This is a genomic window from Curvibacter sp. EU05-FHT14A10 (genome assembly GCF_058791075.1).
This window is the reverse complement of sequence record NZ_JBYTDE010000003.1, coordinates 1-54,878: the sequence shown is the minus strand read 5'-3', so window position 1 is coordinate 54,878 and position 54,878 is coordinate 1. Positions and strand designations below refer to the sequence as shown.

The following is a 54,878-nucleotide window of genomic DNA, read 5'->3' as shown; positions in this document are numbered from 1 at the left end:
CATCATCGCCGTGCTCGTCCAGCCCAGCCGCCAAACCTTCTGCCAAGGCCGCTTCGTGCTTGGACACCCAGCCCTCAGGTCGGGGCGGGCGCTGTGCCGCGCGGGCCAGCACCTCGACATAGGCCTGGGCAGCACCGCCCTTGGCGATGGCATCGACCTGGGCGATCAGGCCCGACAGCAACACCCCTTCGGCGTTGTCCTTGTCGGCGCCGATGCGGCAGTCGAAATCCCAGAAATCAGCCCCCTCGGGCAGGTCGCGGCGACGCTCGCGCTTGAGGTATTTGCGGATGTCGTGCTTGACCGATTCGAGCACCCGGTCGGGGTGGCGGCCTTCAGCCTGGAAACTGTATGTTTTTCTCACAAGAGCCCTTCAGATGCCAGCGCCTGCCCCCTGTGGGTAGCGCTGGCCAAGGGCGCGATTATGCGACCTGCGGGTTCTCAGAGGATTGCAGGGCCCCCAAAAGCAGCGGCAGCACCGCTGGCATGCTGCGCTCGTTCCACACCAGATGCACCTCCGACCGGATGTCCGAGGGCGGCAGCAGGTGATAGGCCACCCCGGCCACACCGCTGCCGGCCAGCGCCTGGGGTACCAGGGCCCAGCCCATGCCCTTGCCGACCAAGGCCACCACGCTGAGCCAATGCCGAACCTCGTGGCGCACGCGCGGCTGCAGGCCCAGTTGCCCCGACAAGGTGAGCACGCGCTCGTAGTAGTCAGGCGACGCCCCGCGCGAGAACAGCACCAGCGGCTCGCTGGCCAGGGCGGCCAGATCCAGGCCCTGAGGGCCACCGGCCGGGTGGGCCTCAGGCAGGCAGGCCACAAAGGGCTCGGACATGTACAGCGAGCGGCTCAGGTCAGGTGGCACGCGGGCCGTGTGCACAAAGCCCAGATCGATGCTGCCACGGGACATGGCCTCCAGTTGCTGGGCTGAGTTCAGCTCGATCAGCTCGGTCTGGACCTGGGGATGCTCGGCCTGGAAGGCGTGCAGCCGCTCGGGCAGACCGCGAAACAGCATCGAGCCGACAAAGCCGATGCGCACCCGGGCTGTGACCCCCTGGGCCACGTCGCGCGCCCGCTGTGCGGCGGTCTCGGTCTCGGCCAGCACCCGGGCGGCCGACTGCCGGAACACTTCACCGGCCGGGGTCAGCTTGACGCCGTGGCTGTTGCGCTCAAGCAGTTGAACCCCCAGGCTCTGCTCCAACTGCTTGATGTTGAAGCTCAAAGGGGGTTGGGCGATGTGCAGACGCCGGGCCGCACGGCCAAAGTGCAGTTCATCGGCCAGCACCAGGAAGTAGCGCAGGTGGCGCATTTCAATGGCCATACAAATTTTAGATCGGATCAGTGAAATTCAATATTAGACACAACAGTCCGGGGTTTGAACAATGCCGCATCCCCTGCCCTGGAGCCCGCCCCATGAACGCCCGCCTGCCCCAAGCCGTGACCCCGATGAGCACGGCCTCTCAAGCCCCCCACGCCGCGCCCGGCGAGCACCCGGTGCCAGACCGCGCCGGCACCAACGCCTACCTCGAAGACACCGAACTGCAGCAGTTGCTGCCCCTGTACCTGCCCCCGGATCTGGTGGCCCACCTGCAGCCGCATCTGGAGCGCCTGGGCGCCCTGGCTGGTGGCCGGCTCGACGAGTTGGCCCACAGCGCCGACCAGAACCCACCCACCCTGCAACTGCGCACCCGCACCGGGCTGGATCACGAACGCATCCTCAAGCACCCCGACTACATCGAGATGGAGCGGCTGGCCTTCAGCGAATTCGGCCTGGCCGCCATGTCTCACCGCGCGGGCGTTCTGGGCTGGCCTCAGCCCATGCCGGCGGCGGCCAAATACGCCTTGAGCTACCTGTTCGTGCAAGCCGAGTTCGGCCTTTGCTGCCCACTGTCGATGACCGACTCGCTGACCCGCACCCTGCGCAAGTACGGTGACCCTGCCCTGGTGCAGCGCTACCTGGACCGCCTGGTGACGCAAGACCTCGACGCCCTGACCCAGGGCGCCATGTTCATGACCGAGCAAGGCGCGGGCTCGGACGTGGCGGCCACCAGCACTGAAGCGCGCCCCGACCCCGAAGACCCGCAAGCCTGGCGGCTGCACGGTGACAAGTGGTTTTGCTCCAACCCGGACGCGGGCCTGGCCATGGTGCTGGCACGCCACCAGGGCGGCCCGGCCGGCATGAAGGGCGTGTCGCTGTTCCTGCTGCCGCGCGAGCTGCCGGACGGCAGCGCCAATGCCTACCGCATCATCCGCCTCAAGGACAAGTTGGGCACCCGATCGATGGCGAGTGGCGAGATCCGCCTGGAGGGCGCCAAGGCCTGGCTGGTGGGCGAGCTGGGCCGCGGCTTTGCACAGATGGCCGACATGGTGAACAACTCGCGCCTGTCCAACGGCATGCGGGCCGCCGGTCTGATGCGCCGCGCCGTGGCCGAGGCCCTGCACATCGCGCGCCACCGCCAGGCCTTTGGTCGCCACCTGATCGACATGCCGCTGATGCAGCGCCAGCTGGCCAAGATCCTGCTGCCCGCCGAAGAGGCCCGCAGCATGGTGTTCCAGACCGCCGACGCGCTGCGCCGCGCCGACGCAGGCGAACCCGGCGCCTACGCCCTGACCCGGCTGCTGACCCCGTTGATCAAGTTCCGCGCCTGCCGCGATGCACGCCGTGTGGCGGGTGATGCCATGGAGGTGCGCGGCGGCTGCGGCTACATCGAAGAATGGGGCGACCCCCGCATCGTGCGCGACGCCCACCTGGGCTCGATCTGGGAGGGCACCAGCAACATCGTGGCCTTGGATGTGATGCGCGCCATCCGCCGCGAGGGCTCGCTGCCGGTGTGGCAGGCCCATGTGCGGCAACTGGTGGCCGACAGCCAATGGCACCCCGCGGCCCAGGCCAAGCTGCTGGGCCTGGTGGACCAGGCCAGCGCCCTGGCCCTGGCCGCCACCGAGCGCGAGCACGAAGCCCTGACCCGTCAGGCCGCCTCGGCGCTTTACCACCTGACAGCCGCCGCCGCCATGGGCTGGGAGGCCAGCCGCAGCGGCTCGGCCCGCCGCATGCTGATGGCCCAACTGGTGCTGCAGCACCGCTTGCTGCCGCACAACCCGCTGCAAGGCCCGACAGCCACCACGGCCGACCTTGACCTCAGCCCCTTGTTCGAGGCTACGCCCGCAAACGGCGGCGTGGCCCGAGTCAACCTGTGGCCTGACACCTGAGCCCGCTTCAAAAACAACAGGAGACAAGCCCCATGACCCGACACCTCAATCGCCGCCAAGGCCTGCACCGCCTGAGCCTGCTGGCCAGTGCCCCCCTGCTGCTGAGCGGCCTGCCCGCCCACGCCCAGGGCACCAACCCGTCCACCAACCAGCCTGTCACCCTGGTGGTGCCCTTCTCGCCCGGCGGACCCACCGATGCCATGGCCCGCACCCTGGCCAACGCGCTCAAACCTCTGCTGGGCCAAAGCGTGCTGGTGGACAACCGGCCCGGCGCAGGCGGCAACATCGGCGCCGAGGTGGTGGCCCGCGCCGCGCCCAATGGCAACACCCTGCTGTTCGGTACATCGGGCCCGCTGGCCATCAATGTGAGCCTGTACAACAAGATGGGCTACGACCCGGTGAAGAGCTTCGCGCCCGTGATCCGCATTGGCCACCTGCCCAATGTGCTGGTGGTGCACCCCGGCCTGCCGGCCAGGAACGTCAGCGAACTGATCGCCCACGCCAAGGCCAACCCGGGCAAGCTGAGCTATGCCTCATCGGGCAATGGCGCCAGCTCGCACCTGGCGGGGGTGCTGTTCAACATGCGTGCCGGCACCGACATCCAGCACGTGCCCTACAAGGGCACCGGCCCGGCACTGAACGATCTGCTGGGGGGCCAGGTCTCGATGGCCTTCACCGATGTGCTGACTGCTCTGCCCCACATCAAGGCCGGCAAGCTGCGCATCCTCGGCGTCACCTCGGCCACCCGCTCCAAAAGCCTGCCCGAGGTGCCCACGCTGCAGGAACAGGGCCTGAACCCGTTCGACGTCAGCGTGTTCTTCGGCATCGTGGTGCCGGCCGGCACCCCGCCCGACACCATCAAGCGCCTGAACACAGCCCTGGTGCAGGCGCTGAACCAGGCCGAGGTGCGCCAGACCCTGGAGGCCCAGGGCCTGGAGATCGCCACCCAGACCAGCCCCGAGCAATTGGGCCAGTTCATCCGCAGCGAGGTGGCGCTGTGGCGTGAGGTGGTGAAAGCCTCAGGGGCGCAGCTCGATTGAGTGCCCCACCTGGCCATTGATTTCAGGGAGACAACACCATGACCTCACCCCCCTCTCACACCTCTCACACCTCTCACACCTCTCACACCTCTCACACCTCACACACCTCAAGAGGCACCCCCAACCGCCGCCAGTGGCTGGGCCTGACCCTGGCCGCCGCCACGGCCGGCCCGGCGCTGGCGCAGACCGCCGCCTTCCCGACCAAGCCCGTCACTCTGCTGGTGCCCTACGGCGCCGGCGGCCCCACCGACCAGCACCTGCGCGCGCTGGCCGAAGTGGCAGGCCAGCACCTGGGCCAGCCGGTGGTGCTGGACAACCGCCCCGGCGCCAACGGCACCAATGCCGCCGCGGCCCTGGTGCGCGCCGCAGCCGACGGCTACACGCTGGCCATCCTGCCGGCCTCGGTGTACCGCGAGCCCTTCATCAACAAGGTGCCCTACGACCCGGCCACCACCTTCAGCTACCTGTTGCTGCTGTCCGACTACACCTTTGGCCTGGCCGTGCCCGCTGGCGCGCCCTGGAAAACCTGGGCCGACTTCGTGGCTGACGCGAAACGCCGACCTGGCAAGATCAATGTGGGCGCAGCCGGCGCCATTGGCACGCCGCGCATCGTGATGGACGAGATCGCGGCCGCCGCCGGCATCGAGCTCAACATGGTGCCCTACAAGGGCGATGCCGACATCACCGCAGCCCTGCTGGGCGGCCACCTGGATGCGGCCCCGCTGTCGGGCGTGGCCATGCCGCACATCGAGTCCGGCAAACTGCGCTACCTGGTCATGCTGACCGAAAAGCCCCTGGCCACCGAGGCCAGGACGCCCACCCTGGTCGACAGCGGCATCCCTCTTTGGATCGACTCCCCCTATGGTCTGGCCGCCCCACGCGGCCTGCCCCCCGAGCGGGCCCAGCGGCTGCATGACGCCTTCAAGAAAGCGCTCGACTCCGCCCCCAGCCAGAAGGTGATGGCGCAACTCAACCAGCGGGCCAACTACCTGGGCCCCATCGAGTACCGAGCCTACGCCATCCAGACCCTGGCCCGCGAGAAGACCCGGGTGGCCCGGCTGCGCGAACGCGGGCAACTGGACTGAACGCGCATGCCAGGCCCCACGCCCCCCCAAGCGCCAGCCACCTTCGAGGACGGCACCCTGTTCGGCCACCCGATTGCCCTGGCCCGCCTGTTCGGGCTGCGCGGCGAACAGATCGGTGACGACCGGGCCCGGGTGCGGTTGCCGCACCGGCCCGATTTCAGCAACAGCCGCGGCGACGTGCATGGCGGAGCCCTCAGTGCCCTGTTTGATTCGGTGCTGGCCTGCGCCGTGCGTGCCCACGAACCGCTGCGCTGGGGCGTGGTCACGATCGACCTGAGCGTGCACTACCTGGCCAGTGGCCGTGGCGACGTGGTGGCCGAAGCCCGCTGCGACCGGCGGGGCCGCAGCCTGTGCTTTGCCCGTGGCGAAGCCTATGACGACAGCGGCCGCCTGCTGGCCACCGCCACCGGCACCTTCAAGCTGGTCGAGCGCCAGCCCGACCCGACCACCACCCCACCCACCCCCGACAGGCCTTGCCCATGAACACCCCCAATCCTTCAGCCCATCCGGCCCCTGGCGCGCTGGCCGGCGTGCGCGTCATCGATGTCTCACGTGTGCTGGGCGGCCCTTACTGCGGCCAGATCCTGGCCGACCATGGGGCCGACGTGCTCAAGATCGAGCCGCCCCAGGGTGACGAGACCCGCGCCTGGGGTCCGCCCTTCGAAAACGGCGTGGCGTCGTACTACATGGGCCTGAACCGCAACAAGCGCGGCATGCGCCTGGACCTGAGTCTGCCCGAAGGGCGGGACCAGTTGCTGACACTGCTGGCCGATGCCGATGTGCTGCTGGAAAACTTCAAGACCGGCACGCTCGATAAATGGGGCCTGGGCCACGAAGTGCTGGCCCAGCGCTTTCCGCGTCTGGTCCATGCCCGTGTCAGCGGCTTTGGCGCCGACGGCCCCCTGGGCGGCCTGCCCGGCTACGACGCGGCCATCCAGGCCATGAGCGGCCTGATGAGCGTGAACGGGGAGGTGGGCGCCGAGCCCCTGCGCGTGGGGCTGCCGGTGGTCGACATGGTGACCGGGCTGAACGCGGTGATCGGCATCCTGCTGGCCCTGCAAGAGCGCCAGCGCAGCGGCCAAGGCCAGTTCGTGGAGGCCGCCCTCTACGACTGTGGCCTGTCGCTGCTGCACCCGCACGCGGCCAACTGGTTCGGTGATGGGCGTGTGCCCACGCGCACGGGCAACGCCCACCCCAACATCTACCCCTATGACGCCTTTCCTACCGCCAGCACACCGGTGTTCCTGGCCGTGGGCAACGACAGGCAGTTTCAGCAGCTGTGCCAGGTGCTGGGCCAGCCGGAGCTGGGGCAAGACCCGCGATACGCCACCGCGGGCCAGCGCTCGGTGCACCGCGCCGAACTGCGCGCGGCCTTGCTGCCCCTGCTGGCCCAGCACGCTGGCGAGGGCCTGGTCGAGCGCTTGATGGCGCAAGGCGTGCCCAGCGCGCCGATTCTCGATGTGCCCCAGGCCCTGAGCCACCCTCACACGGCCCACCGGGGCATGACGGTGAACCTGCCCGGCGGCTACCGTGGCCTGGGCTCCCCCATCAAGCTGAGCCGCACGCCAGCCACCTACCGGATGCCACCGCCCGCCGAGATCTGAGCGCTTGCGCCGGGCGCTGCCAGGCGATGAGGCCCAACACCCAGTGGCCAAAACCCCGTCAAATGTTCCAAAAAGCAAGATTGAGGAGTTAATTTGTAACCAAAACGGCCATCCGCCGCATTTGTTCACTTCTGGAACATTGGACTGACTATGGTGACTCCAGGGCGCTGATTTCCAGCCCCGTCGAACGAAGCAAGGAAGACACCCATGACCACCACCCGTCGCATGTTCCATACCCTGGCCCTCACCGGCGCGGCCTTGCTGGCCACCGGATTCAGCGCCCCCGCCGCGCTGGCCGCAGACGGCGGCGCGCTGAGCCAGCAGGCCCAGATCAGCCTGCAACAGCTGTACAAGACCCGCCCCGGCTCGGAAGCACTGGCCAAGAGCGCCAAGGCCATTCTGGTGTTCCCCAAGATCATCAAGGCCGGCCTGATTTTTGGCGGCGCCTATGGCGAAGGCGTTCTGTACGAGAACGGTCTGCCCAAGGGCTTCTACAACTCGGTCACCGGCTCATTCGGCTGGCAGGCCGGCGCCCAGTCGTATGGCTATGTGGTGTTTCTGATGAACGACAAGGCCGTCAAATACCTGCACCAGTCCCAAGGCTGGGAGTTCGGTGTCGGCCCCACCGTGGTGCTGGTGGATGAGGGCGTGGCGCGCAACCTGAGCACCACCACCCTGAAGAATGACGCCTACGCCTACGTGTTCGACCAGGAAGGCCTGATGGCCAGCCTGAGCCTGGAAGGCACCAAGATCTCGAAGATCAAGCCCTGAACTCAGACCCTGTGCCCGCGGCGCTCAACGCGCAGCGTACGCGTCGCGCAACTCGCGCTTGAGCACCTTGCCGATGGCGCTGCGGGGCAGTTCGTCGATCAGGTGCAGGGCCGCCAGCCGCTGGGTCTTGCCCACTCTTTCATTGAGCCACTGGCGCAGCGCCTCAGTGTCCGGATCGACACCGGGCTGCGACACCACAAAGGCCACCGGGGTCTCGCCCCATTCGACCGAGGGCATGCCCACCACGGCAGCCTCGGCCACGGCCGGGTGGCTGCGCAGCAAGGCCTCGAGGTCGCTGGGGTAGATGTTGAAGCCGCCGGAGATGATCATGTCCTTCTTGCGGTCGAACAGGCTCAGAAAGCCATCGGCATCGAAGCGGCCCACATCACCGGTGCGGATGAAGCGCTTGCCATCGGGTGCAAACCATTCGGCCTCGCGCGTCTTCTCGGGCTGACCGTGGTAGCCGGTCATCATGCCGGCCGAGTGGCCCACCACCTCACCGGCCTCGCCCGGAGGCACCTCTTGCCCGGCTTCGTCGATCAGGCGGATATCGTGCCCTTCCGCCGGTTGCCCCACGGTGTGCAATTTGTCGGGAGACACGTGCGCGTTGAGGATGCAGGTGCCACCGCCTTCGGTCATGCCGTAGAACTCGACCAGCCCACCGGGCCAGCGGGCCAGCACGTCGGCCTTGAGCTCGGCATGGAAGGGCGCGCTGGTGCAGAACTTCATGTGGGTCGAACCCAGGTCATGGGCATCGAAGTCGGGCCGTGCCATCAGGCGCTGGTACTGCACCGGCACCAGCATGGTGTGGCTCATGCGGTGCTGTTGCGCCAGGCGCAGGTAGGTGGCGGCGTCGAACTTGGGCATCAGGAACACGCTGCCACCAAAAGCCAGCGTCGGAAAGAACACCACCAGGGTGGTGTTCGAGTACAGCGGGGTCGACAGCAAGGTCAGCGATTCGGGTCCATAGCCGTAAACCGCGCCCCGACTCACGTGGGCCGAACGCATGCCATGCGACTGGACGATGCCTTTGGGCGTGCCGGTGGTGCCCGAGGAATAGATGATGTTGAAGGGCCAGCCCGGTTCGATCTCGACCCGCGCCGGGGCGGTTTCGCTGCCAGCGAGCCAGTGGGCCAGGGGCATGCCCACGGCCGAGCCATCAAGTGCAATGCGCGCCACCCGCCCCTGACCGGCCTCGGCCACGGTGGCGGCGGCCGCTGCGTCGGTGAACAGCAGGCGGGCACCAGCGTCGTCCAGCATCCTGGCCAGGGCTTCAGGGGTGCTGCCGGGCGCCAGCGGGGCCACCACCACCCCGGCGCGCAAGGCCCCCAGGAACACCGTGGCATAGGCCATGGAGCTGCTGGCACACACGGCAATGGCCTGGCCAGGCTGCACGCCGTCGCGCTGCAAGGCCGTCGCCACCTGGTCCATCAGCCGGTCCAGCTCGCCGTAGCTCAGGGCCTGGGTGGCACCACCTTGCTCTTCGAGCAAGGCCCGCCGGCCTGGCTCGGCCAGCGCGTGGGCACGGATCATGTCGGGAATGGATTGAAAGCCTGCGGCAGCAGGCGAGGTGGCAGTGTTGGAGCTCATGGGTGTGTGGCGGCAAAGGAGGCGAAATGATAAGGAGCGCCCCCCCGATCGCCCCTGTCGCAACAGCGACTGAACCCGCCAAAGCGGGGGCTTAAAGGCGGTGTGTGCACGGCTTTCTACTGAGATTGTTTCCGTTTTGGGAACTTTCATTTGCAAGAAAAGCTGTTTTATTGCAACAGACGATCACCTACAGTCACTCCATCGATGAGCCGCGAGCCAGAAACAACGCTTCATCGAGGCTGGACAAGCCAGGCCCCCGGCCCGACCTGCCCGGAACGTTTTTTCAGCATACGAAAGGAAACTCACCATGTCCCGCTCTTTGATGGCTTATGTCCTCGTCTCCGCCGCTGCCGCCGCAGCGTTCGCCGCCGCCCCGGCTTTTGCCGGCGGTGAAGCCGACTCCTACCAGGGCCCGACCCCGGTGGTGTCGCAACGCAGCCGCGCCGAAGTCCATGCCGAGGCCCTGGTGGCCGCCCAGCGCGCGGCTGATCCGGACACCCTGTCGCGCATCGCCGCCCCGGTCAAGTCAGCCCTGAGCCGCTCCGAAGTGCGCCAGGCTGCTGCCGCCGCCAACCGCGCCGGCCTGGTGCCCGACCTCAGCACCTATTGATCCCCGGCGAGTGGCCCGTGCGGGCCGCTCCAGCACGAACCTCCCATCCAAACTCATCCCGAAAGCCCACCATGAACCGCCAGATCCTCACCGCCGCCCTGATCGCCGCCGCCGCCTTCGCCAGCGCCCCCAGCTTTGCCGAAGGCCTGGCTGAATACCAGCAGACACCTGCCAGCGTTTCCCAGCGCAGCAGCGCCGAAATGCGCCTGGAAGGCATCGCGACCGCCCGCCAGGCTGCCGTGGCCGTGGACGCCAAGTCCAAGGTGCATCCGCAAGTCAAGTCGGCCCTGACCCGCACCGAGGTGCGCCAGGCCGCCATCGATGCCAACCGTGCCGGGCAACTGCCGCGCGGTGAACTGAGCTTCTGACGCTGAAACTGGTCGCGCAACGCCCAGACGCCAGAGCCAACTCAACACTCCTCTTGCCCCCCTTGCCCTGCTTGGCGGGGCTTTTTTCATTCAGGCCGCCGACACCACCATCCGCCCCGCCACCCGCCGTGAGACCGCCCAAGCCAGAACCAGAACGCCCAGGCCCGCCACAGCCATGGCGGCGGCCAGCCCCCCATGGTCCACGGTGCTGCCCACCACCAGCACGCCCAGGCTTTGCCCCAGAAACAGCAGACAGGCGAACAGCGTGACGGCGCTGCCTCGGGCATGCGGTGCCATCTGCGTAGCCTGGGTCTGCAAGGTGTTGTGCAGCATGTAAAACCCCAGCCCGGCGAAAAAGCAGGCCGATACCGCCACCGCCGCCAGCGGCACGAAGGCCAGCGCCCACAACGAAACAGCGATCAAGGTGCCCCCCAGCAGGGCCAGCCCCCGTTCGCCCAGCAGGCGCAACCAGCGGGTGACAAACTGGCTGTAAAGCAATCCCCCAACGCCGTACAGCATCATCACGCCGCCTGCCGTCGATGGACTGAAGCCCAGGGTGCTGACCAGGCGACTCGGCACAAAGGCCAGGGTGCCAAAGGCCAGCGCCCCTTCGATGGCGGTCACCGTGACCACCCAGCGCACCCGGGGCAGGCGCAACAAGGCCAAGGTGGCATGGAAGGAACGGCGCCAGGGCACAGGCGCCGTCTGGCTCAAGGCCTGCGCGTGTGCGGCACGCTGCGCACCGGTCTTGCGGTACAGCGTGAACGCCGCGACAGCAAACAGGGCTGACAACAGGCCGAAGGCCACGCGCCAGCCCAGGTACTCGGAAGCCACCCCCCCGAACCACTGCCCCGCCATCATGCCGGTGACCGTGGCGCCCATGAAGCGCCCCAACGTGGCCTGCCGCTGCTCATAGCCCACCTGATCACCGATCCAGGCCATGGACAAGGGGATGATGCCGGCCGCCGCACCGCCCATGGCCGCACGCGACAGCACCAGCACGTCCAGGCTGGGGGCCAGCGCGGTCAAGGCGCTGAACACCGCACAGCCCGCCGTGGCCAGATTGATCACCCGGATCTTGCCCAGGCGGTCGCCCAAAGGGCCATAGAACAACTGCAGCACGCCATACGCCACCGCAAAGGCGGCGATGACACGCGAGGCTTCGCCCGTGCTGACCTGAAAGTCATGGCCCAGCACCCCCAGCATTGGGTCGCACACCCGCATCGAGGCCATGCTGCCGAATGCAGCCAGGCCCAGCAGGCGCAAGGTCAGGGACAAGGAGTTCATTCAGGCCTTCTGAAAAGCCTGTGATTCTGCCGGGATTGGCCCGATTCCGCTTTGGTGCTGCACGTCACCAATTCGGTGCAGACGGCGCCATAACAGTGCTAGACGTGCAATTTATTGCGAAAACAGAAATAGTATTTTTCCAAAGGCATCGTTTTACTCATGTGCTAATCAGAATAAAGTTCAACCCATCGACTCGCTGCCCCAATTTTGTGATTTCAGCAAGTCGGCATTACACCTAAAGGAAATCCCTTATGAACCGCACTCTCATCGCCTCCGCCCTGATCGCTGCTTCGGCCTTCGCCGCCGCCCCCAGCTTTGCTGAAGGCCTGGCCGAGTACAACCAGACCCCCGCTGCCGTGGCCCAGCGCACCCGCGCCGAAGTGAACGCCGAAGCCCTGGTCGCCGCACAGCACGCAGCCGACGTGGACAGCAAGTCGAAGGTGCTGCCCCAGGTCAAGTCGGCCCTGACCCGCGTCGAAGTGCGCCAGGCTGCCGCTCAAGCCAACCGTGCCGGCATGCTGCCGCACGGTGAACTGAGCTACTGAGCCCTCAGAAGACCTCACCCCGCGCGGTGAGGCCTGGCCAGAAAAAAACCGCTGCAGCCCTGGGCCCAGCGGTTTTTGTTTTTTGTTGTTCGTCCAGCGGGCAGCACTGCGGCGTGATCAGGTTCCGTCGCGGTGTCAGCGGATGGCCAGTCGTGTCGGCTGATCGGTCTGGTCAGACCTGTGCCAGGCCCGCTCGCGAGACGCGCCGGATTGCTGCTGCAGTTGTTCGCGGGTGTAGGGCCGCTCCGCCCCCGACAGTTTGAGGGCGATGCGCACCTCCCATTCGTGCGTGGGCAGGTGGGGTGCCGCGCGCCCCGCCAGCAAAAGCAGCGCCAGAGGAATCAGGCCCGCCAGCAACGGAAAAGGTTTGACGCGCCCCAGCGCCAGCAGCGTGCACACGCAAACCGCCGCCCCCAGCAACCAGGCCAGCACCACCTCGCTGACACTGTGCGCCCCCAACACCACCCGTGAGACCGCCACCAGCGCGGCCAGGCTCAGACCCAGCGCAGCCGTCAGCCAACGCCATTGCCGCTGCTGGGGAGCGAGCAACAGGCTGCACAGAATGGGAAACACCGATGTCGCCAGCAGCGTATGGCCACTGAACCCCGTGAAATCCCAGGCGGCGATGCCGATGCCCCAGCCAATGAACAAGGTCTTGCTGATCAGCGTCAGGGCCACCGCCGCCCCCAGGGTCACCAGCCAAACCCCGGCGGCCAGTCGCTCGCGGGCCAGCCACACCCCCAGCCAGGTCAACAGCCAAACCGGCAGCATCAGGCCCGCGGACCCCAGCGAGGTGATGCTCTCCCAGGTTTGGGGGGTGACGGGCAACCCATCGATCATGGAAGGCTCAGCTTTCTCATGGTTAATACCTAGCGAAGTGTAGCGATGAAACCCGGCAACAGGGTTTCAACCCGCCACCAGGGCCAGGTAGGCGCGCCTTGTTTCGGGCGACACGGCCGCCAGCACCTGCGCGTGCGAGGTCTGGTGGCGCCTCAGCAAGCGGGCCGATGCCACGGCTTTCGACTTGCAGAACCAGTGGCAGCTGTGCTGCATGAGGAACAACTCAGCCGACAGCCGATAGGCCCGATCGCGCTGCGACAAGCCGCCCTGGGCCTGGGCCGCCTGGGCCAATCCGCGCGCGTGGATCTTGAACAGTTCGCGCAGATCGAAGGTGAAGGCCGGCAGCAGTCGGTCCACCCAGGGCAAGGCGACGGGGAACCGGCTGACCCGGGTGAGCGAAGCATCGAGCCGGGCAAACTCCTGGGCAAAGCGGCTGAACTGGTCACTCAGGCTGGTTTCGGCGCTGGCCAGCAGTTGCCAGATCTGGTCACGCCGTGCCAAATCCTTTTCCCCCAGTGCACGCAAGTAACCCTCGGTCACCGTCTCCATCAGTTTTTCGATCTGGTACTGACCCAGCACGCTGCCCAGCAAGCCGATGCGGCGGCGTTGGTCATGGGTCTTGACGATGTGAAAGGCGAAGCCCGCGAACAGGGCCAATAAAAAGAAGTCCATCGGGGGCAGCGGTCAGCGTTGATTGGGTTGGAGAGCCGCTGAGTGTAGCCAGCCCGGACCCGATCCGACGCCACCCGCCTGCGTCCAGGCGGCATCAGGCCAGCGATTCGATGCGCAGCCAGGCCGCGCCGCCCACCGTGTCGGCCAAGGCCAAAGACAAGGCCATCGACTCCCGCAGCGCCACGACGTCGCCCTCCAGGGCCGGCCCGGTCAACACCACCACGGCCGGCGCCTGCCCAGCCTCGCCAGGCACCCGCTCCAGCCGGCGAACCGGAATGCGATGGGCTTCCAGTGCGGCCGCCAGGCGGGCCATCAAGGGGTTCAGCCCCACCTCGTCCGCGACGCTCCAGCGCAGGTAATGGGCGCCACGCAATGCCGCCATGGGCAACACCGGCAAGGGCCGCAAGGCCGCGGGCTGGAAGGCCAGGTGCGGCACACGGTGCTGTTGCGGCCCGCCGTGCAGGCGCGCCAGGTCGATCAGGTCGGCGATCACGGCCGAGGCCGTGGGCTCGGAACCCGCCCCCGCCCCGTAATACATCGTGACCCCCGAGGCATCGCCCTTGACCAGGATGCCGTTCATGCTTCCGTTCACCTGGGCCAGCAATTGGTCGGCCGGCAACAGGGCCGGGTGCACGCGCAGCTCCAGCCCTTCGGGCCGGCGCCGCGTGACGCCCAGCAGCTTGACGCGGTAGCCCAGGCGCTCGGCCAGTCGCACGTCCTGGGCCTGCAGGTGGCGGATGCCCTCCACATGTGCTTGCTCGAACTGCACCGGCGTGCCGAAGGCCATGGCCGACAGCAAGGTGAGCTTGTGGGCCGCGTCCACGCCGTCCACATCAAATGCCGGATCGGCCTCGGCATAGCCCAGGCGCTGGGCCTCGGCCAGCGCCGCCTCGAAGCCCAGGCCGCGCTCGCGCATGGCGCTCAGGATGAAATTGCTGGTGCCATTGATGATGCCAGCCACCCACTCGATGCGGTTGGCCCCCAGGCCCTCGCGCAAGGCCTTGATGATCGGGATGCTGACGGCCACCGCGCCCTCAAAGGCCACACAGGTGCCGGCGGCCGAGGCGGCCGCAAAGATCTCACTGCCATGGTGCGCCAGCAAGGCCTTGTTGGCGGTGACCACGGGCTTGCCCAGCGCCAGTGCCTGCAACAACCACTGGCGGGGCAGTTCGGTCCCTCCCACGGCCTCGACCACCACATCGACCTCCGGGTCGGCGATCAGGGCCTGGGCATCGCTCACGAGTCGCACGCCCGGCCCGACCAGGCTGGCCGCGCGCTGCAGATTGCGCGCCGTGGCCACGGTGACACGGATCGGCCGGCCGGACCGCAGCGCAATCTCATGGCGGTTGCGCTGCAGCACCTGCAAAGTGCCTGCGCCCACCGTGCCCAGGCCGATCAGGCCCACGCGCAGGGCCGGCAACGAGGCCGCCGCCAGGGCGCCCTCGGGAAAATGGGATTCGGGATCGTGGTACATGTGTTTCTCCGGACCAGAAATGAAAAACCCAGCTGCCGGGCTGGGTTGGTTCGGAGACTCACACCAGGGGCAGCCGGTACGGCCACCCCAACGCTGCTAGGGGGCCGCGGTGGTAATGGTGCTAATCATCATGCCCATGCACGATGCCCCGGTCCGTGCGATCACGGACGCGCCTGCCGACACCGCACAGGCGGTGAAGAAGGCGTTGAGGCTGCGTTCAAAAGACATGCGCCACAGTGTAACGGCAAAATTCAATGCCCTGCCCGGGCCCGTTCGCAGCTGCGCTGCAGCCAGGCCGGGTCGAAGCACTGCTCGACCTGGTCCGCCAGGCGGTCAAACACCTGCGTCAGCGTGGGTGCATCGGCCCCGAACAGGGCTTGCAGCACCGCGGCATCCTCGAACAGGCCATGCAGGTACAGGCCCAACACACGCCCGTTGGCACTCTGCCAGGCCAAACCGGGGATCAGCTCGCGCGCCACATCACCGGCCGCGGCCATGGCCGGGTGCTGAGCCGTCTGGCCGTGGTGAATCTCATAGCCTTGCAGGGCCACCTGTGACAGGGCGGCCCAGGGCGCGGCCACGTCGGCAAAGCGTGCCTCGGTGTGGCGCACGGTTTTTTCGGCTTCGAATGTGGTCACCAGAGGCAGCAGGCCCAGTCCGGGGGCGTTGCCATCGATGCCCTGGGTGTCGATCAGGGCCTCGCCCAGCATCTGCAGGCCGCCGCACACGCCCAGCACCCGGCCACCGCGTTCGGCATGGCGGGCCACGGCCTGGTCCAGGCCTTGTGAGCGCAGCCAGGCCAGATCGGCCGCCGTGGCCTTGCTGCCGGGCAGGATCACCCAGTCGGCACCGTCCAGATCGGCCGGGCTGCGCGCCCAGTTCAGGCGCACACCAGGCACATTCTTGAGCGGCTGAAACTCATCGAGGTTGCTGATGCGGGGGTAGGCCACCACCGCGATGCGGGTATGCACCGCGCCGCTCACGCCGGCGCTGCGGTCGTCGAACACGCCGTCCTCCTCGGGCAGACCGTGCTGCCACTTCATCGGCACCACGGCCACGGTGGGCACGCCGGTGAGCTGCTCCAGCATCTCGGGCCCGGGGGCCAGCAGGCTGGCATCGCCGCGAAACTTGTTCAGCACAAAACCCTGGATGAAGGGGCGTTCGTCCTCGGGCAGCAGGGCCCAGGTGCCGTAGAGGTGGGCAAAAGCACCGCCGCGATCGATGTCGGTCACCAACAGGCATTCGGCCTGGGCATGGCGCGCCACACGCAGGTTGACGATGTCACTGGCATGCAGATTGATCTCTGCCGGCGAACCAGCGCCTTCGATCACCACCACATCGTGGTCGGCGCGCAGGTCGTCCAGGGTCCGGGCGATGGCGGGCCACACCTTCTCGCTGCGGCCACGCCAGGGCATCTCGGTCAAGGCGGTGTCGACCTGGCCCAGCAGCACCACCTGGCTGCGCGTGTCAGCCTCGGGCTTGAGCAGCAAGGGGTTCATGCGCACCTCGGGCTCAGCCCCGGCGGCCAGGGCCTGAAAGTACTGGGCGCTGCCGATCTCGCCGGACTGGCCGCCCGGCCCCGCCACCACACGGGCGTTGTTGCTCATGTTCTGCGCCTTGAAGGGCGCCACCTTGAAGCCCTGGCGCGCATACCAACGGCACAGGGCCGTGGTCAGCCAGCTTTTGCCGGCACCGCTGGTGGTGCCCAGCACCATGACGCAATGCGCCGGGCCGGGGGTTGTTTTCTGGAGGGTCATGTCGGTTCCGATGTCAAGACAGGGCCTGGGCCAGCGCCTGCTGGGATGCGGGGGGCAACACGCCCATGCGCCACCACCCCGGCAGCTCGAAGGAGGTGGCATCGCGCAGCTTGATGCCCTGCTGGCGCAAGGCCGGCAGGCGGGCCGCGTGGGCGGGCGTGGGCTGCACACAAAAGAAGTTGGCCTGGCTGGGCCGGACCTGCCAACCGAGATGGTGACACAGTGCCTGCTGCTGGTCTTTCCAGGCGCGCAATCGAGGCCTGCATTCGGCCAGCCAATCCTGCACGGCCGGCTCGCACCAGGCCTGCAGCAGGGCCACGCCATGGGCGCCCAGCGGCCACGACGGACACAAGGCCTGCAGGGCGGGCACCGCCGCCTCGGCTCCGACAGGGGCCAGTGCATAGGCCCCGCGCACCCCCGTCAGGCCCAGGGCCTTGTTGGGGCTGTAGAGCTGCCAAGCCTGGGCCAGACAGGCTGCAGAGAGCCCGCTGGCACCGCTGAGGCGCAGGGGCTCGTAGGCGCGGTCCAGCACCGCCAGGGCAGCGCCGTCGAACACCGCGTCCCCGGGCAGGTCAGCGCCCAGAGGGCTGGCGGGTTCACAGGCCCAGGCCAGACAGGGCCGCGGAGAAGCGTCTGCCACGGGGCCGGCAATGTCTTCATGCGTCGTCAGCGCCAGATCCCAGGCCCGGGCCGCCTGGGCATAGTCACCATAGGCATGCCGAGGCAGGCGCACGTGTCGCAGGCCTTCGCGCCAGGCCCAGGCGGTGAAGCGGAAGATGAACTCACTGGCACTGGCCGCCAGCAGCACCCGATCGATGGCCACCCCATGGTGCATGGCCAGCCGCTCGCGCAGTGCTTGATACGCCGCGTCGGGGTAATGGGCGGCATCAGCCGCCTTCACCTGCTGCCAGGCAGTCGGGCACGGGCCACACGCATTGCTGTTGGTGGAAAAGTCGTGCTGCGGCACCCCCTGCGCATCGGGGCCGCCATGCACGCGCGGCAGCGCACTCATGCAACCCCACCCAGGCAGCGGGACCAGGCCGAGGCCAGGGCCAGGCTGCCCCCACTGAGCGCCCCCGCCCAGGCCACCGCCCACACCACCGCCGTACCGGCCCAGGACAAGGCCCGCTGCGTGTGGACCGGCAAAGGTGTCGGCGCGAGCGGATTCAGCACATAGGCTCCGGGCTTGCCCAGGCGCACGCCCAGGCGCAAGGCCATGGCCGCCATGGGCCAACCGCTGTTGGGCGAAGGGGTCTTGGCCGCCTCACTGCGCACGCCATGCCAACGCAAGCGCCCGGGCCAGGCCAGCAACAGTGCCGTGAGCCGCGCCGGGCACCAGGACAGAACATCGTCCGCGCGGGCGGCCCATTTGCCGGCCCAGGCCCAATAGTGGCGCCCAGCGCTGCCGCCGCGCCAGCCCGGATAGCCCCACATCGCATCCGCGGTGTTGGCAAAGCGGTACAGCGCGGCCCCCGGCAAACCGGCCACGGCAAACCAGAACAAGGGTGCCACCACCGAGTCGTTGAGGTTCTCGGCCAGGGACTCGATCGCGCTCTCACGCACCTGATGCGGCCCCAGCTGGCTGACATCCCGGCTCACCAGCCAGGCCAGTCGGGCACGACCGGCGGGCAGCGACACGGCCAGCGCATCCTCCACGGCCTGCACCTCTTCACCCAGCAGACGCCAGGCCAGCAGCGGCTTGAGTGCCAGCCCCAGCACCCCGGCCGTCAACCAGGCCGGCTGCTGCAGGGCCCAGGCTTGCAGGCCGCCGGCCAGAGCCACACACGCCCCCGCGCCCAGGCACCACAGCAAGGCCCCGCCGAGCAGGCGCGGCAGGTCCCGCCGGCCCTCGGGGTCGGGGCCCACACCCTCACGGGGTGCCAGCCGATGCCCGACCCAGCCCAGGTAACGCCCCATCCAGACCACCGGGTGCACGGCGGTGGGCGGTTCGCCCCACAGGCGATCCACCCCCAGGGCCAGGGGCACCGCCGCGGCCAGCGCCAGGCCGACCCAGGGTTCAATCAGACTCAAGGCCAGGCCCCTCCGCAAACAAGGCACTGGGCCGTCCCCATTGCTCGTCGAACACCAGCCCACCCAAAGCGGCGCGGCGCGCCCAACGCTCTTGCTCCAGCATGGGCTGTTCGTAGAAGGCCGTGACCGGCCCCAGGCACAGCAGCGCGATCACCTCGGCCCCTTCGGGCAAGCCCAGCACGCGGGCAACCTCCAGCGGATCGAAGATCGAAACCCAGCCCATGCCCAGGCCCTCGGCACGGGCCGCGAGCCACAGGTTCTGGATGGCGCAACTGGCGGAGGCCAGGTCCATCTGGGGCAGCGTGCGACGCCCGAAGACGTGGCGCTCACGCCCGTCGCTCAACGCCACGGCCAGCAGTTCGGCGCATTCAAGCACGCCCTGCACCTTGAGGCGCAAGAATTCCTCCTGCCTCACCCCCAGGGCCTGGGCGGTCCGCACGCGCTCGACCTCGACCAGGGCGTGCAGGCGGGCCCGGGTGTCGGGCTGGCTGATGCGGATGAAGCGCCAGGGTTGCATGAAGCCCACGCTGGGGGCGTGGTGGGCGGCATCGAGCAAGCGGCGCAGCAGCTCAGGGGCCACCTGCCCGCCGCTGAAGTGGCGCATGTCGCGGCGCTGATGGATGGCCCGGTACACGGCCTCACGCTCGGCAGGCGCAAAGGCCTGGGCGGCAGGCGAGGTGTCGGCGCCTGGACGGGCTGATTGGGCATCACCCTGACGGGCTGAGGGGGTATCGCCGTGCCGGGGCGAGAGCTCGCTGGCCATGCTCAATCCTCGATGCCCCGTTGGGCCGGGATGCCGGCCTGGAAGGCGTGCTTGATCAGCTTCATCTCGGTCACGGTGTCGGCCATCGTCACGATCTCTTCGGGGCAGCGGCGCCCGGTGAGCACCACGTGCACCTGGCGCGGGCGGTCGCGCAGGGTGGTCAGCACCTCGCCCAGGGGCAGCCAGCCATAGATCAGGGGGTAAGTGATCTCATCGAGCACCACCAGAAAATGCTCGCCGGCCAGGATCACGTCCCGCGCCCGGGCCCAGCCATCGCGGGCCAACTGGGCAGAGTGATCGAGGTCCTTGCTCTTCCAGCTGAAGCCGTCGCCCAGGCCTTCCACCGGGATGCCCAGTTGCTCGAACATGCGGTGTTCGCCAAAGCGGGCGCTGGGCACCTTCATGAACTGGTAGATCTTCACGGCCTTGCCGCGGCCATGCGCCCGCAGGGCCAGGCCGAAGGCCGCGGTGCTCTTGCCCTTGCCGTCGCCGGTGTTGACGATGATCAGGCCACGGCGCTCGCCTTCGGCTTTGTCATAAGGCTTTTCGGTGGGGGGGGTTTCGATCTGCATGGGAGGTTTTCAGGAAGTGTGGGGGTGGGATGTGGGTTCTGACGTGGGTTCGGCCCGGGCCACGGGCAGGGGCACCCATTGCCCCTGGACCGGGTGGATCTTCAGGCGCTGGTCAAACACCTGCTCCAGCGCGCGGTGCGTGGCCGGGGCCTCGGTGCTGCCGTGGTGGCAGATGCGGCCTTGCGCCATCACCACCAGCTCATCGGCCTGCAAAGCCATGCCGAGTTCATGCAGCACGCTGACCACGGTCCGGCCCTGCCCCACCAGTTGGCGCACGGTGTCCAGCCAGTCGGACTGGTGCGGTGGATCCAGGTTGGCCAGGGGCTCGTCCATCAACAGCACCGGGGCCTGCACGGCCAGGGCGCGGGCCAGCAACACGCGCTGGCGCTCGCCGCCCGACAGCTGGCCCAGACTGCGCTCGCGCCATTCCCAGGCCTGGGTGCTGCGCAAGGCCTGCTCCACGGCCGCGTGGTCGGCGGCGCCGGGCGCGGCCAGCCAGCCGCGGTGGGGCAGGCGCCCCAGCATCACCACGTCAAGCACCCGCAGGTCGTGGGCCGCCTGTTCGCCCTGCCCCAGCCAGGCCACGGTGCGCCCCCGCTCGCGCGCGGGCCATTGGCGCAAGGGGCGCTGCAGCAGGGTGATCTCGCCAGCGCAGGGCAGCAGGCCCGCCAGCGCCCGCAGCAAGGTCGATTTGCCGGCCCCGTTGGGGCCCACGATGCTGGTCCAGGCCCCCTGGCGCAGGTCTAGGTCGATGGCATGCAGCACCGGTCGATCGCCCAGTCGGGCGCTCACACCCCGGGCTTGAAGGGCCGACGTGGAGGAGCCGAGCGCGGCGCTCATGCCCCGCCCCCCAGGCTGTCGCGTCGGTGCATGAGCCACAGCAGGTAGCTGCCGCCCAGGACCGCCGTCAAGGCACCCACGGGCAACTCCTGTGGTGCCGTGAGGCCACGCGCCAGCACGTCGGCCAGCATCAGCAGGCAGCCGCCGGTCAGGCTGGCAAGCAGCTGCTGCCAGGCATGGCCCGTCTTGACCAGCCCGCGTACCAGGTGCGGCGCCGCCAGGCCGACAAAGGCAATCAAGCCGGTCTGGGCCACGGCCGTGCCGGTGGCCAACGCCAGCACGGCCACCAGCACCGCGCGTAAAACGCCGAGTGGCAGGCCCAGGCTGAGGGCCGTCGATTCACCGAGCGACAGTCCGTCCAGGCCCCGGGCCGCCCCCAGCGCCACCAGGGCGCACAGGCACCACACTGCGCCCATCAGCAAGGCCGAGGTCCAGCCGACAAAGCCGGTGTTGCCCAGCATGAAGGCTTGCATGGGTTGCATGATCTCGGGCACGCGCAGCAGCAGCAAAGAGGTGATGGCGCCCAACACCACGCCCACGATGACCCCGGCCAGCAACAGGCGCAGGGTCTGCTGCACGCCTCGCGCCAGCGCCAGGGTGAGCAACACGGCGCCCACCGCACCGACAAAGGCGGCGCCGGTGAGGCCCAGGCGCATCAGCCAGTCGGATGACAAGAGCAGGTTCAAGGGCCTTTGCCCCAGCCACACCAGGGCAAAAGCCACGCCCAGCGAAGCCCCTGAGGCACTGCCCAGCAGGTAGGGGTCGGCCAGCGGGTTGCGGAACAAGCCCTGCGCCACGGAGCCGGCCAGCCCAAGCAAAGCCCCGGCGGCCAGGGCCCCGAGCGAGCGTGGCAAGCGGATGTCGAGCACGATCTGGGCGGCCAGGGGGTCGTCGAACAACTGGGTCACCCGCTGAAAGCCGGTGCTGCCCACGCCCAGGCTGAGCGCCAGCAGACCGGCCACCAGCAGCACCAGCACGAAGAGCACGGCGGCCGGCCGCCAGGCGCGTGGGCTCATGGCGAGCGCTCCTGCAGGCAACGCGCCATCAGGCGTGCGGCCTCGCCCATGCGGGGGCCGGGGCGCACCATCACATCGGATTCGGCAGCGCTGAAGCGGCAGATGCGGTCCTCGCGCACGGCGCGGATGCGATCCCAACCCGGGCGCTGCATCAGGCCTTCGAAGTTGCGGTCCCCAATCATGATCAGGTCAGGGTTGGCGCGCACCACATACTCGGGGTTGAGCTTGGGAAAGGGGCCCAGCGAGGCGGGCACCACATTGCGCGCGCCCAGCCGGCTCAGGGTCTCGCCGATGAAGGACGATTCGCTGGCCGCATAGGGCGCTCGGTTGACTTCGTAATACACCCGGGTGTTGCGCACCTTCGGCGGCAGCGACTGGGCGGCGGCCGAGACCTCGGCATCGATCTGGCGCCAGATGCGCGCCGCGCCCTGCGCATCGGGCACCTGCAGGACCACGCCGATCTTGCCCAGCACGCGTTGCACATCGGCGTAACTGCGCGGCTCCAGGGCCACCACCTTGAGGCCGAGCTGCTCCAGCCGGGGCGTGGCACGGGCCGACTTGGCCAGCAAGACCACATCGGGCCGCAAGGCCACGATGCCCTCGATGTTGGCGTCGTCCAGCCCCCCCAGGTGCGGCAGGGCCTGCACCGACGCAGGCCAGGTGGAGTAACGGTCCACCCCCACGAGGCGGGCACAGCCACCCATGGCGCAGATGGACTCCGTCAGCGAGGGCAGCAGGCTGATGATGCGCTGCGGCGGCTGGGCCAGTTGCACGCTGACGCCGCGGTCATCCTGCAGTTCGATGGGGGCCGCGGCCTGGCACAGGCTGCTCAGCATCGCGAGCAACAGCCACGCCAGCGGGAATCGGAGGAAGGTGCAGGATTTCAAGCGGGGGCCTTCAGAGTCAGGGGCAGGCCAGCGGCCATCAAGGTGACGCGGTCGCAGACCTGGGCCAGGCGCTGGTTGAGCTGGCCCAGCGCATCGACAAAGGCCCGGACCTCGCGCCCCATCGGGATGACCCCCAGGCCGATCTCGTTACTGACCAGCAGCACCGGACCCGAAGCACGGGCCAGGGCCTCGGCCGCCTCGCTGATGCGCCGGGCCAGTCCATCAACGCCCACCGCGGCTGACGGGTCGATGGGCATGATCAGGTTGGTCAGCCACAGGGTCAGGCAATCGACCACCACCAGGGTGTCGTGCCGGCTCAGGCGCTGCAGTTCAGCAGGCCAGTCCAGTGGCGACTCGACGGTCTTCAGGCCCGGCACACGCTGGGCACGGTCGCTCTGGTGGCGCTCGATGCGTGCAGCCATCTCAGCGTCCCAGGGTTGGGCCGTGGCGATCAACACCGCCTGTCGCTGCGGCTGGGCCAACCATTGGGCCGCCTGGTGCTCGGCCCGCGCCGATTTGCCACTCTTCTGGCCGCCCAGGATCAGTTCACGGTAGGCGTGGCTCATGGTCGCGCCTCCGGCAGGAACAAGGCAGCCACCGCCTCGGGGGCCGAGGGGAACCAGGCATGGAAGTAGCTGGCCCGCACCGGGCCCAGGCCATACACGGCCTCGCCTTCGCTGCCATGGGGCGACACGCCAGGACGCACGCTGCGGCCCACGGGCTGCAATCCGGTCTCGCAAAGCGAATGGTGAAAGGTGTGGCCACGCAAAGTGCCGCCGCCGGGCTCGGGCGTCCATTGCTGCGGCCCCAGGGCCACCAGGCGCTTTTGCATCAGCACCTGACCCGGCAGCAGGCCGAAGCCGGCGTGCCGCTCGCCCTCGCGGGTGACCAGGCTGTCGAACAAGGCCATCATGCCGCCGCACTCGGCCCAGACCCGGCGGCCTGCAGCCACATGGGCCTGCAGGCTCAGGCGCATCGTGGGGTTGCTGGCCAGGGCCGGGCCGTGCAGCTCGGGGTAGCCACCGGGCAGCCACAAGGCGTCACAGTCGGGCAAGGCCCCATCGGTCAAGGGCGAGAAAAACACCACCTCGGCGCCCAGGGCGCGCAGGCAGTCCAGGTTGGCCGGGTAGATGAAACAGAAGGCGGCATCACGGGCCACGGCCACCCGCCGGCCGGCCAGCAAAGTCGACACCGGCGCCGGGGCCGCGGGCAGGTCGACCGGAGGCTGCCAGGCCGCCCAGTCGGCCAGCGCACGCTGGCCGATGGGGGTGTTGGCCAAGGCGTCGGCCGCCGCATCGAGGCGGGCCAGGGCATCGGGCAATTCACCCGCCTGCACCAGGCCCAGGTGCCGCTCGGGCAGGGCCCAATCGGCACTGCGGGGCAAGGCCCCCAGCCAGGTGGCGGGGTCGCGCAGGCCGTCACGCAGCATGTGGGCGTGGCGCTCGCTGCCCACCCGGTTGGCCAGCACGCCCAGCCAGGGCAGCCCCGGCTGGTAATGCTGCAGGCCATAGGCCAAGGCGCCGAAGGTACCGGCCATGGCCGAGCCGTCGATCACGGCCAACACCGGCAAGCCGAAGCGGCGCGCCAGATCGCCTGCGCTGGGCTGGCCATCGAACAAGCCCATCACGCCTTCGACGATCACCAGATCGCTGTCGGCGGCAGCCTGTTGCAGGCGGGCCGCACAGTCGGCCTCGCCGTTCATCCACAGGTCCAGCGAATGCACGGGGCCGCCGCTGGCCAAGGCCAGCCAGCAGGGATCGAGAAAATCGGGCCCGCACTTGAAGGCCCGCACCCGCCGCCCGGCCCGGCTGTGCAAGCGGGCCAGGGCCGAAGCGACCGTGGTCTTGCCCTGGCCAGAAGCGGGTGCGGCCACCAGCACCACTGGCGCCAGCGCGGCCATCAGCGCGGGGCCCAGATCAGGCCCAAGTACACGCTGCGGCCCGGGGTGGCGTAGGTGTTGGCCAGTTGGTAGGACTTGTCGGCCAGGTTGTTGAGGCGGGCCAGAAGCTTCCAATCCGGCGCGATGTCGGTGCTGGCACGCAGGTTGAACAGGGTGTAGCCCCCCAGTGTCACGGTGTTGGCGGCGTTGTCGAAACGGCGACCCGACCATTGCGCCTCGGCAGCCAGGTTCCATTGCGCCAGGCGGGTCTCGGCACTGAAGGTACCGTGCTCGCGCGAGCGGCGGGCCAATTGCTTGCCGGTGACCAGGTCCTTCGGGTCTTGCACATCGAGCGAGCCGCGCAGCAGCACGGTCTCGACACGCTGCTCGCCCGTGAAGGTCAGGCCTTCATAGCGGGCGTGACCGGTGTTGGCATAGCAGCCGTAAGGCGACGAGCAGGCACCAGCGCCACCGAAGTTGATCAGGTTGTCCACCGTGTTGCGGTAGGCCACCACACTGAACAGGCTGCTGCCCTGCTGGTAACGCAGGCCGGCCTCGAGGTTGCGGCTGGTCTCGGGTTGCAACGAGGCCAGGCCGTACTCGCTGAAGCGCTGGTACAGCGTGGGGGCACGGAAGGCGGTGCCGGCCGACACCGTGGCACGCCAGGCGGGCGTGATGGCGTAGCCATAGGCCGCACTGCCCGTGTTGTGGCTGCCGAATTCGCTGTCGCGATCATGGCGCAGGTTGAACTGCACGGTGTGGGCCTGCCAACGCAGGCCATAGCCCAGGGCCAGCGCATCCTGCGAGCGGCTGCGGTCGATGGGGGCGTTCTGCAGCTGGTCTTCCCGGCGTTCGAGCGCCACGGTCCAGTTGGCCGCGCCACGCTTCCATTCGTTCTGGAACAGGTAGCCGCGCACCCGCGTGTTGGTCTGGTAGGGGTTGGGCTGGGTGGTGTAGTGGTCGGACGATTCGGTGACGCTGACGCGGGTGCTGTAGCCCTCGTTCCAGCGCGCCGACCAGTTCAGGCCGGCGGCGTAAAGACGGTGCAGGTTGCGATCGTCCCGGGTTAGGTTGGCGTCGTAGCCCGAGTTCATGTTGCTGCCGAGCAGGGTGGCTTCCAGGCGCTGGTCGCGGTTGAGCTGGGCGCCGACGCGGGCATAGCCCGAGTTGCTGCGGTAGCCGTCACGGTCGGGGTTGGCCGTGGCGATGGGGCGGGCATTGAAGCCCAGGCTGGTCTCGTTCTGCACCCCCAGCGCGTAGTCGATGGCCCCGTCGGTGCCGCTGAGGGCGGCTTCCAGGTGGGTGCTGCGAAGGCTGCCGATGCCCATGCCGACATAAGGCTTGGGCGCGCCCTCGCCCTTCTTGGTGAAGATCTGCACCACGCCGCCGATGGCGTCCGAGCCGTAGACGGCCCCCGCCGGGCCACGCAGCACTTCGATGCGGTCGATCAGGCCCAGGGGGATTGCCTCCCAGGCGGCGCCGCCGGTGGACTGTGAATCCACCCGGATGCCGTCAATGAACACAGCGGTGAAACGGGTCTCGGCCCCACGCATGAACAAGCTGGTGGTCGTGCCGGGGCCACCATTGCGGGAAATTTCAATGCCGGGCACACGGGCCAGCACGTCGGCCAGCGCGGTGGCACCACTGTTTTCGATGGTTTCACGATCGATCAAGGTGACATCAGCCACCAGGTCGGCCAGGGGCTGCTCGGTGCGCGTGGCAGTGACCACGGTTTCCTTGAGCGGGTTCAAGCCTGCGACCAGGACAGGCAGCTCGGCGGCCTGCGCGGCCACCTGCAGGACACACAGGCCGGCGGCCAGGGCGAGAGGGCTCAGGCCATGGCGAGCGCGCGCACGGACGGACACACGGACGGAGGATTGAACGGAAGGGTTCTTCATGGGACGGGGACAGGTCAGCAAAATAGGTCCGCGCCGGCTTCCCCGCCGGCACTTGGACGTCACGAACACCAGGGCCTGAACGGGCAGGCTTTGGCATTCACCTTGTTGGCCGGTATCCGGGCTGGCAGAGACAACCCTCCTCGCCTTCCCAGATGCGTGTTCAGAACATCCAGTGGCTTGTTGGAGAAAGGCGGAGCCTGAAAAAGGCTCGTCTGCTTGACCGTTGCGGGGGCAGCGCAGGTTGGAGGCGGGGCGCGTGACGCCTGCCCGTTCCTGCTTCCCGTTGAACTGCGGTGTGTGAACCACACCGCGAGCACCAACAATCCGGATTTTAGAACCATTCACTGACGCCCGTCCTACAATAGCCGGCTGTATGGCACCCTCCGACCTGCACCCCATTGACCAGATCGCCGATCGCGTTGAGCGGCTTCTGGTGCGCCACGAAGAGCTGCAACGCACCAACGCCTTGCTCACCGAGCAGGTGGCGGCCCTGGGGCGCGAACGTGACAGCCTGAAGTCGCGGCTGAATGCCGCGCGCTCCCGTGTCGAGGCCCTGCTGGAGCGCCTGCCACCGCTGCCCACCGAACCCTCCGAGGACAAGGCCGCATGAAGCAAGTCGAAGTCCAGATCATGCAGCAGAGCTATCTGCTGGCCTGCCCTGATGGCCGAGAGTCGCGCCTGCTGGACGCCGTGGAGCGCCTGGACACGGCGATGTGCAAGATCCGCGACGCGGGCAAGGTGCGTGCACGCGACCGCATTGCCGTGCTGGCCGCCCTGAACTTTGCTTTTGAGCTGGCCGATCGCGAAAACGCCGATCTGCAAGCCCAGGCCCAGGCCCGGCAGGCCCCCACCCCACACCCCTCGCCCGCGGCCAGCCTGCCGGCCGGTGCGCTCAGCGCACACGATGCCGAGCGTCTGAACCAATTGATTCGCCAACTCGACAATGCTCTGGGCGGCGACGGCCACCTGATCTAGGGCCTGTTAACAGGCTCCAGCCCCCATCGACCGGGCGCTGTCAAGCAAAGCCCCCTCACAGGTGCAGATCTGGGCCAGATTGCCGCCAGCCCCCCTTCGGCGGGCCTACAATGGCAACCGTCTGCAGTGCATGCCGGGCTTTATATTTCCTTGAACCAATGCTCTCTGAGCCCGGGCTTGGTACATCGGCTGGTGAGCGTGATCGTCTCGCGTCAGATGAACCCAACGCCAGTCTGCCCTTGCCCACCTGAACCCCCGGTTCAGGATGCCGGTCCGGTGGCACTCGCAGACACCTTCTTCCCGAACAAGCCGGCCTCGCGCCGGCTTGTTTTTGTCTGCCGTCGCATCCAGGTGCCACCACCATGCTGCTTGAGCCGATCCTGATTCTTGAACTGGCCCTGCTGGGCATTTTCTCGGGCTTCCTGGCGGGGCTGCTGGGCATTGGTGGCGGCATGCTGATGGTGCCCTTCATCACAGCCATCCTGGGCCGCCAGGGTGTGGCCGCCGATCTGGCCGTGAAAATGGCGATTGCCACGTCCATGGCCACCATCATGTTCACGTCCATCTCCAGCGTGCGAGCACATCACAAACGCGGTGCCGTGCGATGGGATCTGGTGCGTGGGCTGGCCCCCGGCATCGTGCTCGGCGGTGCGGTGGCCAGCATGGGTGTTTTTGCCTTGCTCAAGGGCAGTGCCCTGGCGATTTTCTTTGCGCTGTTCGTGGGCTTTTCGGCCACCCAGATGTTCCTCGACAAGAAGCCCGCCCCAGCGCGCCAGATGCCCGGCATGGCCGGCCAGTTGGCCGGCGGCGGCGTGATCGGTTTTCTGTCGGGCCTGGTGGGTGCGGGTGGCGGCTTTGTGAGCGTGCCCTTCATGACCTGGTGCAATGTGCCCATCCACAATGCCGTGGCCACCTCGGCGGCCCTTGGGTTTCCGATTGCGGTGGCCAATGTGGTGGGCTATGTGATTGCCGGGCAGTCACTGACCCAACTGCCCCCTGCCTCGTTTGGCTACATCTGGCTGCCTGCGCTGGGCGTGATCGCAGCCTGCAGTGTGTTGACCGCCCCGCTGGGCGCCAAGGCGGCCCACCAATTGCCGGTGAAAAAGCTCAAACGGGTGTTTGCCAGCCTGCTGTACCTGCTGGCTGCCTACATGGCGTGGAAGGGCCTGAGCGGCTGAGCCGGCCTCTGCTGCGACGCCGAGGCACATCAGGAACCTCAGGCGACCCGAGCAGGCCCCTGCAGAAAACCGGCAAATTTCGCCGCAGACACGCCGGGTGAAAACAAAAAGCCCTGGTATTCATCGCAGCCCAGCCGCAGCAGCGCTGCGCGCTGATCTTCCGTTTCAACCCCCTCGGCAATGACGGACAAGCCCATGGCCCGTGCCAGGCCAATCATGGCAGCGACGATGGCCACGTCACTGTCATCCCCCGGCAGGCCGCGCACAAAGGACTGGTCGATTTTCAGTTTGCTGATGGGGAACTTCTTCAGGTAGGCCAGGCTGGAGTAGCCGGTCCCGAAATCATCAATCGCCAGATGCACGCCCAGGGCCGCCAGTGCGCGCAGCCGCTGCAAGACCTCATCCGCATCCTGCACCAGGATGGATTCTGTGAGTTCGAGCTCCAGCAACGCGGGCGGCAAGCCAAGCTGACCCAGCACTTGCGCCACGCGCTCCACGAAGTCCGGCTGCCTGAACTGCAGCGCCGACACGTTGATCGACACCTGAAGCGGGGTGCCGGCACGCCACCAGGCGGTGGCCTGGCCGACGGCCTCGGCCAGCACCCAGGCACCGATCTGCACGATCAGTCCCGACTCTTCTGCCAGCGGGATGAACTGTCCGGGTGAGACCGCGCCCCGCTCGGGATCCGACCATCGGATCAAGGCTTCGGCGCCGATGAGACGGCCCGAGGCCAGATGAAGCTGAGGCTGGTAGTGCAAGTGAAAGGCCTGCCGCTCGATGGCCTGGCGCAGCGCCGTCTCCAGCTTCATGCGTGAGAGCATGTCCACATTCATCTGCGGGCGATAGAAGCGGATATGCCCCCGCCCTGCCCCCTTGACCTCGTACATGGCGGTGTCGGCCTGCTTGATCAGCTCATCAAGGGTGTCGCCGTCGCCCGGGTACATGGCCACGCCGATGCTGCAGCCGATGCTGAAGTTCATGTCGTCCTGCAAAAAGGGACGGGACAGCGCCTCCAGCACACGCGAGGCAACGCGCTCCGCCCCGGCCACCTCCACGTCATGCAGGTACAGGACAAATTCATCCCCTCCGAGGCGGCACAGGGTGTCCACGTCGCGCAGACACAATCGGATGCGTTCGGCCACCTGGATCAGCACCCGGTCGCCGAACTGATGGCCCAGTGAGTCGTTGATGTTCTTGAATCGATCGAGGTCCAGGAACAACACGGCAAAGCTGACGGCATGGCGCCGCGCCATGTTCAGCGCGAAATCCACTCGTTGCGAAAGGAGAAGGCGGTTGGGCAGGCCGGTGAGGGCATCGCTGTAGGCGAGTTGCTCAATGCGGCGCTGGGCCGCCTGCTGCGCGGTCAGGTCTCGGAAGAAGCCGATGCTCTGACCCAGGCCGGTCCGCTCATCATGGAGTTGGACCCAGGACAATTGCACCGGGCAACGACTGCCGTCATCACGGCACAACCAGACCTCGCCCTCCCAGAAACCCTGCTGCTCACGCCGCTGCCGGATGTGATCCATCAACGCAGGGACAGCCGGGTCGGCAAACAAAGCCCCCGCCGTACGCCCCAGCCAGGGCGCAGTGCCGACAAACGTGTCGGCGTCTGCCTGAGCCAGACGCAAAAACGCGGGATTGACCGCCATCAGGACCTCCTCGGCGGTGGCGATGAAAACGGCGTCGAGGCTGCATTCAAACACCTTGGCGGCGCGCCGAAGCTCGGCCTGAGCGGCCACCTGGTCCGTGATGTCGCGAAACGAGTAGACCCGGCCCACCGCTCGCCCCCGGCTGATCTGCGTCACGCAGGCGCGTTCAAGCACCCGGCCATCCTTCAACAACAAGGTGTCGCTCACCTGCAGGTCGGGGCTGGCGGCCAATTCGGCAAGCCGCTGCTGGTAAAGCGCAGGGTCCAGCACGGAAGCCATCAGATGGGCGTGGAGCGCGCCATCATCACGCTGGGTGTGCAGCGCTTCGGGGATCGACCAGATTTGACTGAAGCGGCGGTTGAACGCCCTCACCTCGCCACGCAGGCTGCACACCAGCATGCCATCGGCCGTCGAATCCAGGGTGGCGCGCAACTCAGCCACCAACTGCTCGAATTCATTCGCTGCGTGCTGCTCCCGACTCCGGTCCAGCATCACCACCTGGTATGCGGGTGCACCATCGGGAAGTCGTGTGAGGGTGACGCGCCGCTCGACGGGAAGCACGGAACCATCCAAGCGGCGCAGCACGGTTTCTGACCACAGCCCCGGATCCCCATCCGGCTGGACCGTGGCCCAGAAGACCATGTCTTCGGGCGAGACCGCCAGATCGGTCACCGGCCGCCCCAGCACGGCCTCAGGCGCGACATGGCCCAAGAGCGCACAGGCCGCCCGGTTGACCCAGCACACGGTGAGCCCCGCCGTCTCCACCAACCAGACCGATTCCAGCAGACCCTCCAGGCTGAGCCCGGCCTGGGCGTCGGTCACTGTTCGGCTCCAGCCGGAGAAGGCGCCTCCACGGCCCGTTCAAAGAAGTAGCAGATGCGTTGGCGTGGCGACAGATAGTCCAGTGCCGCCTTGGGCAGTTGCGAGGCCTTGAGGCTGCGCTTGATGCCCAGCTCAGGGACCTGCTCCAGGTCCAGGATCAGCGCCTCGGAGCGAGGCACCATCGGATCATGCACCAGCACCCGGGGCCGCAACGGGCGGGACGAATTGACCGACACCACCAGGGCAAACCGGTCGTTCACCAACTGGACCACCGAACCCGGTGGGTACACGCCCATCATGCGGATGAAGGCACCCAGCACCGTGGTGTCGAAGCGGGCTTTCATCTGCGCAAAAATCACCGACAGCGCTTCGTGCGGGGTCAGCGCGATGGCCAGACGCGAGGGGTTGCAGAGGTTGTCATAGCGATTGACCAACGCCACGATCTTGCCCAGTGTCTCCAGGCGATCAACCTTGTGCCGCATCGGAAAGCCACTGCCATCGGCCATCTCGTGGTGCTGCGAAATGCCCTTGATCACACCCGGCGCAAGCCCCATGCGCTGCGCCAGAATCACGCCCTGTTCGACGTGCTCCTGGTACATGCGGTACTCGGCGGTAGTGAACTGGTCATCGAATGAACGCACGCGGTCAGGCAACTCAAGCTTGCCGATGTCGTGCAACATGGACACTAGGCCCAAATCCTTCAGGGCTGCCTCTTCCAGGCCCAGGGCCTTGCCCAACAGCAGCGAGATCACCATCACATTGATGGGATGGGTGGCGCTTCGATCGCCCGACACCTCGGTCAGCAGGCGGATGACCGATTCGCCATTGGCCAGCAGCTCGGACACACAAGAGCCCACCAGTTCCTCGCTCTGACGCTTGGCCTCCTGAGGGCTGAGCCGCAGTTGCTCACCCACCTTCTTGTACTGGCGGGTGGCATCAAAGAAGCGACGCTCGCAGACCTCCAGGCAACGCTCTTGCGCCAGGCGTGCAGCCAGGCGCGCCTGGCGTGCCCGGTCTGCGCCCGAGCCCTGCGGCAACGCAGGCGCCTGGTCAGGTTCTTGGGGTTCCGGCGAAGACGCATCGCCCACGGCGGGCGCCGCTTGAGAGGGGGACTCATCGACTTGCACGTCGCTTCGCGCGGGCACGTACCGGATCTGGCTGAGCCCCAGCGAGCGCAGGGTCTGGATCTGCTCGTCGGAGGAGATCTTGAAACTGCCCATCGGAAAAGGATGATCCATCCAGCCGAGCTCAAGCTGCACAAACATGCCTTTGCGCAACCGCTGAATGTCGATGAGCTTGCTCTTGCTGTCTTCCATGGATTCGAAAATAGCTGACCAGAGAGTCAGTCTTACGAAACCATTATGGCGGGATTTTGAGACAACTTTTACCTCTAGTAAGTGACGCGCGACAAACCTGATTCCGATGAGACTCAGTGAACGCGTCCCAGACCTGTTACTGGCACCACTCAGCCACGCGATGGGCGACGTCCAACCACAGGGACCAACCGGCCAAAGCGCAAAGAAACAAGCCCGCCAGCCGCGTGCCCCAATCTTGCCGCCAACCGTTGACCCGCTGCTGGAGCGAGCGCCAGAGCCAAGGTCCCGCCAACAAAGACACACTGCCGCCAAGGGCGAACAAGGCCATGACCAGAGCACCTTCGGCCGGCCCGCCCGCCAAACCGGCCACCAGCAGGGCCGAATAAAGCAGGCCACAAGGCATGAAGGCCCAGGCCACACCTGTCGCAAAAACGCCACTCCCACGCGCCGTCAAGGGTTGTACCCGCTGCCAGACCGAGCGGGCGGCGCCCTGCACCCAGGCCGGCTGCTCGGCCTGGATCACCAGCCAAAGCCCCCAAGCAAGAACTGCGACATGAAACAGGCTCCACACAGGTCGCAAGACAGCCGTCTTGCCACTGAGCCACGCCAACGCCCCCACGGCCACCGCGGCCAGGGCGCCGGCGCCGGCATAACCGATCAGCCGCCCAACCTGAAACAGGCATTCGCGCCCGGTGGGCAAACTGTTCAAGCGCGAACGGGCAACGGCGCCCGCCGAATCCGTAGGCAACCATTGAATCGGCTGCTCAGTCCCACCCGAGGAGCGCCCCAGGGCCGTGCAGGCGGCACCGCACATGGCAACGCAATGGGGGCCACCTGCCAACCCCATCAACAAGGCCGTCCATGCCAGAGAGCTCAACACCATCCGCCTCCTTGCAGACAAGCGTCAACCCGGATCCACCGGACCGAGTGACAGCGAGGCTCAGATGATGCGTGAGAAACGGGCACGGTTGCGGTCGGCCTGCAAATAGCGGTCAAAGACCATGGCGATGGCACGGATGAAGAACCAACCGTTCGGCGTGACCTCGATGCCAGAGTCATCCATGGTAAGCAGGCCATCCTTGGCCAGGTCCTGCAACAGCCCCATTTCGGTTGCGAAATAGCTGCGGCAGTCGATCAACCAAGCCAGATCGATCGACTCGTACACCAGTCGCCCCTGGCACATCAACGCCATGATGACGGCGCGCCGGACCAGATCGTCGCGCGACAAGGCCAAACCCCGAACGACAGGCAGGCGCCCCTGGTTGAGGTAGTCGTAATAGTCTTCCAGGGTCTTGGCGTTCTGGCTGTAAGTCGCCCCGACTCGCCCGATGGCCGATACCCCCAGACCGATCAGATCGCAATCGGGTTGGGTGCTGTAACCCTGGAAGTTGCGATGCAGACGCCCTTGGCGCTTGGCCACGGCCAGTGCGTCATTGGGCAAGGCAAAGTGATCCATGCCCACGTAGACATAACCGGCCTCGATGAAGGCCGACAGCGAACGTGACAACATCGACACCTTGGCCGGCCCCCCCGGCAACTCAGCCGAAACAATGCGGCGCTGCGGCTTGAAACGCTCAGGCAGGTGCGCATAGGCATACAGGGCAATGCGGTCAGGCCGCAATTCGGTCACCTGGGCCAGGGTGCGATCAAACGATTCGGGGGTCTGCCGCGGCAGGCCATAGATCAGATCGACGTTGATCGACTCGAAACCAAGGCGACGGGCTTCCGCCACCAGATCGAACACCTGTTCTGCGGGTTGAATGCGGTGCACCGCCTTTTGAACGGCGGGATCGAAATCCTGCACCCCGAAGCTCAGCCGGTTGAAGCCCAGGCGAGCCAGGTGAGCCAGGCGATCCCGGGTAACGGTGCGTGGATCGACCTCAATGGAATATTCGCCACCGGGTGCCAGCGAAAAATTGCGCCGCAACATGGCCATGAGTTCGCTCAAGCGCTCATCGCTGAGAAAGGTGGGGCTGCCCCCGCCCAGATGCAGCTGACTGACCGCCTGACCCGTACCGATCTGCTGCACATGCAGATCGACCTCGCGCCCCAGGTAGCGCAAGTACTCATCGGCCCGCTCAGGGTGCTTGGTGATGATCTTGTTGCAGGCGCAGTAGTAGCAAAGCGACTCGCAAAAGGGAATGTGGATGTACAGGGAAAGTGGCAGAGCCAACGTTGCAGCCCCTCCACCGCGACGCTGATCCAGAGCTTGCCGGTAATCTGCTTCGGTGTAAGCCTCAACAAAGCGGTCGGCCGTAGGATAGGAGGTGTACCTGGGCCCCGGCACATCAAACCGACGCAACAGCTCTGGCGAAACGACATTCATCTGGCATTTTTCCTTCTGGACACCATAATGTGCATCAGCCAAGGAATGAGGCCTTGATGTGGATCAAGCGAGCAACGCGCACCCAAAGTCACAATTTGAGGCAAATCAGGAGGAGCCATGTTTGACACACCTGTAACCAACGAGCTTACAAAACCGTTAAGCTCAAGCGCTGACTCTTCTACTAGGCGAATGAACCCACAAACCATCAAAGTTGCCTGCTCCAACTGCAATCTGCGCGAGTTGTGCATGCCCATGGGCCTGAAGCCCGAAGAACTTGAACGCATTGATGAGGTGGTGGCGATCCGGCGCAAGGTCAAGCGCGGCACGACACTGTTCCGCAATGGCGAAAAATTCACTTCGCTGTATGCGATCCGCACGGGTTTCTTCAAAACCTGCGTGGCGACCGAAGATGGGCGCGATCAGGTCACAGGCTTCCAGATGGCAGGTGAAATCATTGGCCTGGATGGCATTGTTCAAGACCACCATACCTGCGACGCCGTGGCACTCGAAGATGCTGAAGTGTGCGTGATGCCGTTTGACCGCATCGAAGAGCTGTCGCGCGAAGTGACGGCACTGCAGCACCATGTGCACAAGATCATGAGCCGCGAGATCGTTCGCGAGCACGGCGTGATGCTGTTGTTGGGCAGCATGCGTGCCGAAGAACGCCTGGCCGCCTTCTTGCTGAACCTGGTCCAGCGCCTGCACGCGCGGGGCTTCTCCCAGTCTGAGCTGGTGCTGCGCATGACGCGTGAAGAAATCGGCAGCTATCTGGGCCTGAAGCTTGAAACCGTGAGCCGCACGTTCTCCAAATTTGTGGAAGAGAACATCGTCGAGGTCAAGCAGCGCCATGTGCGCATTCTTGATACCGATGCCCTCAAGCGCATCGTGAATTCCCAGACCTGCCAATAAGATTCGGGGGCCTGCTGCCCCACTGGCCGGTGATACATCACCGACAGGCTTTGCCGCTGGGCATACAAACAGACAAACTAACAAAAGCACCCGGTCACCCGGGTGTTTTCACATCTGAAGTTGAGGGCCAACCCAGTTGGAAGCAGGCCGCGGAAGCGGGCACGAAAGCAGGCACGAAAGCAGGCACAAATAGGCTCGTGTCTGGCCGCACCAAGCAACAGACCCACAAGGCGTCAGACGCAGGAAGCCTCTTGCTTGGGACAGCCATCGGGTCGGTCGGAACCCGGCAGCGGACAGCGATTGACCTCGAACGGCGACTGTGCCAGCAACGTGGTCAAGCCGCTGGATACGATCGCACACACCCAGAACGCAAAGAAGGCGATGGTGTAAACCCCCTGGCGAGACAACTCCACAGGTTGGCCGAACCATGACAGATCATTGGGGTCGACGACGGCAAAAACCAGTATTTCAAGCACGCCTGCCACCAAAAAGGCCGGCCAGGCGATCCACATCAAGCGCTGATTCAGCATGAGGCTCTCCGGTTGTTTGAACCATCCTAGCCCTCATCTGCCCAATCGGTAAGAGGCTTAACGCTTGGGCTCGGGAATATCCTGAGTCGGGGTGACCGCGTGGTTGCGGCCCTGCAGGGCCGGCATCATGGCTTTGGGATCCACATCGGGCAAGGTCCGGTTGATCTCGATACCGCGCTTGTAGTAATCGGCCTCAATGACCGGGTCGGGCGTGCGAATGGCGAGCCACAAAGTGACAAAGCCCGCCACCACCACAATGGCAGGACCGGAAATGATCATCCAGACATGGCCATGGGTCCACCAGGGACGCGGTGTCGGCTCAGCGGCAGAAGACTTGGAGGGGATGGAAGAGTTCATAGGGCATTGACCTCAGCGAGGCACCAGGAAAACAGATTTTTCAGACACATGGGCACCACCGGCTGCTTCGCCGACAGCGAAGTAGACCGTGTGAGACCCTGGAGGAACCGCACCATAAGGTATCTGCAGGCGCACCGGCACCCAACGCGACTGGGCCGGCTCGATGACCACCTGTTGCTCGGAGGCCACCTCCAGGCCATCCAGGCCCGTTGCCTTGATCACATAGGTCTGCTCTTTCTCGGTCGCATTCATGATCTGCAGGCGGTAGACGTTCTCAAGCTTCCCACCGGACACAATGCGCGAAAGCGCTGCCCGGTCACGCACGATGTCGACCTTGAGCGGGGTTCTGAGCACCAGACTGGCCAGCAACCCCACGGTAAGGGCCAGCAACACCACGCCATACAGAATGGTCCGCGGCCGGAACACCCGCTGCATGATCTCGGGCCGCCCCCATTGGTTGGAGACCGCGTTCTGAGTGGAGTAACGGATGAGCCCACGCGGGTAGTTCATCTTGTCCATCACGGTGTCGCACACGTCCACGCAGGCACCGCAACCAATGCATTCGTATTGCAGCCCCTTGCGGATATCGATGCCCGTCGGACAGACCTGCACACACAGACTGCAATCCACACAGGACCCCAGGCCCAGCGCCGCAGGATCGGCCTTGCGTGAACGCGAGCCACGAGGGTCACCGCGGGCCTCGTCGTAAGTGACGATCAGGGTGTCCTTGTCGAACATGGCGCTCTGGAAGCGGGCATAGGGGCACATGTATTTGCACACCTGCTCGCGCATGAAGCCGGCATTGCCATAGGTGGCAAAGCCATAGAACAGCACCCAGAAGATCTCCCAGCCCCCCATCTGAGTGGTCAGAAAGGCCATGCCCAGATCCCGGATCGGTGAAAAATAGCCCACAAAGGTGTAACCCGTCCAGACCGACAAGGTCAGCCAGACGATGTGCTTGAAGCTGCGCTTGACGATCTTTTCGAGGCTCAGCGGCGCGTCATCGAGGCGGATGCGGGCCTGGCGATCCCCTTCAATGTGGTGCTCGATCCACAGAAAGATCTCGGTGTAGACAGTTTGCGGGCAGGCATAGCCACACCAGAGTCGGCCGGCGACGGCCGTGAACAGGAACAGTGCCAAGGCCGAGATGACCAGCAAGCCTGTCAGATAGATGAAGTCCTGGGGGTAAAGAACCAGGCCAAAAATGAAAAAGCGGCGCGCACCCAGGTCAAAGAGCACGGCTTGGCGTTGCCCCCACTCCAGCCAGGGCAGCCCATAGAAAACCAGTTGCGTGAAGATCACCAGCGCCCAGCGCCACTGACTGAAAAAGCCGCTGACAGAGCGGGGATGGATCTTCTGCTGGGCAGCGTACAGAGACACCAACTCGGCGCTGTCGTCGGGGGCAGCAACGATGGGAATGATTTTGCGACGATCGCCTGAGGTGGGTTCCAAACTGCAGTCCCCGATCAGGCCCATCAGGGCCTCATCACGATTGAAAAGGAAAACCCGCCCGGACGTCAATCAGCGTCCGGGCGGGCGCAAGGGTCAAGCCTTACTTGGCAGCCTTGGCGGGAGCCAGGTTGGACATGCCCCACACATAGGACGCCAACACATGGATCTGAGCCGCTGTGAGCTTCTCGGCCTGGGCCGGCATCTGGTTGGTCTTGCCGTTGTTGATCATGCTGATGATCGCGGCTTCACCGTAGCCATGCAGCCAGATGTCGTCGGTCAGGTTGGCTGAACCCAGCGCCTGGTTACCCTTGCCGTCAGCGCCGTGGCAGGCAGCGCAGGCACCAAACTTGGCCTTGCCCAGCGATGCACGCAGCGAGTCATGGGGGCTGCCCGAGAGGCTCAGAACGTAGTTGGCCACGTTCTTCACGTCATCAGCCGTGCCCACGGCAGCGGCCATGGGAGGCATGTTGCCGATGCGGCCACCGGTGATGGTCTCGGTGATCTTTTCGGGCGTGCCGCCATGCAACCAATCGCCGTCGGTCAGGTTCGGGAAGCCCTTGCTGCCGCGGGCGTCAGAGCCGTGGCACTGAGCGCAGTTGTTCATGAACAGACGCTCGCCAATCGCCACAGCCTGCGGGTCCTTGGCCACATCTTCCACAGACATGCTGGTGAAGCGTGCGTACAGGGGCTCGAGCTCTTTGTTGGCCTTGGCCACTTCCTTCTCGTACTCATTGGCGGTCGACCAGCCGAGCTTGCCGGCAAAGTCACCCAGGCCCGGGTAGAACGTGAGGTAGCCCAGGCCAAAGACCACGGTGATGATGAACAGGCCCACCCACCACAGGGGCAGTGGGTTGTTCATTTCACGCAGGTCCTCATCCCAGATGTGGCCAGTGGTGTTGTCCGCCGTGGCGGCCACTTTCTTGCGGGACGCGATCCACAGCAGCAACAGGCAGGCAAGAATGCCCCCCAGTGTCACTGCCGACACGTACACCGACCAGAAGTTGCTTGTGAAGTCACTCATGGTGCTCTCTCGTTCTGTGTTCAGTCTTGATCAAAGGGAAGCTGTGCAGCCTCCTGGAAACCTGCGGCATTGCGGCGCGAGAAGGCCCACACCATGATGCCGACAAAGGTCACGAAGCAGGCCAGCGTGGCTGCAATGCGAAGGGTGGTGATGTCCATCACGACTCCTTACTTGAGGGCACGACCCAAGGATTGCAGATAGGCCACGAGCGCGTCCTGTTCGGTCTTGCCCTTGACTTCGTCACCACCGGCAGCGATCTGCTCGTCGGTGTAAGGCACGCCCACAGTGCGCAAGGCCTTCATGCGAGGAGCCACCACAGCGGGATCGATGGTGGACTTGTCCAGCCAGGAGTAAGCCGGCATGTTGGACTCAGGCACCACGTCACGCGGGTTGTTCAAGTGGATGCGATGCCATTCATCGCTGTACTTGCCGCCCACACGTTGCAGATCGGGACCGGTACGCTTGCTACCCCATTGGAAGGGGTGGTCATACACGAACTCGCCAGCCACCGAGTAGTGGCCATAACGCAGGGTTTCAGCGCGGAACGGACGAATCATCTGCGAATGGCAGTTGTAGCAGCCTTCGCGGATGTAGATGTCGCGGCCCACCAGTTGGAGGGCGGTGTAAGGCTGCACGCCCTTCACCGGCTCGGTGGTCGACTTCTGGAAGAACAGCGGAACGATTTCGACCAGACCACCGACCGCCACCACCAGCAGGATCAGAACGATCATGAGGAAGTTGCTGGTTTCGATGCGCTCATGCGAGAAGGCGCCGGGAGCCGCTTGATTTGCGTTGTGTTGACTCATGGTTTTTCTCTCCTCAAGCGTGGGCGACCACAGCAGGCACCGGGGTATCGACCGAGCGACCCGAGATGGCAGTCATCCAGGTGTTCCAGAGCATGACGATCATGCCGCCCAGGTACAGCAGACCACCGGACACGCGGATCACGTAGAACGGGAAGGTCGCCTTGACGCCTTCAACAAAGGTGTAGGTCAGCGTGCCGTCGGCATTGATGGCGCGCCACATCAGACCCTGCATCACGCCGGCAATCCACATCGCAGCGATGTACAGCACGATGCCGATGGTGGCCGTCCAGAAGTGGACTTCAATGGCCTTCACCGAGTACATGGTCTTCTTGCCGAACAGACGCGGGATCAGGTAGTAGAGCGAACCCATGGAGATCAAGCCCACCCAGCCCAGGGCGCCCGAGTGCACGTGGCCCACGGTCCAGTCGGTGTAGTGACTCAGGGCGTTGACGGTCTTGATGGACATCATCGGGCCTTCGAAGGTGCTCATGCCGTAGAACGACAGGGACACGATCAGGAAGCGCAGGACGGGGTCGTCACGCAGTTTGTGCCAGGCACCCGACAGGGTCATGATGCCGTTGATCATGCCGCCCCAGCTCGGAGCCAGCAGAATCAGCGAGAACACCATACCGACCGATTGGGTCCAGTCAGGCAGAGCCGTGTAGTGCAGGTGGTGAGGACCCGCCCACATGTAGGTGAAGATCAGCGCCCAGAAGTGGACGATGGACAGGCGATACGAGTAGACCGGACGGCCAGCCTGCTTGGGGATGAAGTAATACATCATGCCCAGGAAGCCTGCGGTCAGGAAAAAGCCCACCGCATTGTGACCGTACCACCACTGCACCATGGCGTCTTGCACACCGGCGTAGGCCGAGTACGACTTCATGAAGCCAGCCGGCACTTCAGCACTGTTGACCAGGTGAAGGATGGCCACCGCAATGATGAAGGCGCCATAGAACCAGTTCGCCACATAGATGTGACGCACCTTGCGCATGCCGACCGTGCCGAAGAACACAATGGCGTAAGACACCCACACCAGCGTGATCAGGATGTCGATCGGCCACTCAAGTTCAGCGTACTCCTTGCCGGTGGTGTAACCCAGAGGCAGGCTGATGGCCGCCGCCAGAATCACCAATTGCCAGCCCCAGAACGTGAACGCCGCCAAGGGACCCGCGAACAGACGGACCTGGCAGGTTCGCTGCACCACGTAGTAGCTGGTGGCAAACAGCGCACAACCACCGAACGCGAAAATCACGGCGTTGGTGTGCAAAGGTCGCAAGCGACCATAACTGAGCCATGGAATGCCTAAATTGAGTTCGGGCCAAGCAAGCTGGGCGGCGATCACAACGCCCACCAGCATGCCAACCACCCCCCAGACCACCGCCATGATTGAGAACTGCCTGACCACGGTGTCGTTGTACAGGGCAGCTTGTGTATTGGATGACTTCATCGGTTACCTCTAAGTTGCTGATCGAGTGTCAGAGCGAACGTGCACAGGTGCATTGACGTGCGTCAATCGTTCCTGAGAATCCGCTCTCCCTCCTGCTCCACGCCCTCAAATTGCCCATGGTGGATTGCCCACCACAGGCCCCCCAGAATCAGCAGCACCAAGGCCACCGAAAGCGGAATAAGCAGAAAAAGAATATCCATCATGGGCTCCGCAAAGACAGGCTGGGCAAAGACAGGCGGGCCGCGTTGAGCACCACGATCAGTGAACTCAAGGCCATGCCCAGGCCGGCCAACCAGGCAGGCAACCAGCCCACCACCGCCAGGGGCACACAGATCGCGTTGTAGCCTGCTGCCCAGATCAGGTTTTGGCGGACCACACGCAAGGTGCGACGGGCCAGCGCCACGGTGTCGGGCAAACGCGACAATTGCCCGCCCATCACCACAAAATCGGAACGGGAACGTGCCAACGGGACTGCGTTGCCAAAAGCAAAAGAAACATGCGCACCGGCGAGCACCGGACCATCATTGAGCCCATCACCCACCATCGCCACATGATGCCCTTCACGCTGGGCCTCGCGCATGATCGCCAGCTTGTCGGCCGGGGCACAGTCGCCATGAAAGCGGGCAATACCGACCTGGCCCGCCACCCGCCCGGCCGACGCGGCACGATCACCCGAAAGCAGGGCCACCCCCACGCCCTGCGCCTGCAGGTGACGCACGGCCTCGGCGGCATCCTCTCGCACGTCTTCCCGCAGTTCAAAGGTGGCCAACCAACCTTGCTCATCGGCCAGGTAGACCTGCTGCAGGTCCCCTGCCCGGTCGACCTCTGCAGCGCTCAGGCCGCACCAACTGGCCGAACCCAGTCGGTAGCTGGCTTCACCTCGGCCCATCAGATCGGCCCGCCCCTCCAGCCCGGAGCCTGAAACCTCTCGCACCTTTGCCAGCACGGCGGGAGACAAGTCTTCAGGCGCCGCCCCCTCCTTGCGCAACGACGGGATCAATCCCAGGGCAGCATGAACGGAGCGCGACACAGGATGCAGCGAATGCGCCGCCAAACCACGGGCCAGTCGCAGCGCCATCAAAGGCTCAACACCAGGCCGCACGCGCATGGCCTGCACCGTCATGCCATCGCGGGTCAACGTGCCCGTCTTGTCAAAGACAAACTGATCCACTTCGGCCAGGGCTTCCAGCGCCTGCAGATTGCGCACCAGCACACCTTGGCGTGCCAAGGCCCCCGCCGCAGCCAACATGGCGGCCGGGGTGGCCAACGACAAAGCACAAGGGCATGTGACGATCAGCACGGCCACGGCCACCATCAGCGCTCGCCCCGGATCAACCGACCACCACCAGGCAGCGGACAGCACCGCCGCGGCCAGCACGGCCAACAAAAATGGACGGGCCAGCCGGTCTGCCAGCAAGGCCAGGCGAGGCTTGTCCATGGAGGCGTGCTCCATCATCGAGACAATCTCGGCAAAGCGGGTCTCAGCCCCCAGGCGTGCCACACGCACCAGCACAGGTGCCGACAGATTGTGGCTGCCCGCCGTCACCAATGAGCCTGTGGCATGACGCACCGGACGCGACTCGCCGGTGAGCAAAGCCTCGTCGACCAGGGTCTCGCCCTCCAGCACCTCGCCATCGGCCGGAAAGCCCTCGCCGGGCAGCACACGGACCACATCCCCCACCCCCAGACGGCGCACCGCCACGCGCTCGAACAACCCATCAGCGCCACGGCGCTCCACGCTGTCTGGCAAGCGGTTCATCAAGGCTTCCAGGGCCCCCGCCGTGCGATCCCTCAGGCGCAGCTCCATCCAGCGGCCGGTGAGCAAAAAGAACACGAACATGGTCAGTGAGTCGTAATAGACCTCATGGCCCAAGGGACCGCTGGCATCGAAGGTGGCCGCCGAACTGACCACGAAGGTGACCGCCATGCCCAGGGCGACCGGAAAATCCATGCTGATGCGGCGCTGCCGCACGTCACGCCATGCATTTCGGAAAAACGGGCTGCACGAAAACAGCATCACCGGCAAGGTCAGCACCCAGGAGGCCCAGCGCAACAGTTGCGCCATGTCGTCGGTCATGTCACCCGGATTGGCCACGTAGGCTGGCCACGCGTACATCATGACCTGCATCATGCAAAAGCCTGCCACACCCAGGCGCCACAGCGCACGCCGTTGCTCCTGCTGACGCAACTCCACGGTGAAGGCATCGCGCGCCGGCAGGGCACGATACCCGGCAGACCCCACGGCCGACATCCAGCGAGACGGCAAGACCTGGGCAGGCTGCCACACCACGCGCGCACGGTGCGTGGCCGCATTGACCTGCGCCTCCACAACGCCCGGCACCGCCAGCAAGGCCTGCTCGATGGTCAACGCGCAAGCGGCACAGTGCATGCCCTCCAGCACCACCTGAGACTCCCAAGGGCCCGATGCGGCCGCAGCGGATGGCACCTCGGAGGGCCCGGTGTCATCGCATCGGCGACCAAACACCGGCCATTCATGGGGATCGTCCAGCAAACCCAGTCGCTCAGATTCGCGGGCAGCCGCACGCCCCACCGGCTGGGCTTCCGTCGGGGGCGCCAGCAGGTCAAGCGAAGAAAGGGGCACGGGGCTTGCGGAAATCATGAGCTTGAGCCTAACCGCGATTCTGTGTCACCCTCTTGATTCAGATCAAGCCAAAAAATGCGCTCGATCGCTAATCTGACCTCTACTGAAGCCCAAGGAGATCCTCATGTACAAGCGAATTCTTGTTGCAACCGACGGTTCCAAACTGTCTCAGAAGGCCGTCAAGACCGGCATTGACCTGGCCACGCTGGCGGGTGCCGAACTGGTGGCCGTCAAGGTGGTGCCGCGTTACCCGCAAAGCTACTTCGAGGGTTCGGTGCCGTTGAGCGTCGACGAAGTGGGCCGCATCGAAAAGGAATGGACCGATCACGGTCAGGCGGTGGTGGATGCCGTCAAGAAGGCCGCCACCGAAAACGGACTCAAGGCCAAATCGGTCGTCGTCAAGTCCGACCTGATCGCCGAAGCCCTGTTGGCCGCCGCCAAGAAACACAAGTGCGACCTGATCGTGATGGCTTCGCATGGTCGCAAAGGCATCAAGCGCCTGCTGCTGGGCAGCGAAACGCAACAGGTGCTGACCCACTCCACCATCCCGGTGCTGGTGCTGCGCTGAGCGAAACCTGCCTGCGCCCCGCCGGCATGCGCGCTGGCGGGCGCCGCCGCAGGCTCAGGGATATCTGCCCTGGCAGCTGCCGGGCAGGTATTTGGCATCAATGGTGGTATGGCCCTTGATCGACGTGTTGGCCTCCCGTGCGCCACAGGCCCAGCCGTTCAAGGTTGCGCCGCCAGCCGTGGTGCCGTCAAGGGCTTCGTAGGTGCGGGCATCACCGCTCCCCTTGCTCACAACGGGTGTGAGCGTCAAAACCTTGGGCCCGTCACCCAGCCTTGAAAGTGTCACTTTATTGGCGGTGACCGTGATTTCACCATTGCTGCCAACAGCAACCGATTCAACGTACTTGGTAGCCTGCGACGGGCACACGCCCTCAAATCGCTTGCTCAGATCAGCCTCTGCCGCCGTCTGAACAAGCTCACTTACCGCCACCCGACAAGGCGCTGCTGCGAGGATCAACTCGGTGACCTTGGTACGGGTCGTGTAGTCCTGGTACGCCGGCAAGGCCACCGCCGCCATGATGCCGACGATGGCCACCACAATCATCAGCTCGATCAGCGTGAAGCCACTTTGTGCATGCTGTCTCATATTGCCTCCTTGTGTTGAACGGCCCCACAGGAGCGATCTGCCCCAGGGCTGGGTTCACAAGGTAGTCAAATACGGCGCCTTCCAGGCTGCAGGCTGTAACACCGCTGGCATCCCGTCACTTGCCGCGCCACACCATCTTGAGCGCCCGACGGGATTCCAGGAAAGATGAGACGGGAGGACCAAGACGCCTGCCGACATCGATCAACCGTTGACACGAGACGGAATGCCCCGTCGACGGGGCCGGGCGTGTCACACCCTTTGGCAGAAATTACAGTGACAAGCTGTGGTCAAGGGTCTGCCACCCAGGCCTCAATGAAAAATCCCCGCACAAGGCGGGGATCAAGCGGCTCAGCTCAGGACGAGATCAATAGGTTTCGTCGAGTTGGGTCAGGATGGCCGGGTTCTCCAGCGTGCTGGTGTCCTGGGTGATGGTCTCGCCCTTGGCCAGGCTGCGCAGCAGGCGGCGCATGATTTTGCCCGACCGGGTTTTGGGCAGGTTCTCGCCAAAGCGGATGTCCTTGGGTTTGGCAATGGGGCCGATTTCCTTGGCCACGTGGTCGCGCAACTGCTTGGCGATGGCCTTGGCCTCGTCGCCCACGGGGCGCGGGCGCTTCAGCACCACGAAGGCGCAGATGGCCTCGCCGGTGGTGTCGTCAGGGCGGCCCACCACGGCGGCCTCGGCCACCAGTTCGGTGCAGCTGACCAGGGCAGACTCGATCTCCATGGTGCCCATGCGGTGACCCGACACGTTCAGCACGTCGTCGATGCGACCCGTGATCGTGAAGTAGCCTGTTTTCTCGTCGCGGATGGCACCGTCGCCGGCCAGGTAGTACTTGCCCTGGAAGTCGGCGGGGTAGTAGCTCTTCACGAAACGGTCCGGATCGCCCCAGATGGTACGGATCATCGAAGGCCATGGCTTCTTGACCACCAGGATGCCGCCCTGCCCGTTGGGCACATCCTTGCCGGTTTCATCCACGATGGCGGCCTGGATGCCCGGGAAAGGCAGGGTACACGAACCCGGCACCATGGGCGTCACGCCAGGCAGCGGAGTGATCATGTGGCCGCCGGTCTCGGTCTGCCAGAAGGTGTCGACGATGGGGCAACGGTTGCCGCCGACTTCGCGGTAGTACCACTCCCAGGCCGCCGGGTTGATCGGCTCGCCCACCGAACCCAGCAGACGCAGGCTGCTGAGATCGTAGCTCTTGGGGTGCACTGCGGCGTTGGCCTCGGCCGCCTTGATCAAGGAGCGGATGGCCGTCGGCGCGGTGTAGAAGATGCTGACCTTGTGGTCCTGGATCATCTTCCAGAAACGGCCGGCGTCGGGGTAGGTGGGCACACCTTCAAAGACGATCTCTGTGCCGCCAAGCGCCAACGGGCCATAGGTGATGTAACTGTGGCCGGTCACCCAACCAATGTCGGCCGTGCACCAGAACACGTCGTCGGCCTTCAGGTCGAAGGTCCACTTGGTGGTCAAGGCGGCATGCAGCAGGTAGCCGCCGGTGGAGTGCTGAACGCCCTTGGGCTTGCCGGTGGAGCCCGAGGTGTAGAGCAGGAACAGGGGATGCTCGGCCTCGACCCATTCCGGTTCGCAGGTCGTGGGCTGCTTGTCCGCCACATCCGCCATCCACAGGTCGCGGCCCGCGGTCATGGCGATGTCGGCACCCGTGCGCTTCACCACGAGAACGTTCTGCACGGACTCGCAGCCACCCAGTGCCAGGGCCTCGTCGACGATGGCCTTGAGGGGCAGGTGCTTGCCACCACGCACCTGCTGGTCGGCGGTGATGATGGCCTTGGCGCCGGTGTCCTGCACGCGGTCCCGCACCGATTGGGCAGAGAAGCCACCAAACACCACCGAGTGGATGGCGCCAATGCGGGCACAGGCCTGCATGGCGGCCACACCGTCGATCGACATCGAGATGTAAATGATGACGCGGTCGCCCTTGCCGATGCCAACCGACTTCAGAGCATTGGCAATCTGGCAGGTCTTGGCCAGCAGGTCAGCGTACGAGATCTTGGTGACCTCACCGCCGTCGGCTTCGAAGATCAGCGCGGTCTTGTCGCCCAGGCCACGCTCAATGTTGCGATCCAGGCAGTTGTAGGAGGCATTCAGCGTGCCATCAGCAAACCACTTGAAAAAGGGGGCATTGCTCTCATCAAGCACCTGGGTGAAGGGCGTCTTCCAGGTGATGAGTTCCTTGGCAAGCCGACCCCAGTAGCCCTGGTAGTCGGTTTCGGCTTCTTTGCACAGCGCCTCATAGGCGGCCATGCCTGACACGTGGGCGTTCTTGACGAACGCCTCGCTGGGCAGATACACGGCGGCGTTGTCGCCTGCTTGGGGGTTGGCACTCATGCTTGTCTCCTTCGGTTCGATAGGGCTATTTGCGCGTAAATGTGACCCTTGGCCCTTACAGCGCTCTGACTGGCGTCAAGCTTACAGCCGCTCAACAGCGGGGTTGCTGACATGACCGGTATTCGGGACGGGCATTGCGTTGGTTTTCGGTATCGTTTGTTACAACCTAGACTTGGCCACAATCGTTCAGAAAATTCAATCATGAGTTCACCCACTCCACCCAAAGCCTCGCCACTGCGCCCGCTGCCTGCCCTGATCTTTGCCAGTCGTTGGCTTCAATTGCCGCTGTACCTGGGCTTGATCGCGGCCCAGGGCATCTACGTGTTTCACTTCTGGGTGGAACTGGTGCATCTGATTGAAGCCGCCTTTGGCAGCCAGACAGCACTTCAGGCGCTCGTGAACAGCATTGGCTACAAGACAGGCGCCGAGATCCATGCCCTCAACGAGACCATCATCATGCTGGTCGTGTTGGCCTTGATCGATGTGGTGATGATTTCCAACCTGCTGATCATGGTGATCGTGGGGGGCTACGAGACCTTTGTCAGCCGAATGAACCTGGAAGGCCACCCGGACCAACCCGAATGGCTGAGCCACGTCAACGCATCGGTGCTGAAGGTCAAACTGGCCACGGCCATCATCGGCATCAGCTCGATCCACCTGCTCAAGACCTTCATCAATGCCGACAACTACTCCGACCGCGTGTTGATCGCCCAGACGGCGATCCACATCACGTTCCTGTTGTCGGCCCTGGCGATCGCCCTGACCGATCGACTGATGGGCGGACAACACCCCGACCCGCACTGAAACCAGGCCGACCCACCCGCCCTGGCCCGCTCAACCCGGCCGGGTCATGGCGGCCGGCACCACCCAGGCATCGAACTGCTCGGCCGTGACAAAGCCCAAGGCCAAGGCCGCCTCGCGCAGGCTCACCCCATCGCGGTGAGCCGCCTTGGCCACCTGAGCGGCACGGTCGTACCCGATGTGGGGGCTCAGCGCCGTGACCAGCATGAGCGAGCGTTCCAGCAACTCGGCAATGCGCCCGCGCTGGGGCTCGATGCCCACCACGCAATGCACGCGGAAGCTGTTCATGCCATCGGCCAAAAGACGCACACTTTGCAAAAAGTTGTGGGCCGCCATGGGCCGGAAGACATTGAGTTCGAAATTGCCGCTGGCGCCCCCCAGGTTGATGGCCACATCGTTGCCCATGACCTGCACCGCCAGCATGGTGAGGGCTTCGCACTGGGTGGGATTGACCTTGCCCGGCATGATCGAAGAGCCCGGCTCGTTCTCGGGCAGGGCAATCTCACCAATGCCGCAGCGGGGCCCGCTGGCCAGCCAGCGCAGATCGTTGGCAATTTTCATGAGGCTGGCCGCCAGCGACTTGAGCGCGCCATGGCCGTGCACGATGCCATCCATCGAAGCCAGGGCCTCAAACTTGTTCGGCGCCGTCACAAAGGGCAACCCCGTCAAGCCGGCCAGTTCGTCCGCCACGGCCTGCGCGTAGCCCGGCGGCGCATTCAGCCCGGTGCCCACCGCGGTGCCCCCCAGGGCCAGCTCGCACAAATGCGGCATGGCATCGCGCACATGGCGCTCGGCGTGCTGCAGTTGGGCCGCATAGCCCGAGAACTCCTGCCCCAAGGTGAGCGGAGTGGCATCCTGCAGGTGAGTGCGGCCGATCTTGACAATGTCGGCAAATGCCAGCGACTGCTCGCTGAACACCGTCTGCAACTGCAGCAGCGCTGGCAGCAGGCGATGGGTCAAGGCATCGACAGCGGCCACATGCATGGCGGTGGGAAACACATCGTTGGAAGATTGACTGCAGTTCACCTCGTCATTCGGGTGCACCAACCGCCCCTGCCCACGCGGCCCCCCCAGCAACTCGCTGGCCCGGTTGGCCAGCACCTCGTTGAGGTTCATGTTGGTCTGCGTGCCCGAGCCAGTCTGCCAGACCACCAGCGGAAACTGGTCATCGTGGCGCCCTTCCAGCACTTCTTCGGCCGCGGCAATGATGGCCATGGCCTTGGGGGAAGACAACAGCCCCAGGCGCTGGTTGACGTAGGCGCAGGCCCGCTTGATCTGGGCCAGTGCCATGATCAGTTCACGCGGTTGGCGCTCCCCTGAAATGGCAAAGTTCTGCAGTGATCGCTGGGTCTGTGCCCCCCATAGCCGATCGGCCGGAACATCAATGGGTCCAAAGGAGTCGACTTCGATGCGAGTTGACATGACGCGACCTCGGGTTGTTTCAACCTGTCAAAATACCGCCTGCCCGTGATTCGGGCAAGCTGCTGGCGTGCCCGGTTTTTGCGCTCACCCCCTGGGATAATCGCGCGGGACCGCCAGACGGCCAGCCCCCACCGGATCCCGCATTGTCCCTTCCAGCCCACGAAGAACCATGACCACCATCAAGCAAAGCGACCTCATCGACTCCATCGCCGGGGCCCTCCAGTACATCAGCTACTACCACCCCACCGACTACATCGCCCATCTGGCACGTGCCTATGAGCGCGAACAGAGTCCGGCGGCCAAGGATGCGATCGCCCAGATCCTGACCAACAGCAAGCTCAGCGCGACCGGCCAGCGTCCGATCTGCCAAGACACCGGCATCGTCAACGTGTTCCTGAAAGTGGGCATGGACGTGCGTTGGGAAGGTTTCACCGGCAGCCTGGACGACGCCATCAACGAAGGCGTGCGCCGCGGTTACAACCACCCTGACAACACCTTGCGTGCTTCGGTGGTGGCCGATCCCCAGTTCGCCCGCAAGAACACCAAGGACAACACCCCGGCCGTGATCTTTGCCGAGATCGTGCCTGGCAACACCGTCGAAGTGACCGTGGCCGCCAAGGGCGGCGGCAGCGAAAACAAGAGCAAGATGGTCATGCTCAACCCCGGCGACAGCGTGGTCGACTGGGTGCTGAAGACCGTGCCCACCATGGGCGCCGGCTGGTGCCCGCCGGGCATGCTGGGCATCGGCATCGGCGGCACCGCCGAGAAGGCCGTCCTGATGGCCAAGGAAAGCCTGATGGACGACCTGGACATGTACGAACTGCAGGCCAAGGCTGCCAAGGGCGAGAAACTCACCCAGGTCGAAGAACTGCGCCTGGAGTTGCTCGAAAAGGTCAACGCCCTGGGCATCGGCGCCCAAGGCCTGGGTGGCCTGACCACCGTGCTGGACATCAAGATCAAGATGTACCCCACCCACGCCGCCAGCAAGCCCGTGGCCATGATCCCCAACTGCGCCGCCACCCGCCACGCCCACTTCGTGATGGACGGCTCGGGCCCGGTCTACCTCGACCCGCCGAGCCTGGACCTGTGGCCCAATGTCGATTGGACGCCCGACTACAACAAGAGCCGCAAGGTCGACCTGAACACACTGACCCCGGCCGAAGTCGCCAGTTGGAAGCCGGGCGACACCCTGCTGCTCAACGGCAAGATGCTGACCGGCCGTGATGCCGCCCACAAGCGCATCCAGGACATGCTGGCCAAGGGCGAGAAGCTGCCGGTCGACTTCACCAACCGCGTGATCTATTACGTGGGCCCGGTGGACCCGGTCAAGGACGAGGCCGTCGGCCCCGCCGGCCCCACCACCGCCACCCGCATGGACGGCTTCACCGAAATGATGCTGGCCCAGACCGGGCTGATCGCCATGGTGGGCAAGGCCGAGCGTGGCCCGGTCGCCATCGAAGCCATCAAGAAGCACAAGTCGGCCTACCTGATGGCCGTGGGTGGCGCCGCCTACCTGGTATCCAAGGCCATCAAGGCCGCCAAGGTGGTGGGTTTTGCCGATCTGGGCATGGAAGCCATCTACGAGTTCGACGTGGTGGACATGCCCGTGACCGTGGCCGTGGATGCCGGTGGCACCAGCGCCCACATCACCGGCCCGGCCGAGTGGCAAAAGCGCATCGCCACGGGCGAATTCAAAGGTATTTCGGTCGCCGGCGCCTGATACCCGGCTGTGAGGGCCGGGCCACACGGTCAGGCCCTCCGCTGCCCCCCCCCGACCCGCGGGGGCCTCACCAGTGCCCTTGGTTCATCCATGTTGAACACACCTCTTCAGGCGCCCCACCAGGGCGCCTCGGGCCCCATCGGGGTCTTTGACAGCGGCATTGGCGGTCTGAGCATCCTCAAGGCCCTGCGCCAGCGCATGCCCCAGGAAGACTTCGTCTACATCTCAGACCGCGGCCACGCCCCCTATGGCGAACGCAGCGACGAATTTGTTCGGGATCGCTCCCGGGTCATGACCGAAGCGCTCGTGGGCTTCGGGGCCAAGGCGGTCGTCGTCGCCTGCAACACCGCCACCGCCGCCGCCATCCACGAGCTGCGACAGCATTGGCCCCAGTTGCCCGTGATCGGGGTGGAGCCAGCCCTCAAGCCGGCAGCGCAGCTGACGCGCACTGGCCATATTGCGGTCGTGGCCACACGGGGCACCCTCAACAGCCCCAAGTTTCAACACCTGCTGGGTCAGCAAGACCCGGGGCTGGACATCCGCTGCCAACCCTGCGATGGCCTGGCCGATGCCATCGAGCATCAGGACGACCGGCGCATTGCCCACTATTGCCGGCAATACCTGGCCCAGACCGGGCCCTGGACTGAGGGCACCAGCACACCCGACACCCTGGTGCTGGGCTGCACCCACTACCCACTGGTGCTGCCACATTGGCTGTCTGAACTGCCGCCCCATGTGACGGTACTGGACACCGGGGCGCCCGTTGCCGAACAAACCTACCGGCGGCTGCTGCAAAGCGGGCAGCTTCGCCTGCAGGGCCGTCCCGAGACTCTGGCGACCTCTGGCCAGGTGAGCTGGTTCACCACGGGCGAGGTCGAGCACCTGGAGCGTGCCATCCAACACTGGCTGCCAGAAGCCTCCGGGCCCTGCCAGCCCCTCCCCAAACGATGAAAGCCGGCACAAGGCCGGCTTTCATCTGTTTCAGACTGAAAAATTCAGACCGAAAGAAGGCGATCAGGCCTTCTTGGCGTAGGCGCTGCACCAGCCCTTGGTCGCCACTTGCTTGCCGGCAAACAGCGGGCAGCCACCAGCCGCGTCAGAGGCCTTGCCTTGGAACAGCGCACAGCTACCGCAATGGTCGCCAGCGGCGTACTTGGGGAACTTGCTCTTGTCGACCTTGGTGGCGTCAGCCTTGTAGCCCAGGGCTGCAGCCTGCGGGTCGTTGTCGGCCACCATCGGAGCGGCAGCGCGAACAGAGGAAGCGGCCAGCACGAAACCGGTACCAGCACTCAGTTGGAAGAAGAATTGACGACGATTGGACATGGCAAACCTCAGGTGGGGAGAGTCTTGATTTGTAAAACGCCAGCGCCTTGCGAAGCTGGCAGCGCATTGTGAACCCACCCCGACCTGCCCACCTTGAGCCAAAGCAAGACTGAGCGCCAACCCCGGACAATTCTGGATGACCCGTCTTGCCCGCTGGCCAGGCCGAGCGCAGATCAAGCCGACGCAACGTCAGGCAAGCCCCACAACCGTCGACCGCCCGCCTCCACGTGGGTCAGGTAAAGACGCACATCCAATTCGAGTTGGTGATAGGACGGCTCCAGATGTTCACAAAGCCGATAGAACGCCTTGTTGTGTTCGCGTTCGCGAAGGTGCGCAAGTTCGTGAACCACAATCATGCTCAAAAAGGGGGCCGGGGCATCCTTGAACAAGGCGCCGATGCGGATCTCGTGCTGGGCCTTGAGGCGTCCACCCTGCACCCGCGAGCTGATGGTGTGCAAGCCGAGCGCATTGCGCACCACATGGATCTTGCTGTCGTACACCACCCGGTCCAGCCGGGGGGTTTGGCGCAGGTGCTCCTGCCTCAGTGCTTCGACATGGCGATACAAGGCGCCATCGGTACGCAAACCGTGCGGCGCGGGGTAGCGCTCCATCAACCAGTCAGGCAAGCGCCCCGAAGCCAGCAAACGCCCAGCCTGCTGTTGCAACGACTCGGGGTAGGCCGCCAGGTACTTTGAGACCAGCACCGCCTCGCTCACGGCGCCTGACTCAGTGCAGATGACGGGGCCGGCGGCCACCACCATGACCAGAGCCACCCGAACCACGCGGCGGGCGCCCAATCTCAAGCGAGTTGACCAGATCATCAAAGCGTTGCGAGAACAGCTTGTCGATCTCGCCCACCACCCCGCCCAACTCGGAGCCATCAAAATGACGCTCCATCATGTTCACCACGTCCTGCACCAGCAGGTCACGCTGCACCTGCATGATGGCGGCCGGGTTGGGCCCCACGAACAGCATCAGAAAATCATCGCGCGACTCGGCGCCACGGTCTTCTTCCTCTTCGTCAAACTCGGCGTCATAGAAGGTGACTTCGATCGCCGCCCCCTGCTCGGAAATCTCATTGAGATTCATGCACATCTCGTCCAGCGACTGGCGAAAATCCTCGTCGCCCCGCACCGTCCAGCACATCTGCAGCAGGTGTTCCTTGGGGTCGAATTTGATCCCCGGCTCTTCGTCGTAGGCGCTGGTCGCCCCATCAGCCAAGGATCGCGCGCCGGCGTAGTGCCAAAGCGGCTTCAAAGCCTCTTGCAACTGATCAAACAGAACATCACCACGCAACTGCACTTGACCATGCACGTGGATTTCAAAAGGGGCGTTGTAACTTGACATGATTCAATGGTAATAGTGCCCCGAAACAGACCCATCGGGTCCGAACCTGATTGGCGAATGGCCCTGGCTAGGGGGGGAACCACCGGCTGAGCGCCAAGCAGACCTGCACTCATTTTGGCACGGCGCCAAGCCGACGAAAGGCTTTTGAGCCACTGAAGCACGCCCCAATAGCGCACTTTGTCCGAAGCAGCCTCGCCGGAATGAACAAGAGAGTTCTCAGAACGCGCCAGTCGCCCCAACCCCCAGCCAGCATAAAAAAACCCGCCACGCCTTGCAGCGCGCGGGTTTTGAGGTGGTGTGAGATGGCTTGAAAGCCAAATTTGGTGCCCCGAGCCGGGGTCGAACCGGCACGCCCCTTTTACGGAAAGCGGCGGATTTTAAGTCCGCAGTGTCTACCAATTTCACCATCGGGGCCCACCGATCAATCCAGGGCATGCGAGCAAGCAGCCGGGCGGCCTGATCGGATCAGGCGCGCATCATAACGCGACCCGGACACCCCGGCCGCAGCGATGCGGACAAGAAAAAAGGGAAGCCTGGGCTTCCCTTTTTGAAATTTGGAGCGGGAAAAGAGTCTCGAACTCTCGACCTCAACCTTGGCAAGGTTGCGCTCTACCAACTGAGCTATTCCCGCA

At 65.4% G+C, this 54,878-nt stretch carries 54 protein-coding genes, 2 tRNA genes and 1 riboswitch (1 of these 57 running past the window's edge); of the genes, 17 read left to right on the top strand and 39 right to left on the bottom strand.

The window, feature by feature from the left end:
• Together AC3WUT_RS06250 and AC3WUT_RS06245 are read right to left on the bottom strand one after the other, a co-directional pair.
• Positions 1 to 361: the 5' portion of a DUF6172 family protein gene (locus AC3WUT_RS06250; protein ID WP_492346218.1), read on the bottom strand. 44 nt of this gene lie to the left of the window's left edge; the window shows 361 of its 405 coding nt (coding positions 1-361); the start codon lies at positions 359 to 361; its stop codon lies beyond the left edge, outside the window.
• Between the two features lie 58 nt (positions 362 to 419).
• A complete protein-coding gene (locus AC3WUT_RS06245) occupies positions 420 to 1,319 on the bottom strand; it encodes a LysR family transcriptional regulator (RefSeq protein ID WP_492346217.1) in 900 nt (299 codons plus the stop codon).
• A gap of 125 nt (positions 1,320 to 1,444) precedes the next feature.
• Here AC3WUT_RS06245 and AC3WUT_RS06240 point away from each other — a divergent pair, with 125 nt between their 5' ends.
• The 6 genes from AC3WUT_RS06240 (at position 1,445) to AC3WUT_RS06215 (ending at position 7,708) form a co-directional block, all read left to right on the top strand.
• Complete coding sequence (locus AC3WUT_RS06240) at positions 1,445 to 3,208, top strand: acyl-CoA dehydrogenase family protein (RefSeq protein ID WP_492346656.1); 1,764 nt, start codon at positions 1,445 to 1,447, stop codon at positions 3,206 to 3,208.
• A gap of 32 nt (positions 3,209 to 3,240) precedes the next feature.
• Positions 3,241 to 4,248 (top strand): Bug family tripartite tricarboxylate transporter substrate binding protein, encoded by a 1,008-nt coding sequence (locus AC3WUT_RS06235; protein WP_492346216.1) that lies wholly within the window; start codon positions 3,241 to 3,243, stop codon positions 4,246 to 4,248.
• Positions 4,249 to 4,286: 38 nt separating this feature from the next.
• Positions 4,287 to 5,333, top strand: a complete 1,047-nt coding sequence (locus AC3WUT_RS06230) for a tripartite tricarboxylate transporter substrate binding protein (RefSeq protein ID WP_492346215.1) — start codon at positions 4,287 to 4,289, stop codon at positions 5,331 to 5,333.
• Positions 5,334 to 5,339: 6 nt separating this feature from the next.
• On the top strand, positions 5,340 to 5,816 hold the full coding sequence (locus AC3WUT_RS06225) for a PaaI family thioesterase (protein ID WP_492346214.1): 477 nt from the start codon (positions 5,340 to 5,342) through the stop codon (positions 5,814 to 5,816).
• Positions 5,813 to 6,937 carry a CaiB/BaiF CoA transferase family protein gene (locus AC3WUT_RS06220; RefSeq protein WP_492346213.1) on the top strand — a complete coding sequence of 375 codons (1,125 nt, stop codon included), beginning with the start codon at positions 5,813 to 5,815 and terminating at the stop codon, positions 6,935 to 6,937. Before AC3WUT_RS06225 ends, AC3WUT_RS06220 begins: the two co-directional genes overlap by 4 nt.
• Before the next feature lie 207 nt (positions 6,938 to 7,144).
• Positions 7,145 to 7,708 carry a lipid-binding SYLF domain-containing protein gene (locus tag AC3WUT_RS06215; protein ID WP_492346212.1) on the top strand — a complete coding sequence of 188 codons (564 nt, stop codon included), beginning with the start codon at positions 7,145 to 7,147 and terminating at the stop codon, positions 7,706 to 7,708.
• 24 nt (positions 7,709 to 7,732) lie between these two features.
• Here the strand turns inward: AC3WUT_RS06215 and AC3WUT_RS06210 are convergent, their stop codons facing one another.
• Positions 7,733 to 9,298, bottom strand: a complete 1,566-nt coding sequence (locus AC3WUT_RS06210) for a class I adenylate-forming enzyme family protein (protein ID WP_492346211.1) — start codon at positions 9,296 to 9,298, stop codon at positions 7,733 to 7,735.
• Between the two features lie 307 nt (positions 9,299 to 9,605).
• On the opposite strand from AC3WUT_RS06210, the gene AC3WUT_RS06205 reads away from it, so the two are divergent.
• Complete coding sequence (locus AC3WUT_RS06205) at positions 9,606 to 9,908, top strand: hypothetical protein (protein ID WP_492346210.1); 303 nt, start codon at positions 9,606 to 9,608, stop codon at positions 9,906 to 9,908.
• A gap of 71 nt (positions 9,909 to 9,979) precedes the next feature.
• Complete coding sequence (locus tag AC3WUT_RS06200; protein WP_492346209.1) at positions 9,980 to 10,276, top strand: hypothetical protein; 297 nt, start codon at positions 9,980 to 9,982, stop codon at positions 10,274 to 10,276.
• Between the two features lie 90 nt (positions 10,277 to 10,366).
• Here AC3WUT_RS06200 and AC3WUT_RS06195 read toward each other — a convergent pair whose 3' ends face one another.
• Positions 10,367 to 11,563 carry an MFS transporter gene (locus AC3WUT_RS06195; RefSeq protein ID WP_492346208.1) on the bottom strand — a complete coding sequence of 399 codons (1,197 nt, stop codon included), beginning with the start codon at positions 11,561 to 11,563 and terminating at the stop codon, positions 10,367 to 10,369.
• A gap of 251 nt (positions 11,564 to 11,814) precedes the next feature.
• Here AC3WUT_RS06195 and AC3WUT_RS06190 point away from each other — a divergent pair, with 251 nt between their 5' ends.
• Positions 11,815 to 12,108: a hypothetical protein gene (locus AC3WUT_RS06190; protein WP_492346207.1), complete on the top strand. Its 294-nt coding sequence runs from the start codon at positions 11,815 to 11,817 to the stop codon at positions 12,106 to 12,108.
• A 135-nt stretch (positions 12,109 to 12,243) separates the two neighbouring features.
• On the opposite strand, the gene AC3WUT_RS06185 is transcribed toward AC3WUT_RS06190, so the two are convergent.
• From AC3WUT_RS06185 to AC3WUT_RS06120, 14 genes are all read right to left on the bottom strand, one after another.
• Positions 12,244 to 12,948, bottom strand: coding sequence for a phosphatase PAP2 family protein (locus AC3WUT_RS06185; protein ID WP_492346206.1), 705 nt, complete (start codon positions 12,946 to 12,948; stop codon positions 12,244 to 12,246).
• 66 nt (positions 12,949 to 13,014) lie between these two features.
• Positions 13,015 to 13,620 (bottom strand): hypothetical protein, encoded by a 606-nt coding sequence (locus tag AC3WUT_RS06180; protein WP_492346205.1) that lies wholly within the window; start codon positions 13,618 to 13,620, stop codon positions 13,015 to 13,017.
• A 94-nt stretch (positions 13,621 to 13,714) separates the two neighbouring features.
• Entirely contained in the window at positions 13,715 to 15,094 is a 1,380-nt protein-coding gene (locus AC3WUT_RS06175) for a homoserine dehydrogenase (RefSeq protein WP_492346204.1), read from the bottom strand.
• A gap of 251 nt (positions 15,095 to 15,345) precedes the next feature.
• Positions 15,346 to 16,809, bottom strand: a complete 1,464-nt coding sequence (locus AC3WUT_RS06170) for a cobyric acid synthase (RefSeq protein WP_492346655.1) — start codon at positions 16,807 to 16,809, stop codon at positions 15,346 to 15,348.
• A gap of 55 nt (positions 16,810 to 16,864) precedes the next feature.
• Entirely contained in the window at positions 16,865 to 17,863 is a 999-nt protein-coding gene (locus tag AC3WUT_RS06165) for an aminotransferase class I/II-fold pyridoxal phosphate-dependent enzyme (RefSeq protein WP_492346203.1), read from the bottom strand.
• Positions 17,860 to 18,873 carry an adenosylcobinamide-phosphate synthase CbiB gene (gene cbiB, locus AC3WUT_RS06160; protein WP_492346654.1) on the bottom strand — a complete coding sequence of 338 codons (1,014 nt, stop codon included), beginning with the start codon at positions 18,871 to 18,873 and terminating at the stop codon, positions 17,860 to 17,862. The genes AC3WUT_RS06165 and cbiB overlap by 4 nt, the downstream gene beginning before the upstream one ends.
• Positions 18,869 to 19,645, bottom strand: coding sequence for a 5,6-dimethylbenzimidazole synthase (gene bluB / locus AC3WUT_RS06155; protein WP_492346202.1), 777 nt, complete (start codon positions 19,643 to 19,645; stop codon positions 18,869 to 18,871). Before bluB ends, cbiB begins: the two co-directional genes overlap by 5 nt.
• 2 nt (positions 19,646 to 19,647) lie before the next feature.
• Complete coding sequence (cobO, locus tag AC3WUT_RS06150; RefSeq protein WP_492346201.1) at positions 19,648 to 20,217, bottom strand: cob(I)yrinic acid a,c-diamide adenosyltransferase; 570 nt, start codon at positions 20,215 to 20,217, stop codon at positions 19,648 to 19,650.
• Between the two features lie 9 nt (positions 20,218 to 20,226).
• The gene (locus tag AC3WUT_RS06145) at positions 20,227 to 21,057 is read right to left on the bottom strand and encodes an ABC transporter ATP-binding protein (RefSeq protein WP_492346200.1); all 831 of its coding nucleotides are present in this window, start codon (positions 21,055 to 21,057) and stop codon (positions 20,227 to 20,229) included.
• Positions 21,054 to 22,073, bottom strand: coding sequence for a FecCD family ABC transporter permease (locus AC3WUT_RS06140; protein WP_492346199.1), 1,020 nt, complete (start codon positions 22,071 to 22,073; stop codon positions 21,054 to 21,056). Before AC3WUT_RS06140 ends, AC3WUT_RS06145 begins: the two co-directional genes overlap by 4 nt.
• Positions 22,070 to 22,909 (bottom strand): ABC transporter substrate-binding protein, encoded by an 840-nt coding sequence (locus AC3WUT_RS06135; RefSeq protein ID WP_492346653.1) that lies wholly within the window; start codon positions 22,907 to 22,909, stop codon positions 22,070 to 22,072. Before AC3WUT_RS06135 ends, AC3WUT_RS06140 begins: the two co-directional genes overlap by 4 nt.
• Positions 22,910 to 22,956: 47 nt before the next feature.
• Positions 22,957 to 23,526, bottom strand: a complete 570-nt coding sequence (locus AC3WUT_RS06130) for a bifunctional adenosylcobinamide kinase/adenosylcobinamide-phosphate guanylyltransferase (RefSeq protein ID WP_492346198.1) — start codon at positions 23,524 to 23,526, stop codon at positions 22,957 to 22,959.
• Positions 23,523 to 24,860, bottom strand: coding sequence for a cobyrinic acid a,c-diamide synthase CobB (locus tag AC3WUT_RS06125; RefSeq protein ID WP_492346197.1), 1,338 nt, complete (start codon positions 24,858 to 24,860; stop codon positions 23,523 to 23,525). Before AC3WUT_RS06125 ends, AC3WUT_RS06130 begins: the two co-directional genes overlap by 4 nt.
• Positions 24,860 to 26,737: a TonB-dependent receptor domain-containing protein gene (locus AC3WUT_RS06120; RefSeq protein WP_492346196.1), complete on the bottom strand. Its 1,878-nt coding sequence runs from the start codon at positions 26,735 to 26,737 to the stop codon at positions 24,860 to 24,862. The genes AC3WUT_RS06125 and AC3WUT_RS06120 overlap by 1 nt, the downstream gene beginning before the upstream one ends.
• Before the next feature lie 90 nt (positions 26,738 to 26,827).
• A riboswitch (cobalamin riboswitch) is annotated at positions 26,828 to 27,073 on the bottom strand.
• A gap of 37 nt (positions 27,074 to 27,110) precedes the next feature.
• On the opposite strand from AC3WUT_RS06120, the gene AC3WUT_RS06115 reads away from it, so the two are divergent.
• From AC3WUT_RS06115 to AC3WUT_RS06105, 3 genes are all read left to right on the top strand, one after another.
• Entirely contained in the window at positions 27,111 to 27,347 is a 237-nt protein-coding gene (locus AC3WUT_RS06115) for a cell division protein ZapB (protein WP_019573080.1), read from the top strand.
• Positions 27,344 to 27,712 (top strand): cell division protein ZapA, encoded by a 369-nt coding sequence (locus AC3WUT_RS06110; protein WP_492346195.1) that lies wholly within the window; start codon positions 27,344 to 27,346, stop codon positions 27,710 to 27,712. The genes AC3WUT_RS06115 and AC3WUT_RS06110 overlap by 4 nt, the downstream gene beginning before the upstream one ends.
• 362 nt (positions 27,713 to 28,074) lie before the next feature.
• Positions 28,075 to 28,890, top strand: a complete 816-nt coding sequence (locus AC3WUT_RS06105) for a sulfite exporter TauE/SafE family protein (protein WP_492346194.1) — start codon at positions 28,075 to 28,077, stop codon at positions 28,888 to 28,890.
• 38 nt (positions 28,891 to 28,928) lie between these two features.
• Here AC3WUT_RS06105 and AC3WUT_RS06100 read toward each other — a convergent pair whose 3' ends face one another.
• From AC3WUT_RS06100 to hemN, 4 genes are all read right to left on the bottom strand, one after another.
• Positions 28,929 to 31,361 (bottom strand): sensor domain-containing protein, encoded by a 2,433-nt coding sequence (locus AC3WUT_RS06100; RefSeq protein WP_492346193.1) that lies wholly within the window; start codon positions 31,359 to 31,361, stop codon positions 28,929 to 28,931.
• A complete protein-coding gene (locus AC3WUT_RS06095; protein ID WP_492346192.1) occupies positions 31,358 to 32,677 on the bottom strand; it encodes a cyclic di-GMP phosphodiesterase in 1,320 nt (439 codons plus the stop codon). Before AC3WUT_RS06095 ends, AC3WUT_RS06100 begins: the two co-directional genes overlap by 4 nt.
• Before the next feature lie 136 nt (positions 32,678 to 32,813).
• Entirely contained in the window at positions 32,814 to 33,560 is a 747-nt protein-coding gene (locus AC3WUT_RS06090; protein WP_492346191.1) for a sulfite exporter TauE/SafE family protein, read from the bottom strand.
• Between the two features lie 57 nt (positions 33,561 to 33,617).
• The gene (hemN, locus tag AC3WUT_RS06085) at positions 33,618 to 35,003 is read right to left on the bottom strand and encodes an oxygen-independent coproporphyrinogen III oxidase (RefSeq protein ID WP_492346190.1); all 1,386 of its coding nucleotides are present in this window, start codon (positions 35,001 to 35,003) and stop codon (positions 33,618 to 33,620) included.
• A gap of 117 nt (positions 35,004 to 35,120) precedes the next feature.
• On the opposite strand from hemN, the gene fnr reads away from it, so the two are divergent.
• Complete coding sequence (fnr, locus tag AC3WUT_RS06080; protein ID WP_492346189.1) at positions 35,121 to 35,912, top strand: fumarate/nitrate reduction transcriptional regulator Fnr; 792 nt, start codon at positions 35,121 to 35,123, stop codon at positions 35,910 to 35,912.
• Between the two features lie 233 nt (positions 35,913 to 36,145).
• Here fnr and AC3WUT_RS06075 read toward each other — a convergent pair whose 3' ends face one another.
• The 9 genes from AC3WUT_RS06075 to AC3WUT_RS06035 form a co-directional block, all read right to left on the bottom strand.
• On the bottom strand, positions 36,146 to 36,442 hold the full coding sequence (locus AC3WUT_RS06075; RefSeq protein WP_492346188.1) for a hypothetical protein: 297 nt from the start codon (positions 36,440 to 36,442) through the stop codon (positions 36,146 to 36,148).
• A gap of 57 nt (positions 36,443 to 36,499) precedes the next feature.
• Positions 36,500 to 36,799 carry a FixH family protein gene (locus AC3WUT_RS06070; protein ID WP_492346187.1) on the bottom strand — a complete coding sequence of 100 codons (300 nt, stop codon included), beginning with the start codon at positions 36,797 to 36,799 and terminating at the stop codon, positions 36,500 to 36,502.
• Between the two features lie 12 nt (positions 36,800 to 36,811).
• Positions 36,812 to 38,275: a cytochrome c oxidase accessory protein CcoG gene (ccoG, locus tag AC3WUT_RS06065; RefSeq protein WP_492346186.1), complete on the bottom strand. Its 1,464-nt coding sequence runs from the start codon at positions 38,273 to 38,275 to the stop codon at positions 36,812 to 36,814.
• 76 nt (positions 38,276 to 38,351) lie between these two features.
• On the bottom strand, positions 38,352 to 39,272 hold the full coding sequence (gene ccoP / locus AC3WUT_RS06060) for a cytochrome-c oxidase, cbb3-type subunit III (RefSeq protein WP_492346185.1): 921 nt from the start codon (positions 39,270 to 39,272) through the stop codon (positions 38,352 to 38,354).
• 20 nt (positions 39,273 to 39,292) lie between these two features.
• Positions 39,293 to 39,430 carry a cbb3-type cytochrome oxidase subunit 3 gene (locus tag AC3WUT_RS06055; protein ID WP_027476917.1) on the bottom strand — a complete coding sequence of 46 codons (138 nt, stop codon included), beginning with the start codon at positions 39,428 to 39,430 and terminating at the stop codon, positions 39,293 to 39,295.
• 9 nt (positions 39,431 to 39,439) lie between these two features.
• Entirely contained in the window at positions 39,440 to 40,078 is a 639-nt protein-coding gene (ccoO, locus tag AC3WUT_RS06050) for a cytochrome-c oxidase, cbb3-type subunit II (protein WP_019573067.1), read from the bottom strand.
• Between the two features lie 13 nt (positions 40,079 to 40,091).
• Complete coding sequence (ccoN, locus tag AC3WUT_RS06045; RefSeq protein WP_492346184.1) at positions 40,092 to 41,528, bottom strand: cytochrome-c oxidase, cbb3-type subunit I; 1,437 nt, start codon at positions 41,526 to 41,528, stop codon at positions 40,092 to 40,094.
• A gap of 62 nt (positions 41,529 to 41,590) precedes the next feature.
• Complete coding sequence (gene ccoS, locus AC3WUT_RS06040; protein ID WP_027476915.1) at positions 41,591 to 41,728, bottom strand: cbb3-type cytochrome oxidase assembly protein CcoS; 138 nt, start codon at positions 41,726 to 41,728, stop codon at positions 41,591 to 41,593.
• Complete coding sequence (locus AC3WUT_RS06035; RefSeq protein ID WP_492346183.1) at positions 41,728 to 44,148, bottom strand: heavy metal translocating P-type ATPase; 2,421 nt, start codon at positions 44,146 to 44,148, stop codon at positions 41,728 to 41,730. Before AC3WUT_RS06035 ends, ccoS begins: the two co-directional genes overlap by 1 nt.
• A 106-nt stretch (positions 44,149 to 44,254) precedes the next feature.
• Here AC3WUT_RS06035 and AC3WUT_RS06030 point away from each other — a divergent pair, with 106 nt between their 5' ends.
• Positions 44,255 to 44,698: a universal stress protein gene (locus AC3WUT_RS06030; protein ID WP_492346182.1), complete on the top strand. Its 444-nt coding sequence runs from the start codon at positions 44,255 to 44,257 to the stop codon at positions 44,696 to 44,698.
• Between the two features lie 54 nt (positions 44,699 to 44,752).
• Here the strand turns inward: AC3WUT_RS06030 and AC3WUT_RS06025 are convergent, their stop codons facing one another.
• Complete coding sequence (locus AC3WUT_RS06025) at positions 44,753 to 45,283, bottom strand: pilin (RefSeq protein WP_492346181.1); 531 nt, start codon at positions 45,281 to 45,283, stop codon at positions 44,753 to 44,755.
• A gap of 364 nt (positions 45,284 to 45,647) precedes the next feature.
• A complete protein-coding gene (acs, locus tag AC3WUT_RS06020) occupies positions 45,648 to 47,633 on the bottom strand; it encodes an acetate--CoA ligase (RefSeq protein WP_492346180.1) in 1,986 nt (661 codons plus the stop codon).
• 201 nt (positions 47,634 to 47,834) lie between these two features.
• Between acs and AC3WUT_RS06015 the strand changes: the two genes are divergently transcribed.
• A complete protein-coding gene (locus AC3WUT_RS06015) occupies positions 47,835 to 48,437 on the top strand; it encodes a YqhA family protein (protein WP_492346179.1) in 603 nt (200 codons plus the stop codon).
• Between the two features lie 30 nt (positions 48,438 to 48,467).
• On the opposite strand, the gene fumC is transcribed toward AC3WUT_RS06015, so the two are convergent.
• Positions 48,468 to 49,856: a class II fumarate hydratase gene (gene fumC / locus AC3WUT_RS06010; RefSeq protein WP_492346178.1), complete on the bottom strand. Its 1,389-nt coding sequence runs from the start codon at positions 49,854 to 49,856 to the stop codon at positions 48,468 to 48,470.
• A gap of 169 nt (positions 49,857 to 50,025) precedes the next feature.
• Here fumC and AC3WUT_RS06005 point away from each other — a divergent pair, with 169 nt between their 5' ends.
• Positions 50,026 to 51,576, top strand: a complete 1,551-nt coding sequence (locus AC3WUT_RS06005) for a fumarate hydratase (protein WP_492346177.1) — start codon at positions 50,026 to 50,028, stop codon at positions 51,574 to 51,576.
• A gap of 90 nt (positions 51,577 to 51,666) precedes the next feature.
• Entirely contained in the window at positions 51,667 to 52,527 is an 861-nt protein-coding gene (gene murI, locus AC3WUT_RS06000) for a glutamate racemase (RefSeq protein WP_492346176.1), read from the top strand.
• Between the two features lie 63 nt (positions 52,528 to 52,590).
• Here murI and AC3WUT_RS05995 read toward each other — a convergent pair whose 3' ends face one another.
• The 5 genes from AC3WUT_RS05995 to AC3WUT_RS05975 form a co-directional block, all read right to left on the bottom strand.
• On the bottom strand, positions 52,591 to 52,899 hold the full coding sequence (locus AC3WUT_RS05995) for a high-potential iron-sulfur protein (RefSeq protein ID WP_492346175.1): 309 nt from the start codon (positions 52,897 to 52,899) through the stop codon (positions 52,591 to 52,593).
• Between the two features lie 173 nt (positions 52,900 to 53,072).
• Positions 53,073 to 53,702: a YgjP-like metallopeptidase domain-containing protein gene (locus AC3WUT_RS05990; protein ID WP_492346174.1), complete on the bottom strand. Its 630-nt coding sequence runs from the start codon at positions 53,700 to 53,702 to the stop codon at positions 53,073 to 53,075.
• Positions 53,626 to 54,246 carry a DUF6806 family protein gene (locus AC3WUT_RS05985; RefSeq protein WP_492346173.1) on the bottom strand — a complete coding sequence of 207 codons (621 nt, stop codon included), beginning with the start codon at positions 54,244 to 54,246 and terminating at the stop codon, positions 53,626 to 53,628. Before AC3WUT_RS05985 ends, AC3WUT_RS05990 begins: the two co-directional genes overlap by 77 nt.
• Positions 54,247 to 54,567: 321 nt before the next feature.
• Positions 54,568 to 54,660: transfer RNA gene (locus AC3WUT_RS05980), tRNA-Leu, on the bottom strand.
• 141 nt (positions 54,661 to 54,801) lie between these two features.
• Positions 54,802 to 54,877 (bottom strand) — tRNA-Gly (locus AC3WUT_RS05975).
• Position 54,878 lies beyond the last annotated feature (1 nt).

Bases quoted from the DNA above. Each gene is read 5' to 3' on its own strand.
- AC3WUT_RS06240 (WP_492346656.1), top strand. From the start codon at position 1,445: ATGAGCACGGCCTCTCAAGCCCCCCACGCCGCGCCCGGCGAGCACCCG.
- AC3WUT_RS06195 (WP_492346208.1), bottom strand. From the start codon at position 11,563: ATGAACTCCTTGTCCCTGACCTTGCGCCTGCTGGGCCTGGCTGCATTC.
- AC3WUT_RS06125 (WP_492346197.1), bottom strand. From the start codon at position 24,860: ATGGCCGCGCTGGCGCCAGTGGTGCTGGTGGCCGCACCCGCTTCTGGC.
- acs (WP_492346180.1), bottom strand. From the start codon at position 47,633: ATGAGTGCCAACCCCCAAGCAGGCGACAACGCCGCCGTGTATCTGCCC.
- ccoN (WP_492346184.1), bottom strand. From the start codon at position 41,528: ATGAAGTCATCCAATACACAAGCTGCCCTGTACAACGACACCGTGGTC.
- AC3WUT_RS06190 (WP_492346207.1), top strand. From the start codon at position 11,815: ATGAACCGCACTCTCATCGCCTCCGCCCTGATCGCTGCTTCGGCCTTC.
- AC3WUT_RS06015 (WP_492346179.1), top strand. From the start codon at position 47,835: ATGAGTTCACCCACTCCACCCAAAGCCTCGCCACTGCGCCCGCTGCCT.
- AC3WUT_RS06090 (WP_492346191.1), bottom strand. From the start codon at position 33,560: ATGGTGTTGAGCTCTCTGGCATGGACGGCCTTGTTGATGGGGTTGGCA.
- AC3WUT_RS06200 (WP_492346209.1), top strand. From the start codon at position 9,980: ATGAACCGCCAGATCCTCACCGCCGCCCTGATCGCCGCCGCCGCCTTC.
- AC3WUT_RS06205 (WP_492346210.1), top strand. From the start codon at position 9,606: ATGTCCCGCTCTTTGATGGCTTATGTCCTCGTCTCCGCCGCTGCCGCC.
- AC3WUT_RS06180 (WP_492346205.1), bottom strand. From the start codon at position 13,620: ATGGACTTCTTTTTATTGGCCCTGTTCGCGGGCTTCGCCTTTCACATC.
- AC3WUT_RS06220 (WP_492346213.1), top strand. From the start codon at position 5,813: ATGAACACCCCCAATCCTTCAGCCCATCCGGCCCCTGGCGCGCTGGCC.
- AC3WUT_RS06005 (WP_492346177.1), top strand. From the start codon at position 50,026: ATGACCACCATCAAGCAAAGCGACCTCATCGACTCCATCGCCGGGGCC.
- AC3WUT_RS06235 (WP_492346216.1), top strand. From the start codon at position 3,241: ATGACCCGACACCTCAATCGCCGCCAAGGCCTGCACCGCCTGAGCCTG.
- AC3WUT_RS06230 (WP_492346215.1), top strand. From the start codon at position 4,287: ATGACCTCACCCCCCTCTCACACCTCTCACACCTCTCACACCTCTCAC.
- AC3WUT_RS06035 (WP_492346183.1), bottom strand. From the start codon at position 44,148: ATGATTTCCGCAAGCCCCGTGCCCCTTTCTTCGCTTGACCTGCTGGCG.
- AC3WUT_RS06095 (WP_492346192.1), bottom strand. From the start codon at position 32,677: ATGGAAGACAGCAAGAGCAAGCTCATCGACATTCAGCGGTTGCGCAAA.
- AC3WUT_RS06245 (WP_492346217.1), bottom strand. From the start codon at position 1,319: ATGGCCATTGAAATGCGCCACCTGCGCTACTTCCTGGTGCTGGCCGAT.
- AC3WUT_RS06055 (WP_027476917.1), bottom strand. From the start codon at position 39,430: ATGGACATCACCACCCTTCGCATTGCAGCCACGCTGGCCTGCTTCGTG.
- AC3WUT_RS06140 (WP_492346199.1), bottom strand. From the start codon at position 22,073: ATGAGCCCACGCGCCTGGCGGCCGGCCGCCGTGCTCTTCGTGCTGGTG.
- AC3WUT_RS06165 (WP_492346203.1), bottom strand. From the start codon at position 17,863: ATGAGTGCGCTGCCGCGCGTGCATGGCGGCCCCGATGCGCAGGGGGTG.
- ccoO (WP_019573067.1), bottom strand. From the start codon at position 40,078: ATGAGTCAACACAACGCAAATCAAGCGGCTCCCGGCGCCTTCTCGCAT.
- AC3WUT_RS06210 (WP_492346211.1), bottom strand. From the start codon at position 9,298: ATGAGCTCCAACACTGCCACCTCGCCTGCTGCCGCAGGCTTTCAATCC.
- AC3WUT_RS06135 (WP_492346653.1), bottom strand. From the start codon at position 22,909: ATGCTGAGCAGCCTGTGCCAGGCCGCGGCCCCCATCGAACTGCAGGAT.
- AC3WUT_RS05985 (WP_492346173.1), bottom strand. From the start codon at position 54,246: ATGTCAAGTTACAACGCCCCTTTTGAAATCCACGTGCATGGTCAAGTG.
- AC3WUT_RS06185 (WP_492346206.1), bottom strand. From the start codon at position 12,948: ATGATCGATGGGTTGCCCGTCACCCCCCAAACCTGGGAGAGCATCACC.
- fnr (WP_492346189.1), top strand. From the start codon at position 35,121: ATGTTTGACACACCTGTAACCAACGAGCTTACAAAACCGTTAAGCTCA.
- AC3WUT_RS06105 (WP_492346194.1), top strand. From the start codon at position 28,075: ATGCTGCTTGAGCCGATCCTGATTCTTGAACTGGCCCTGCTGGGCATT.
- AC3WUT_RS06025 (WP_492346181.1), bottom strand. From the start codon at position 45,283: ATGAGACAGCATGCACAAAGTGGCTTCACGCTGATCGAGCTGATGATT.
- ccoS (WP_027476915.1), bottom strand. From the start codon at position 41,728: ATGGATATTCTTTTTCTGCTTATTCCGCTTTCGGTGGCCTTGGTGCTG.
- AC3WUT_RS06115 (WP_019573080.1), top strand. From the start codon at position 27,111: ATGGCACCCTCCGACCTGCACCCCATTGACCAGATCGCCGATCGCGTT.
- cobO (WP_492346201.1), bottom strand. From the start codon at position 20,217: ATGCAGATCGAAACCCCCCCCACCGAAAAGCCTTATGACAAAGCCGAA.
- ccoG (WP_492346186.1), bottom strand. From the start codon at position 38,275: ATGGGCCTGATCGGGGACTGCAGTTTGGAACCCACCTCAGGCGATCGT.
- AC3WUT_RS06120 (WP_492346196.1), bottom strand. From the start codon at position 26,737: ATGAAGAACCCTTCCGTTCAATCCTCCGTCCGTGTGTCCGTCCGTGCG.
- fumC (WP_492346178.1), bottom strand. From the start codon at position 49,856: ATGTCAACTCGCATCGAAGTCGACTCCTTTGGACCCATTGATGTTCCG.
- hemN (WP_492346190.1), bottom strand. From the start codon at position 35,003: ATGAATGTCGTTTCGCCAGAGCTGTTGCGTCGGTTTGATGTGCCGGGG.
- AC3WUT_RS06130 (WP_492346198.1), bottom strand. From the start codon at position 23,526: ATGAGCCACGCCTACCGTGAACTGATCCTGGGCGGCCAGAAGAGTGGC.
- AC3WUT_RS06075 (WP_492346188.1), bottom strand. From the start codon at position 36,442: ATGCTGAATCAGCGCTTGATGTGGATCGCCTGGCCGGCCTTTTTGGTG.
- AC3WUT_RS06175 (WP_492346204.1), bottom strand. From the start codon at position 15,094: ATGTACCACGATCCCGAATCCCATTTTCCCGAGGGCGCCCTGGCGGCG.
- AC3WUT_RS06145 (WP_492346200.1), bottom strand. From the start codon at position 21,057: ATGAGCGCCGCGCTCGGCTCCTCCACGTCGGCCCTTCAAGCCCGGGGT.
- murI (WP_492346176.1), top strand. From the start codon at position 51,667: ATGTTGAACACACCTCTTCAGGCGCCCCACCAGGGCGCCTCGGGCCCC.
- AC3WUT_RS06070 (WP_492346187.1), bottom strand. From the start codon at position 36,799: ATGAACTCTTCCATCCCCTCCAAGTCTTCTGCCGCTGAGCCGACACCG.
- bluB (WP_492346202.1), bottom strand. From the start codon at position 19,645: ATGGCCAGCGAGCTCTCGCCCCGGCACGGCGATACCCCCTCAGCCCGT.
- AC3WUT_RS06030 (WP_492346182.1), top strand. From the start codon at position 44,255: ATGTACAAGCGAATTCTTGTTGCAACCGACGGTTCCAAACTGTCTCAG.
- AC3WUT_RS06215 (WP_492346212.1), top strand. From the start codon at position 7,145: ATGACCACCACCCGTCGCATGTTCCATACCCTGGCCCTCACCGGCGCG.
- AC3WUT_RS06110 (WP_492346195.1), top strand. From the start codon at position 27,344: ATGAAGCAAGTCGAAGTCCAGATCATGCAGCAGAGCTATCTGCTGGCC.
- AC3WUT_RS05995 (WP_492346175.1), bottom strand. From the start codon at position 52,899: ATGTCCAATCGTCGTCAATTCTTCTTCCAACTGAGTGCTGGTACCGGT.
- ccoP (WP_492346185.1), bottom strand. From the start codon at position 39,272: ATGAGTGACTTCACAAGCAACTTCTGGTCGGTGTACGTGTCGGCAGTG.
- AC3WUT_RS06225 (WP_492346214.1), top strand. From the start codon at position 5,340: ATGCCAGGCCCCACGCCCCCCCAAGCGCCAGCCACCTTCGAGGACGGC.
- AC3WUT_RS06170 (WP_492346655.1), bottom strand. From the start codon at position 16,809: ATGGTGCTGGGCACCACCAGCGGTGCCGGCAAAAGCTGGCTGACCACG.